The sequence below is a fragment of the Herbiconiux moechotypicola genome (genome assembly GCF_024979255.1).
Classification (GTDB): domain Bacteria; phylum Actinomycetota; class Actinomycetes; order Actinomycetales; family Microbacteriaceae; genus Herbiconiux; species Herbiconiux moechotypicola.
The window spans coordinates 453,065-509,907 of the sequence record NZ_JANLCN010000001.1 but is presented as its reverse complement, the minus strand read 5'-3'; the positions used below and the strand labels follow the sequence as shown (position 1 = coordinate 509,907).

The window sequence follows — 56,843 nt, the reverse complement described above, 5'->3', positions numbered from 1 at the left end:
CCTGCTTGAGGAAGGCCACGCGCTCGAGGCCCATGCCGGTGTCGATGTTCTTCTTGGGCAGTTCGCCCAGGATCTCGAACTCGGTCTTCGAGGTGCCCTCGCCCCGCAGGTACTGCATGAACACGAGGTTCCAGATCTCTATGTAGCGGCTCTCGTCGGCCGCAGGACCGCCCTCGGCGCCGTACGCGGGGCCGCGGTCGAAGTAGATCTCGGAGCACGGGCCCGCAGGGCCTGGCTGCCCGGTCGACCAGTAGTTGTCTTCTTTTCCGAAGCGCTGAATGCGCGCATCCGGAAGCCCGGCGACCCGCTTCCAGATGTCGATGGCCTCGTCGTCGTCTTCATAGACGGTCACCCAGAGGTCGCGCTCGGCGAAGCCGAGACCGCCATCGGCCTCGCTCGTGGTGAGCAGCTCCCAGGCGTAGGAGATGGCGCCCTCTTTGAAGTAGTCGCCGAAGGAGAAGTTGCCGTTCATCTGGAAGAACGTGCCGTGACGGGTGGTCTTGCCCACCTCTTCGATGTCGAGGGTGCGGATGCACTTCTGCACGCTGGTGGCGCGCGGGTACGGCGCCGGCACGAGGCCGGAGAGGTACGGGATGAACGGCACCATGCCGGCCACCGTGAACAGCAGCGACGGATCGTCGGAGACGAGCGAGGCGGAGGGCACGACGGTGTGGCCTCTGCTCCCGAAGAAGTCGAGCCAGCGGGAGCGGATGTCGGCGGTCTGCATGGAGTTGCGGGAATCCTCGGGGTGGGTGGAACGGGGGTTACTTGGAGAGCTTCTCGCCGGCGTCGGCGATCGCGGCGCGGAGCTCTGCCTCACGCTCGCGGTAGCCCTCGACCAGCGAGTCGCTGAACTCCTTGGTCTTCTTGTCGAACTCGGCGAAGAACTTCTTGCCGCCCGAGGTCTGGTTCACCTGGTGCGCCACCACGAAACCGATGCCGATGCCGGCGATCAGCCACAGGACCTTCTTCATTGCGTTCTCCTCGTTCGTGTCGGGCTCGGTTGTCGCCGGGCTCGGATCTTCGGTCAGTTTAGTCGCCCGCCGCGCGGCGGCTCTTCTTGTCACCGCGGAAGCCCAGGATGCCGGCGCGCACGGCGGCACTGAAGGAAGCGAGCTTGATGAGCGGGCCACCGACGGAGGCCGCGAACAGCGCCACCAGCGACGACACGTTGCCCGTCACCTCCTCGACGTTGCGGGTGATGACGTCGACGCGCGCGAGCTGCTTGTTCGCCTCCTGCACGGTGACGGTCGACTCGGCCAGGATGGGCGTGATGCCGTCGCTGACGTCTTTGATCGAGTCGCGGGTCTGGTCGAACACTCCCCCGAGCTTGATCAACGGAATGGCGATGAGTCCCACCAGCACGGCGAACACGCCTGCGGCGATGAGTCCAGCGATGTCTCCACCGGTCATGTGCGGCTGCCTCTCTGATGATGACGTGCTGATAGACGACGAGAGCGGGCCACCCGTGGGGCGACCCGCTCTCTAGTATGTCGTGACGACGCTCGTTACCGGGCGGCGTAGTACTCCACCACGAGCTGCACTTCGCAGGTCACGGGGACCTCGGCGCGCTTCGGGCGGCGCTCGAGGCGCGCCTGCAGCTTGTCGAGCTCGACGTCGAGGTAGGCCGGAACCTTCGGCAGCACCTCGGCGTGACCGCCGGCGGCCGCGACCTGGAAGAGCTCGGAGCCCTCGGAACGAGTCTTGACGTGGATGAGCTGACCCGGCTTCACGCGGAAGGAGGGACGGTCGACGAGCTTGCCGTCGACGAGGATGTGGCGGTGCACGACCATCTGGCGAGCCTGCGCAGTGGTGCGGGCGAAGCCGGCACGGAGCACGAGGGCGTCGAGACGCATCTCGAGCAGCTCGACCAAGTTCTCACCGGTCAGGCCCTGGGTGCGACGGGCCTCCTCGAACGCGATGCGGAGCTGCTTCTCGCGGATGCCGTACTGGGCGCGCAGACGCTGCTTCTCGCGGAGACGCACCGCGTAGTCGCTGTCGGCCTTGCGCTTGGTGCGGCCGTGCTCGCCCGGAGCGTAGGGACGCTTCTCGAGGTACTTGGCCGCCTTCGGGGTGAGCGGGATGCCCAGGGCCCGGGAGAGGCGGGTCTTGCTGCGCGTACGGGACTTGGTAGCCACTGACGTCCTTTCGTTGAAGTCTTACGAGATGGGATCGGGCGCACGCGTGCGCCCAGGCTCCACGGGAGCCACAAGTAAGAGGGGTGTCTGCCGGGCGGTTCGGCTAAAGAACACGATCCCGTCATCATCGTCGATCGGCAGCCGCTCCGAATAGACGCTGATTAGGCAGCGACCAGATTAGCACAGCGAGTGCCCCTAATCTCGCTTTCCGCGCGTGATGTCGCGCAGTTTCTGCAGGCGTGCCGACACCTCGCGCTCGTGGCCGTGATCGGTCGGCGTGTAGTAGGTCGTGCCGGTCAGTTCGTCGGGCAGGTACTGCTGGCGCACGACACCGAGTGTGTCGTCGTGGGGGTACTTGTAGCCCTTGCCGTGGCCGAGACGCTTGGCCCCGGCGTAATGGGCGTCTCGGAGGTGCTTCGGCACCCGCCCGAACGCGCCCGCCTTCACGTCGGCGATCGCGGCGTCGATGCCGAGATAGGCCGCGTTCGACTTAGGCGCGGTGGCCAGGTAGACCACGGCCTCGGCGAGAGGGATGCGCCCCTCGGGCATGCCGATCATCTGCACCGCCTCGGCCGCCGCGACCGCGATGGGGAGCGCCTGCGGGTCGGCGATGCCGATGTCTTCTGACGCCAGGATGATGACGCGCCGGGCGATGAATCGCGGATCCTCCCCCGCCTCGATCATGCGGGCGAGGTAGTGCAGTGCGGCATCGACGTCGGAGCCCCGCACCGACTTGATGAACGCGCTGATGACGTCGTAGTGCTCGTCTCCATTGCGGTCGTAGCGCAGGAGCGCCCGGTCGACCGACTGCGCGACGGTCTCGGCCGTGATGAGCGGAGGCTCCGCCACGTCGTCGGCGACGCCGGCGAGGGCCGTGCCCGCAGCCGCCTCCAGGGCGGTGAGGGCGCGCCGGGCGTCGCCCGAAGCCATCCGGATGATCGCGGCCCGAGCCTCCTCGTCGAGACGCACCCGCTCGGCCAGGCCCCGCGCATCCGTCACCGCCCGGTCGACGAGCACGCCCAGGTCGTCGTCGGTGAGCTGCTCGAGGGTGAGCAGCAACGAGCGCGAGAGGAGGGGTGAGATGACCGAGAACGACGGGTTCTCGGTGGTGGCCGCCACCAGGATGACCCAGCCGTTCTCGACGCCCGGGAGCAGCGCGTCTTGCTGCGCCTTGGTGAAGCGGTGGATCTCGTCGAGGAAGAGGACGGTCGACAGGCCGTAGAGGTCGCGGTTGCGGAAGGCGTCGTCCATCACCTGCCGCACGTCTTTGACACCGGCCGTGACGGCGGAGAGCTCGACGAACTTTCGGCCCGAGGAGTGGGCGATGGCCTGGGCGAGAGTGGTCTTGCCGGTGCCGGGCGGGCCCCAGAGGATGACCGAGACCGAACCGCTCGTGCCCGCCGTGTCGGAGGCGAGGTTGACCAGGGGTGAACCGGGGCGCAGGAGGTGGCGCTGACCCGCCACCTCGGAGAGGCTGCGCGGGCGCATGCGCACGGCGAGCGGAACCGCGCCGGAGTGCAGTCCGGCCTGCTGATGGGCCATACGTCTAGGGTACTGTGATGGGCCGACACCGCCGGGCCCGTGCACGACACAGGAGGATCCGTGGCACCCAGCAGCCAGGAGCGCGCAGCGCGCGAGGCCCGCACCCGTTTGCGCGACTACCAGGCACGCCAGCAGGCGTACTCCGAGAGGCGTCGCCGCCGCGTGCGCGACAACGCGATCGCCGCCGTCGTGGTGGTGCTGCTGCTCGCCGGCGTCACAGCCGCGCAGGTGTTCTACTTCAGCGACGGCCCCGGCGCCCCCGTCGCCTCCGCCTCGGCCACCTCGACCCCGTCGCCGAGCGAGACCGCCGCCACGGGCGAGAACACGGGCGACGTGCCGTCGGCCGACCTCGCCGAGGGCCGTACCTGGACGGGAACGCTCACGATCGACGACATCCCGCTCGCCATCTCGCTCGACGGCGCCGCCGCGCCCCAGGCCGTCTCGGCGTTCATCGACCAGGCGCAGTCGGGCTTCTTCACCGGCACCGCCTGCCACCGGCTCACCACGAGCGGCCTGTTCGTGCTGCAGTGCGGCGACCCGACGGGTACCGGCACCGGCGGGCCCGGCTACAGCTACGGGCCGGTCGAGAACGCCCCGGCCGACAACGTCTACCCGGCCGGCACCATCGCGATGGCGCGGCAGGGCGACAACGGCTACAGCATGGGCAGCCAGTTCTTCATCGTCTACGACGACACCACGCTGCCCACCGACACCGCCGGTGGTTACACCGTCATCGGGCAGGTCACCAGCGGGCTCGACGCGCTCGACGCCGGTGTGATCGCCCAGGGCGTGGTCGACGGCGCCTCCGACGGACAGCCCGTCGCCCCGGCCGTGATCAGCGGCGTCACCGTGCAATAGGCTGGTGGCCGTACTCCAGACATCGTCGACAGGAATGACGCAGTGACCGACACCGATCAGAACCCGTGGGGGCGAGTCGACGACGACGGCTCCGTCTATGTCATCGAGGCCTCGGGTGAGCGCCTCGTGGGCCAGTACCCCGACGGCAGCAAAGAAGAGGCGCTGGCCTACTTCGAGCGCAAGTACACCGACCTCGCCGGCCAGGTGACGCTGCTCGAGCAGCGCGCGCGCCGCGGGGCTCCCGCCGCCGACATCGCCAAGGCAGTCGCCTCGCTCGGCTCCGCCGTCGAGACCGCGAACGCCGTCGGCGACCTGGCCGCGCTCCGCACCCGGCTCGAGGCGCTCTCCTCCACCGTGAGCGAGATCACCGAGAAGCAGTCGGCCGAGGCCGAGGCCGAGGTGCAGCAGGCGATCCACGACCGCACCGCGATCGTGACCGAGATCGAGACGCTCGCCGCGCACGATCCGGCGAAGGCGCAGTGGAAGTCGGTGACGGCCTCCATCGACCAGCTGTTCGCCCGCTGGCAGAAGCACCAGCAGGAGGGTCCGCGCATCCCGCGTGCCGAAGCCCAGGAGTTGTGGAAGCGATTCCGCGAGGCCCGCACCACGCTCGAGACCCAGCGCAAGGCGTTCTTCGCCGAGCTCGACCAGGTGCACCGCGACGCCCGCACCCGCAAGCAGGCGCTCGTGGAGCGGGCGGAGGCCCTCGCGCCCAAGGGCGTCGACGGCATCGGTGCGTACCGCGAGCTGCTCGCGGAGTGGAAGAACACCGGCCGGGCGGGGCGTAAGTACGACGACGCGCTCTGGGACAGATTCAAGGCCGCCGGCGACGTGCTGTATTCGGCCCGCAACGAGGTGGTGGCCCGTGAGGAGGGCGAGTTCGGTGAGAACCTCACCCTCAAGCTGGCGCTCCTCGACGAGGCCGAGCCGCTGCTGAAGGAGACCGACCGGCAGAAGGCCCGCGACGCCCTCACCTCGATCCAGCGTCGGTGGGACGAGATCGGCAAGGTGCCGCGCGAGCACGTGCGCGTGGTCGAAGACCGGCTGCGCAAGGTCGAGGCGGCGGTGCGCAAGCTCGACGAGGAGCACTGGAACCGGAGCAACCCCGAGAAGAAGGCGCGCTCCGAGGGGCTCGCCGCGCAGCTCACCGGGGCGATCGAGAAGCTCCAGCGCGAGATCGACGACGCCACGAGCGCCGGCGACAGCAAGAAGGCGAAGAAGCTGCAGGAGGCGCTCGACGCACGGAAGGTGTGGCTCGACGCGCTCGGCTGAGCATCCTGTGCACAGGCCTGAGGTTGTCCACAGGCCGACGGATGCGCGGTGCATCGTCGCGGACTCGATGCGATCATCGTCGCATGACACCTCGTCTCCCGCTCCTGCTCGACAGCTCCGACCTGCCGCTCGCCGAACTGCACGCGGCACGCCTCGACGGTGAGCTGGCGCCCCTCGACGAACTCTTCCTTCCGACCGACCTGCGGGCGGGGCCCGGATTGCGTGGCGAGGCACTCCAGGCGCGTGTGCCACCGGGTCACGTCGTCGAACGGCTCACCGCCGCCTGGGTGCACGGGGCCACGCCTCTGAAACCTCGGCGACTGCAGCTGTGCATCGACGGAGCTCACCGGGCGCGCGTGCGGCCGAGTGCGGGCGAACTCGTGCGCCAGGTCACGCTGCGTCGCGGTGACACCGAACAGGCCGGCCCGCTGCGGGTCACGACGGCCCACCGCACCGCCCTCGATCTCTTGCGCACGGGCCCGCCGCCCGACGGTGCGGCCCGGCGCTGCATCGCCACGCTGGTGCTGGCCGCCGAGGGCGGCGCCGACGGTGTGCGTGAGGCACTCACCCGGTCGTTCCGCGTGCCGCACACCAGACGAGCGCTCGCACGCCTCGACGAGCTGCTGTGACTCAGCCCGCGTGCCTCAGCCCCCTGTGCCTCATCCCCCCGTGACGCGGTACACGTCGTAGACGGCGTCGATGCGGCGCACCGCATTGAGCACGCGGTCGAGGTGGGTGGTGTCGCCCATCTCGAACACGAAGCGGCTGAGGGCCAGTCGATCGCTCGAGGTGTTGACCGAGGCCGAGAGGATGTTCACGTGGTGCTCCGAGAGCACGCGGGTGACGTCGGAGAGCAGTCCCGAACGGTCGAGGGCCTCCACCTGGATCTGCACCAGGAAGACGCTCTTCGACGACGGCGCCCACTCCACGTCGATCATGCGCTCGGGCTCGGTGAGCAGCGATGCGACGTTGTGGCAGTCGGCCTGATGCACCGACACTCCCGAGCCGCGCGTGACGAAACCGACGATGTCGTCGCCGGGCACCGGGGTGCAGCACTTCGCGAGCTTCACGAGAATGTCGGGGGCGCCGCGCACCAGCACGCCGGAGTCGCTGTGGGTCACGCGAGGGCGGTTGCCCACGAACACGTCGAGATCGGAGTCGTCGCTCTCGACCTCGGTCTGCAGCGACGCGATGACCTTCTCGATCACCGACTGGGTCGAGATGTGCCCCTCGCCGATGGCTGCGTACAGACCCGACACGTTGTCGTAGTGCATCTGCGACGCGACCTCGGCGATCGAGTCCTGGTTCATGAGCTTCTGCAACGGCAGGTTCTGCTTACGCATCGCGCGCGCGATGGCGTCGCGGCCCTGCTCGATGGCCTCGTCGCGCCGCTCCTTGGTGAACCACTGGCGGATCTTGTTGCGCGCGCGGGGGCTCTGCACGAAGCTCAGCCAGTCCTGCGATGGTCCGGAATCGGGGTTCTTCGAGGTGAAGATCTCCACCACGTCGCCGGAGCCGAGAGTGGAGTCGAGCGGCACGAGCCGGCCGTTGACCTTGGCACCCATGGTCCGGTGCCCCACCTCGGTGTGCACGGCGTAGGCGAAGTCGACCGGCGTGGCACCGGCGGGCAGGCCCACCACCTTGCCCTTCGGGGTGAAGACGTAGACCTCCTTCGCACCGATCTCGAACCGCAGCGAGTCGAGGAACTCCCCCGGGTCGACCGTCTCCGCCTGCCAGTCGGAGATACGGGCGAGCCACGCCATGTCGGTGTCGGCCGAGGTGGCGGCGCCGGCGGCGGCCTTGCCCCCGTTCACCCGCTCCTTGTACTTCCAGTGCGCGGCCACACCGAACTCGGCACGCTGGTGCATCTCGTTGGTGCGGATCTGGATCTCGACCGGCCGCCCACCGGGGCCGATCACCGTCGTGTGCAACGACTGGTAGAGATTGAACTTCGGCGTGGCGATGTAGTCCTTGAAGCGGCCCGGGATGGGGTTCCACCGAGCGTGGATCGACCCGAGCACCGCGTAGCAGTCGCGCACCGAGTTCACGAGCACCCGGATGCCGACGAGGTCGTAGATCTCGTCGAATTCGCGGCCGCGCACGATCATCTTCTGATAGATCGAGTAGTACTGCTTGGGGCGCCCCACCACCTTGCCGCGGATGCGCCCCGACTTGAGGTCGTCGCTCACGGCGTCGATGACCTGTTGCACGTACTCCTCGCGCTGCGGAGTGCGCTGGCGCACCAGGTTCTCGATCTCCACGTAGAGCTTGGGGTAGAGCACGGCGAAAGAGAGGTCTTCGAGCTCCCACTTGATGGACTGGATGCCGAGGCGGTGCGCCAGGGGCGCGTAGATCTCGAGCGTCTCCTTGGCCTTGCGCTGCGCGGACTCGGCCGCCACGAATCCCCAGGTGCGCGCGTTGTGGAGGCGGTCGCACAGCTTGATGATGAGCACCCGGATGTCACGCGACATCGCCACGATCATCTTGCGCACGGTCTCGGCCTGGGCGCTGTCGCCGTACTTGACCTTGTCGAGCTTCGTCACCCCGTCGACGAGCATCGCGACCTCGTCGCCGAAGTCGTGCCGCAGCATGTCGAGCGAGTAGTCGGTGTCTTCGACGGTGTCGTGCAGCAGAGCCGCCGCGACCGCCTTCGACCCCAGGCCGAGGTCGGCGAGGATCTGGGCCACGGCCACCGGATGCGTGATGTAGGGCTCGCCGCTGCGGCGCTTCTGACCCTCGTGGGCCTTCTCGGCCGTCGCGTAGGCCCGGTCGAGGATGGAGACGTCGGCCTTCGGGTGGTTGGCCCTCACCGTGCGGATCACCGTGTCGACCGCACCGGCAGGCTGGGCGCGCGAGAAGAGTCTCGGCACCAGACGGCGCAGGGTCGCGGTGGACGCGGTGGTGGTTTCCGTCATGTCAGGCCTCCACCTCGATTATGTCAGTCTCCATCCACGGCCAGGCCCCACAGCGGGTCAGGCCTCCACCGGCTCCTTCGCCGACCGCGAACGGTCGCTCAGCACCGCCGCGTCATGCTTGCGGATCTTCGCTTCCTTGTGACGGAACTGCACGTAGAGCGGAGCCGCCACGAAGATCGTGGAGTAGGTGCCCACGATGATGCCGATGAGCAGCGCCAATGAGATGTCACGGAGCGTCGTGGCGCCCAGCACGAACGATCCGATGATGAGGATCGAGGCCACGGGCAACGCGGCCACGACCGAGGTGTTGATCGAGCGCACCAGCGTCTGGTTGACCGCGAGGTTCACCATCTCGCCGAAGGTCTGGGAGCCACGCTCCCCCAGGTTCGCCGTGTTCTCGCGGATCTTGTCGAACACCACGACCGTGTCGTAGAGCGAGTATCCGAGGATCGTGAGAAGACCGATCACGGCCGCCGGGGTGATCTCGAGACCGGTCAGCCCGTACACGCCCGCCGTGATGATGAGGTCGTGCAGCAGGGCGATGAGCGCCGCCACCGCCATCTTCCAGGTGCGGAAGTAGATGGCCATGAAGATCGCCACGAGCACGAGGAAGATGATGAGACCCCGGATGGCCTGCGTGGTGATGTCGGCGCCCCAGGTGGCACCGATCGAGGAGACGGTCACGTCGGAGACGGGCACGTCGTACGCGGTCGCGAGCGTCTCCTGCACGGTGTTGCTCGTCGTGCGGTCGAGCTCGTCGGTCTGCACCCGCACCGAATCGGTTCCGAGGGTGGAGACGCGCGGGTTCGACCCCGGGGCCACCTCGTTGACGGCGTCGGTGGCCAGCTGCTGGTCGAGCGTGGCGGTCTGCGACACGGTGAACTCCGAGCCGCCGCGGAATTCGATGCCGAACTCGTACCCGCCACGGAGCCACGGGCCGACCAGCGCGATGATGACCAGCAGCGCCGAGATGCCGTACCAGATGCGGCGGCGGCCGATGAAATCGATCGACCGCTTACCGGTGTAGAGGTCGTTGCCGAACTGCGAGAAGCTGGCCATCAGGAGTCCTTCCCCTCGTCGCCGGGCGTCGAGGCCCCCGGCTTCGTCGCGGCGAGCTCCGCCGCCTTGCGCTCGGCGATGGTCTGCCGCTTGGCGGCCTCCCGGCTCGACGAGCTCTTCTTGGCGGCCGTGACCGAGGCCGAGGGCGCTCTGAACTGGGCTCGGCCCCGGTAGACGGCACCGAGCGCTCTCGGATCGAGACCGCTGAGCTTGTGGCCGTCGCGGAAGAAGGGCAGCTGCGCGAGCAGAGTCATGAGCGGGTGGGTGAACAGGATGACGACGATGATGTCGACGATCGTGGTGAGCCCGAGGGTGAAGGCGAAGCCGCGCACGTTGCCGATGGCGAGCACGTAGAGCACGCCCGCCGCGAGGAAGTTCACCGCATCGGAGGCCGTGATGGTGCGGATGGCGCGCTTCCAGCCGGCCTGCACCGAGCCGTTCAGCGACTTGCCGTCTCGCAGTTCGTCTCGGATGCGCTCGAAGTAGACGATGAACGAGTCGGCCGTGATGCCGATCGCCACGATCAGCCCGGCCACGCCGGCGAGCGAGAGCCTGAAGTCGATGCGCCACGACATGAGGGTGACCAGCAGGTAGGTGAGCGCCGCAGCGATCGCTAGAGAGGCCACCGTGACGAGGCCGAGTAGCCGGTACTGGATGAGCGAGTAGATGACCACCAGGATGAGACCGATGAGACCGGCGACGAGGCCCGACATGAGCTGCGTCGAACCGAGCGTCGCCGAGATCTTCTCGGTGGACTGGGTGGTGAAACCGATCGGCAGCGCACCGAACTTGAGCTGGTCGGCCAGGGTCTGCGCCGACTCTTGCGTGAACGAGCCCGAGATCTGGGCCCGGCCGTCGGTGAAGGCGCCACCCGTGGTCGGTGCCGTGATGACGCGGCCGTCGAGCACGATGGCGAACTGGTTCTGCACACCGGTGAGGCCGTAGAGGCGGGTGGTGACGTCGGCGAACTTCTCGGTGCCCTCGTCGTTGAATGAGATGTCGACCACCCACTGACCGGTCGACGCGCCGTTCTGCGTGGTGGCGACACCCGCCGACGCGTCGGCGATGTCTGCGCCCTCGATCTCCACCGGTCCGAGCAGGTACTTCACGCCGTTGTCGTCGCAGGTGACCAGCGGCTCGTCGGCGGGAGCCTGCCCGGCGTCCTCCGCGGCCACCGAGTTGCAGTCGAATCCGTCGAACTCGGCCTGCAGCGCCGGAGTGACCCAGGCCAGATCGCTGCCGTTGGTGGGTGTGGCGGTCGGCACGTCGGAGAGCGAGGGATCGGGGGTGGCGCCGGGCGTGGACGTGGTGCTGGTCGACGCGACGTCGGCGAGCAGCACGGCACGGAAGTCGAGCTTGGCCGAGGCCTCGATGCGCTCCAGCGTCGCCTCGTCGGGCTCGCCCGGAATCGACACGACCACGTTCTGGCCGCCCTGGGTGGTGACCTCCGCCTCGGAGACGCCGCTCGCGTCGACGCGCTGGCGGATGATGGCCACCGCCTGGTCGAGCTGGTCAGAGGACACCTCCTGACCCGACTCGAGTTTCGGGGTGAGGATGATCTGCGTTCCGCCCTCGAGATCGAGGGCGAGTTTCGGAGTCCAGGTGGCGGTGCTCCACAGCACGCCGCCCGCGAGGGTTCCGATGAGGACCGCGAAGATCACGGCCAGCCAGATCAGCGTCTTCCACGCCGTCTTGACCGCACTGGATTGTGCCACCTGAGTACTCAGCTTTCTCTGACGCCCGGGCGCCAGGGCGCCCGATCGTGGTTCAGGGGTGACGAGGTGTTACTCGTCGCCCTTCTTCTCGGGCTTATCCGCGGTGGCGTCGGGTGTCGAAGCGGTGGTGTCGGCGGCGGGCTCGTCGATGCGCTCGCCGTACTCGGGCTCGCCGTCGGTGCTGTGGTCGACGGGCTCGTCGGTGGTGGCGAAGGGCGACTCGGTGACCACGCGGGTGACGGTCTGGCGGTGCACCTTCAGCACGGTGCCGGGGGTGGTCTCGAGCAGCACCTGGTTCTCCTCCTCGTCCATCTCGAGGATGGTGCCGTAGAGGCCGAAGTTGGTCATGACCTCGGCGCCGACCGCCACCTTGCTCTGCAGTTCGCGGGCCTGCGCCTGGCGCTTGCGGCTGTTGCGGAACATGAAGAACACCAGCACGGCCAGGACGGCCAGCATGATGATTGTCAACGGATCGATGGCCATGGAGAACGGCGCCTTCCAGAAGGGGGGAGTATGTGGGCAGGCCTCATCTTAGACATCAGTCCTGAAGACCAGCTTGAATTATAGGTCATCGCCGAAGAGCGCATCCGACTGTCTGACGACGCCGAAGTGCGCCCACCCCGCCTTGGTCGCCACGCGACCTCTCGGAGTGCGCGACAGCAGGCCGATCCTCACGAGGAACGGCTCGACCACCGACTCGATCGTCTCGGCCTCCTCGCCCACCGACACCGCGAGCGTGCTGAGGCCCACCGGTCCCCCGTCGAAGCGCTGCAGGATCGTCGTCATGACGGCGCGGTCGAGACGGTCCAGGCCCAGCTCGTCGACGTCGTAGAGGTGCAGCGCCGCCTGCACCACGGCCAGCGTGGCGTCTCCGCCCTCCACCAGGGCGTAATCGCGCACGCGGCGCAGCAGGCGGTTCGCGATGCGCGGCGTGCCGCGCGACCGCGAGGCGATCTCCACCAGCGCCTCGGCACCGATCGTCACCCCGAGCAACTGGGCGGCGCGCTCGATCACCCGCACGAGCTCCTCGGTCTCGTAGAACTCCAAGTGCGCGGTGAACCCGAACCGGTCGCGCAACGGGTTCGGCAGCAGCCCCGCGCGAGTGGTGGCGCCGACCAGCGTGAACGGGGCCAGATCGAGCGGGATGGAGGTCGCCCCCGCGCCCTTGCCGACCATGATGTCGATGCGGAAATCCTCCATCGCGAGATAGAGCATCTCCTCGGCCGAGCGGGCCATGCGGTGGATCTCGTCGATGAAGAGCACCTCACCCGGCACGAGCGAGGAGAGCACGGCCGCGAGGTCGCCGGCGTGCTGGATGGCCGGGCCGCTGGTCAGCCGCAGGGGCCGGTCGGTCTCCTGGGCCACGATCATGGCGAGGGTCGTCTTGCCGAGACCGGGAGGGCCGGCGAGCAGGATGTGGTCGGGCGTGCGCTGCTGGATGGCGGCCGCGTCGAGCAGCAGCTGCAGCTGGCCGCGCACCTTCTTCTGCCCCACGAACTCGGCGAGCGAGCGCGGTCGGAGAGCGCCTTCGAAGGCGATCTCGGCCTCGGAGGCGGCGACCGGGCTCACGACGTCGTCGGGCTCGAAGGCCGGGCTCATCGCGCACCTCCCGCGTGCGGTGCCGGGCCGAGCACAGCGAGGGCGAGCCGCAGCAGGGCCTGCACGTTCGACGCCTCGGCGGCGGCCGCCGATTCGAGCGCCTGGTCGACCGCGGCAGCCGCATCCCGCTCTCCCCAGCCGAGGCCCACCAGGGCACGTTCGACGTTGCCGCGCACGGTCGTCGAGACCTCCGGAGTCGCCGAGCCGCCCTGCGCCGCCGCGGGCGGGGCGATCTTGCCGGCGAGGGAGACCACGATGAGCTTCGCGGTCTTCGGGCCGATGCCCGACACCTTGCGGAAGGCGCTGTCGTCTTCGCGTGCGACCGCCAGGGCGATCTCGGACGGTGTCAGCTCGGCCAGCACCCCGAGGGCGGACTTGGGCCCGACACCGGTCACGCCGATGAGCACGGAGAAGACCTCCAGGGAGTCCTGGTCGGGGAAGGCGAACAGCGACATGCTGTCCTCCCGCACGATCAAGGAGGTGAGCACGGTCGCCTCCGCCCCCGCGCGCAACGTCAGCGCGTGTCGCGGGGTGATGCTCACTGCGTATCCCACTCCCCCCACGTCGATCACCGCGGTTCCGCCGGAGACGGTGAGCACGGTGCCGCGCAGGGAGGAGATCATCGCACCAGCCTAGGGGCGGCCGTGCGCCGCGCCGCGCCTTGCTCGGCGGCGCGCCACGCACGCTGAGCCGGGGTGAGCCCACCCGCCGCGTCTCCGTTCGCTGGAGCAGCTCCCGACCCGAGGGGCACCCTCCAGGCGTGGCAGATCGCCAGCGCCAGGGCGTCAGCTGCATCGGCAGGCCGGGGCACCTCGTCGAGTCGGAGCACCTTCGCCACCATGGTGCCGACCTGCTTCTTGTCGGCCTGGCCGTACCCCGTGATCGCCGCCTTCACCTCGGTGGGCGTGTGCAGACCCACCGGGAGGGAGCGTCGCGCGGCGGCAAGGAGCGCGATGCCGCTCACCTGGGCGGTGCCCATGACGGTTCGCACGTTGTGCTGGGCGAACACGCGCTCCACGGCGACGCTGTCGGGGCGGTGTTCGTCGAGCAGCGCCTCCATGCCCGCGGCGATCCGCAGCAGCCGCTCCTCGAGCGCGAGTTCGGGGGGCGTGGTGATGACCGACACGTGCACGAGCACGGCCGCGCGGGTCGGCGCGACGTCGACGATGCCCACGCCGCAGCGGGTGAGGCCGGGGTCGATGCCCAGCACGCGCATCCGGTCACCGCCTTCCGGGTGAGAGACGATCAGTCGTTCTCGAGCTCCGCCTGCACCTCGGGCGTGATGTCGATGTTGGTGTAGACGTTCTGCACGTCGTCGCTGTCTTCGAGCGCGTCGATGAGGCGGAACACCTTGCGGGCCGTCTCGGCGTCGGCCTCGACCTGGAGGCTCGCGACGAACTCCACGTCGGCGGAGTCGTAGTCGATACCCGCATCCTGCAGAGCCGTGCGGGCCGCCACCATCTGCTGCGGCTCGGTGAGCACCTCGAACGACTCGGCGCGGTCGGTGACCTCTTCGGCCCCGGCGTCGAGCACCGCGAGAAGGATGCTGTCTTCGTCGACACCGTCGGCGTGGGCGACCGTGATGACACCCTTGCGGCTGAAGTTGTAGGCCACGCTGCCGGGGTCGGCCATGGTGCCGCCGTTGCGCGTCATGGCCGTGCGCACGTCGGCCGCGGCACGGTTCTTGTTGTCGGTGAGGCACTCGATGAGCAGGGCCACGCCGTTGGGGCCGTAGCCCTCGTACATGATCGTCTGGTAGTCGATCGTCTCACCGGTGAGGCCGGCGCCGCGCTTGATGGCGCGGTCGATGTTGTCGTTGGGCACCGAGGTCTTCTTGGCCTTCTGCACCGCGTCGACGAGGGTGGGGTTGCCGGAGAGGTCGGCGCCGCCGATCTTCGCGGCGACCTCGATGTTCTTGATGAGCTTCGCGAACGACTTCGCCCGCCGGGCGTCGATGACCGCCTTCTTGTGCTTGGTGGTGGCCCATTTTGAGTGTCCGGACACGGAGTTCTCCTTCTAAATCTGCAGACGAGTCTACGGGACGGCGCGCGTCAGGGCCGGGACGACCCGGCCGAGGAGACGGCGACCTTGTCGAGGAAGTAGCGGTGGAAGCGCAGCTCGTCGGTCATCTCGGGGTGGAACGAGGTGCCGAGCAGCGCCCCCTGCTCGACCGCCACGACGGTTCCGTCGGGAAGCGCGGCGAGCGCTCGCGCCCTCGGTCCGAGCTCGGCGACCACGGGCGCGCGGATGAAGACGGCATGCACCGGCGGATCACCGAGCTCGGGCACCTCGAGATCGGCCTCGAACGACTCGGTCTGAGCGCCGAAGGCGTTGCGGCGCACCGCCACGTCGAGCCCTCCGAAGCTCTGCTGCCCGCGGATGCCGTCGAGCACCGTGTCGGCCAGCATGATCATGCCGGCGCAGGTGCCGTACACGGGCAGGCCCTCGGCGATGCGCCGGCGCACCACGTCGGCCACCCCGAAGGTGCGCGCGAGCTTGTCCATGACGCTCGACTCCCCGCCCGGGATGACGAGGCCCGACACGGCTTCGATCTCCTCAGGGCGTCGCACGGCAACTGCGTCGGCACCGAGCCGGCCGAGCACCGCGAGGTGCTCACGGAAATCGCCCTGGAGGGCGAGTACACCGACCGGTGCCCGGGAACTACCAGCCACGCTCGGCGAGACGGTGCGGTGCGGGCACGTCGGCGACGTTGATGCCCACCATCGCCTCACCGAGACCGCGCGACACCTCGGCGATGACCGCCGGGTCGTCGTAGAACGTGGTGGCCTTCACCACGGCCGCCGCGCGGGCCGCGGGGTTGCCCGACTTGAAGATGCCCGAGCCCACGAACACGCCGTCGGCGCCGAGCTGGATCATCATGGCCGCGTCGGCCGGGGTGGCGACACCTCCGGCGGTGAACAGCACCACGGGCAGCTTGCCGGTCTCGGCCACCTCGACCACGAGGTCGTAGGGTGCCTGGAGCTCTTTGGCGGCGACGTACAGCTCGTCCTTCGAGAGAGAGGTGAGGCGTGCGATCTCGGCGTTGATGGTGCGGATGTGCTTGGTCGCCTCCGACACGTCTCCGGTGCCGGCCTCACCCTTGGAGCGGATCATCGCCGCACCCTCGTTGATGCGGCGCAGCGCCTCGCCGAGGTTGGTCGCCCCGCAGACGAAGGGCACGGTGAAGTCCCACTTGTCGATGTGGTTGACGTAGTCGGCCGGGCTCAGCACCTCGGACTCGTCGATGTAGTCGACGTTCAGAGCCTGCAGCACCTGAGCCTCGACGAAGTGGCCGATGCGGGCCTTCGCCATCACGGGGATGGAGACCTCGGCGATGATCGCCTCGATGAGGTCGGGGTCGCTCATGCGCGCCACACCGCCCTGCGAACGGATGTCGGCGGGCACGCGTTCGAGCGCCATCACCGCCACGGCGCCCGCGTCTTCGGCGATGCGCGCCTGCTCGGGGGTGACGACGTCCATGATGACGCCGCCCTTCAACATCTCGGCGAGACCGCGCTTGACGCGGTCGGACCCGACTCTGGGTGTGCTGTTCTCGCTCATCATGTCCTTTCGCGGAGCACCGGAATCCTATCGCGCCGGCCAGGCCGCCTGGACCTCGGCCCGCACCTCACCGAGAAGCTGCGGCAGCGCCTTGGTCTCGGCGATGATCGGGAAGAAGTTGGCGTCGCTCATCCACCGCGGCACGATGTGCTGGTGCAGGTGCCCGGCCACGCCCGCCCCCGCCACTCGTCCCTGGTTCATGCCGATGTTGAATCCGTCGCAGCGCGACACCTCGGTGAGCACCCGCATCGCGATCTGGGTGAGCTCACCGATCTCTGCCACCTCTTCCGGCGTCGCCAGATCGTAGGTGGCCACGTGGCGGTACGGGCACACGAGCAGGTGCCCGGAATTGTAGGGGAACAGGTTGAGCAGCACGTAGGCGTGCTCTCCCCGCGCCACGATGAGGCCCTCCTCGTCGGAGAGCTGCGGCGCCCGGCAGAACGGGCACTGCTCGACGTGCGGCTCGGGCCCGCCCTGGATGTAGACCATCCGGTGGGGCGTCCACAGCCGCTGGAACGCATCCGGGATCGCCGCGAAGTCGCGGGAGTCCTCCACCGGAACCTCGGCCATCAGAGCTGGCCGGCGGAGGAGACCTGGAGGTGCTTCTCCACCGCGGCGACGATCCGGTCGATCGCCTCGTCGGTGGGCACTCCGTTCTCCTGCGAGCCGTCACGGAAGCGGAAGCTCACCGACCCGGCTGCGGAGTCGTCCGCACCGGCGATGAGCAGCACCGGCACCTTGTCTTTGGTGTGGGTGCGGATCTTCTTCTGCATGCGCTCCGAGGAGTCGTCGAGCTGGGCGCGGATGCCGCGCTTGCGCAGGCGCCGCACCACCTCGCCGAGGTAGTCGGCGTGCTCGTCGGAGATCGGGATGCCCACCACCTGCACCGGCGCGAGCCAGAGCGGGAAAGCGCCGGCGTAGTGCTCGAGCAGGATGGCGAAGAAGCGCTCGATGGAGCCGAGCAGGGCGCGGTGGATCATGACCGGCTGCTGGCGGGTGCCATCGGGAGCGGTGTACTCGAGTTCGAACAGCTCGGGCTGGTTGAAGTCGAGCTGCACCGTGGACAACTGCCAGGTCCGGCCGATCGCGTCGCGCGCCTGCACCGAGATCTTGGGGCCGTAGAAGGCCGCTCCCCCGGGGTCGGGCACGAGTTCGAGACCGGAGTCGACGGCCACCTGGCGGAGGGTCTCGGTGGCCTCCTCCCACATCCGGTCGTCGCCCACCGACTTCTCGGGGTCTTTCGTGGAGAGCTCGAGGTAGAAGTCGTCGAGGCCGTAGCCGCGGAGGGTCTCGAGCACGAAGTCGAGCTGACGCGCCAGTTCGTCCTTCACCTGGTCGGGGGTGACGTAGATGTGGGCGTCGTCCTGCGTGAGGCCGCGCACGCGGGTGAGGCCGGAGAGGGTGCCGCTCTTCTCGTACCGGTAGACGGTGCCGAACTCCGCCAGTCTCAGCGGGAGCTCGCGATAGCTGCGCCCGCGCGCCCGGAAGATGAGGTTGTGCATGGGGCAGTTCATGGGCTTCAGATAGTAGTCCTGGCCCTGGCGGGTGACGTTGCCCTCGGCATCCGTCTCCTCGTCGAGGTGCATCGGCGGGAACATGCCGTCGGCGTACCAGGTGAGGTGCTGGCTGATCTCGTAGAGGTGCTTCTTGGTGATGTGCGGGGTGGTGACGAGCTCGTAGTCGTGCGCGATGAGCTGGTCGCGCAGGTAGTTCTCGATCTCGGCGCGGATGATGCCGCCCCGCGGATGGAAGACGGCGAGCCCCGAACCGATCTCGTCGGGGAACGAGAACAGGTCGAGCTCGCTGCCGAGCTTGCGGTGGTCGCGCTTGGCGGCCTCCTCGATGCGGGTCTGGTAGGCGCGCAGCTCGTCTTTGGAGGGCCACGCGGTGCCGTAGACACGCTGGAGCTGCTTGTTCTTCTCGGAGCCGCGCCAGTAGGCGGCGGCGAGACGGGTGAGCGCGAAGCCGTTGCCGATGAGGCGGGTGCTCGGCAGGTGCGGGCCGCGGCAGAGGTCTTTCCAGACGGTCTCGCCGGTCTTCGGGTCGACGTTGTCGTAGATGGTGAGCTCGGCACCGCCCACCTCCACCGACTCGTCGGCGCTGTCGTCTCCCCCGCCCTTGAGGCCGATGAGCTCGAGCTTGTAGGGCTCGCCGGCCAGTTCGGCCCGGGCCTCATCCTCGGTGACCACCCGGCGCACGAAGCGCTGGCCGGCGCGCACGATGCGCTCCATGCCCTTCTCGATGGCCTTGAGGTCCTCCGGGGTGAAGGGCTCGGCCACGTCGAAGTCGTAGTAGAAGCCGTCGGTGACGGGCGGGCCGATGCCGAGCTTGGCCTCGGGGTTGATGGCCTGCACGGCCTGGGCGGCCACGTGCGCGGCCGAGTGCCGCAGGATGGCGAGACCGTCGGGACTGCCGATCACGACCGCCTCGACGGTGTCGGCGTCGGTGACCGTGGTGGCCAGGTCTTTCAACTCACCGTTGACCCTCATGGCCACGACCGAGCGGTCGGTGAAGAGATCGAATCCTGTTGTCACGGTGGCGGTGCTCCCTCGATGCGTGCGAAACGCCTACAACTCTACCGGCGTCGGCCACCGCCCCCGCGCTCAGACCGGGCCGGTGCCCTGCACCTCGATGACGGTCCGCGCATCGAGCGCTGTGATCTCGCACGTGGTGGGTTCGCCCACGATCGCCGAGGGGTCGGTGTCGACCCGAGCGAAGCCGTTCGAGCCGGTCACCGCTTGGAAGGCCTGCCCGGTCTCGACCAGGGTCCAGGTCACGGTCGTGCCCTGCACGGGTGTGTCGGTGTCGCGCACGTAGATGTAGGCCTCCAGCACGAAGGTGCCCGAGCTCGAGGAGTAGCCCGCGTACGACTGGTACACGTAGTAGACGGATGCGGTGCTCGCGGCCGCCGCGGGCGTCGCGACGGCGAGTGCCACCACGGGCACACTCCAGGCTCCGGCCTTCAGGAGGGTGCGGCGGCTGATCGGATGGCGCGGTGTCTCGTCGTTCCCCATGACGAGGAGCCTAACCGGAATCACCCCGAAACGGGGGTGACCAGGACGGGGGTCAGTCCCAGTCGAGATAGTCCTCGATGGCCCAGGCCGTGGCGCCCACGTGGGTGTGCGGGAAGAGGTGTCCGCCGCCGTCGACGGTGACGATCGAGACGAGCCCCGGTGCGGCGGACAGGAGCTCCTCGCCGTTCGCCGGCGGCGTGACGTCGTCGTCGGAGCCCTGCACCACGAGCACCGGCAGCCCTTCGGGTACCGGCGCGGACGAGCCCGCCACCTCGGTGCCGGCGGAGCCCTCGACGCCCAGCAGCAGCACACCGTTGGCGCGATCGTGATGGTCGTGCGCCACGAACCGGGCGACGCTCCCCCCGAATCCGTGTCCGCCCACCCACGCGTCGGCGACGCCGAGGTGGTCGAGCACGCCCACGACCTCACCCGCGAGCTCCTGGGCGTTCGGATCGGAGTCACGACGCGAGTCGATCAGCACCACCCGGAAGTCCTCTTCGACGAGGGAGTGCGCCAGCGGCGCGAAGTACTCCACGCCCTGACCTGCCCCGGAGACCAGCACCACCGCCGGCCCCTGACCCTCGTCGCTGAACGGGATCGCGCGGCCGAGAAGATCGAGGGTCTGCAGGTCGGCCATGGCGATGATCCTTTCACGGGGGCATGACTCAGGGAGAGCACAACGCAGAAAACCCCCGGCGCTCCGGGGGTTTTCCAGTGATTCTCGTGGGCGATACTGGGATCGAACCAGTGACCTCTTCCGTGTCAGGGAAGCGCGCTACCGCTGCGCCAATCGCCCAATTCTCGTGCTGTGCCGCCTCATCGTGGTGGTGGAACTCGTGCGAGGTGGCGACGGGATTCGAACCCGTGTGGACGGCTTTGCAGGCCGCTGCCTCGCCTCTCGGCCACGCCACCGCGTGTAAGGCCCCGTGTGTGGGTGCCCACAAACGAGTGACTTCACTCGAGCGGATGACGAGATTCGAACTCGCGACCCTCACCTTGGCAAGGTGATGCGCTACCGCTGCGCCACATCCGCATTTCCATCCGCATTGCTGCGAACGGATTAGACACTAGCCGAAGATTCGAGAGATAGCCAAATCGACGCATCCCGTGCGTGTCGCGCCACCGGATGTTCACGAGCACCCCTCCGCATCCAGTAGTATCGATCTCGGCCCAGGGCGATTGGCGCAGTTGGTAGCGCGCTTCCTTCACACGGAAGAGGTCATCGGTTCGAGTCCGGTATCGCCCACACACTTCCCCACCCACCGGTTGGCCTCACCCACCAGCTCGCCTCAGGCGCGGTGGGTACGCTCGGCCACATGGTGCGCGACTTCTTCGCCGGTGTCGGTGTATTGCTGCGCGGCTTCAGCCTCTGGGCGACACGCCCGAAGCTCATGCTGCTGGGCATGCTGCCGGCTCTGATCGTCGGCGTCGTGTTCACCGCCGCCCTCGTCGCGTTGGCCGTCTCCTCCCCCACCCTGGCCGACGGGGTCACGCCCTTCGCCGACGGCTGGGTCGAGCCGTGGCGCACCGTCTTCCGCGCCGCGGTCGCCGCCGCGCTCGTCGGAGTCGCCGTGCTGCTGGCGGTCTTCACTTTCACGGCGATCACCCTCGCCGTCGGCGACCCGTTCTACGAACGCATCTGGCGGGTCACCGAAGAGAGTCTCGGCGATGCTCCGCCCGAGCCGCAGGGCGGCTTCTGGAGGCTGCTCGGGCGCGGTGTGACCATCGCGGCGCGCATCCTCGCGCTCACCGCGGCCTTCGGAGCGGTGCTCGTCGTGGTCGGGCTCATCCCGATCGCCGGCCAGATCGCGGCCCCCGTGCTCTCGGCCCTGTTCGGCGGCTGGGTTCTGGCGCTCGAACTCACCGGATTCGCCTCGGACGCCCGTGGGCTGACCCTGCGTGACCGCCGCCGGATGCTCGGTACCCGTCGCGCCCGCACGCTGGGTTTCGGGGTGGCGGTCTACCTGGTGTTCCTCATCCCGCTCGGCGCGGTCGCGGCCATGCCCGCCGCCGTCGTGGGGGCCACGGCCCTCCTGCGCCGGGCGCACACGGAGGCCGCGCACACGGAGGCGGGGCGCCATCCCGAAGGATGACGCCCCGCCCCGTGGAGTGCTGAACGATCAGGCGTTCTCGAGCACGTAGCCCTCTTCGCCGTGGACGACGGTGTCGACACCGGCGACCTCGTCCTCGTTCTTGATGCGGAAGCCCATCGTCTTCTGGATGATGAAGCCGATGAGGAGAGCCATCACGAACGAGTAGATCGCGATGACGACCGCGGCGGCGAACTGCTTCCAGAGCTGCTCGAACGAGCCGGTCGAGAGCAGGCCGATGCCGGCGCCGAAGATGCCGATGTAGAGGGTGCCGATGAACCCGCCGACGAGGTGGATGCCCACGACGTCGAGCGAGTCGTCGAAGCCCAGCTTGAACTTCAGCTCGATCGCCAGGGCGCAGACGGCACCGGCGATGATGCCGAGCACGATCGCCCAGCCCGGGGTGAGGATGTTACAGGCCGGGGTGATGGCGACCAGACCGGCGACGGCACCCGAGGCGGCACCGATCGAGGTGGGCTTGCCGTCCTTGATCTTCTCGACGATGAGCCAGCCGATGATGGCGGCGGCGGGAGCGGCGAGGGTGTTGATCCAGGCGATCGCGGCGACACCGTCGACGGCGGCCTCGGAACCGGCGTTGAAGCCGAACCAGCCGAACCACAGCAGCGAGGCACCGAGCAGCGTCAGCGGCACGTTGTGCGGCTTCTGGATGCCCTTCTGGAAGCCGACGCGCTTGCCGAGCACCAGGGCGAGGGCGAGGGCCGCCGCACCGGCGTTGATGTGCACCGCGGTGCCACCGGCGAAGTCGTTGACGCCCCAGACCGGAGCCCAGCCCTCGGCCAGGTTGAACACCATGAACGCGACGGGGAAGTAGACCAGGGTCACCCAGACGCCGGCGAACACCATCCACGCGCCGAACTTGGCGCGGTCGGCGATGGCACCGGAGACGAGGGCCACGGTGATGATGGCGAAGGTCGCCTGGAAGCCCGCGAACGCGAGGCCGGCCAGGTCGGGGTTCATCGCGCCCGACTCATCGATGCCGAGGAGGCTCGAGAGCCCGATGGAACCGTCGAACGGGTTTCCGACGATGCCCGGGATGAGCGGGGTTCCGAACACGAGCCCGTAGCCGTACAGCACCCAGAGGACGCCGACGAGGCCCATCGCTCCGAAGCTCATCATCATCATCGAGATGACCGACTTCGCCTTGACCATGCCGCCGTAGAAGAACGCGACGCCGGGGGTCATGAGGAGCACGAGGGCGGCTGCAACGAGCAACCATAGTGAGTTCAGGTTGCCGGTTACTTCTTCCATATGAGTGGTTACCTCTCTTTTACGTGCTGGGCGGGTACAACTGGAATTGCTGTGGAGCTGACGGCGAGCACGACACCGAGGGCGCAATTACAGGCAAGGGAAGTCTGGCGAAGAGAGGTTTCGCAGGGCGACGAACTTTGTGTACGCCGTGTTACACGGAGCGGCCGAATGTAAACATCATGTTTCGGGGTGCGGGGAATCCGTCGTGAGGATGCCCAGAGCTCTCAGACCGCCTCAGCGGGTGGCGGAGGCGATCAGTCGCGAGACCGCGCGCAGGTACTTCTTGCGGTAGCCGCCGTTCAGCATGTCGCCCGCGAACACCTCGTCGAACGGGGTTCCCGAAGCCAGCACGGACAGCTGGGCGTCGTAGACCCGGTCGATGAACGCGACCAGCCGCAGGGCGTCGGTCTGGTCGGTGAGCGGGTGCACTCCGCGCACGGCGATCGCGTCGACCCCCTCGAGCAGTCTGATGTAGCGCGACGGATGCACGGTGCCGAGATGGTGCACCAGCTCGTCGAAGTCGTCGAGGGTGACCCGCTCCCCTGCCGTCGACCGGCTCGCGACGGCGGATTCCAGTTCAGCATCGTCGCCGAACGACGCGGCGTGGCCCTCGATGTCGCGGCGGCGGTAGTCGACACCGTCGATGCGCACGATCTCGAAGCGGTCGGCGATCGCCTGGATCTCGCGGAGGAAGTCGCTCGCGGCGAACCGCCCCTCGCCCAGCGCGTTCGGCGGGGTGTTGGAGGTGGCGGCCAGCCGCGTGCCCTTGGCCACGAGCTCGCCGAGGAATCGGGTCATGAGCATGGTGTCACCCGGGTCGTCGAGCTCGAACTCGTCGATGCAGATGAGCTTCGCGCCGGCGAACTGCTGCACTGCGTTGGCGTAGCCGAGCGCGCCGATGAGGGCCGTGTACTCGATGAAGGTGCCGAAGTACTTGGGCCCGGGCGCGGCATGCCAGAGCGAGGCGAGCAGGTGGGTCTTGCCCACACCGAACCCGCCGTCGAGGTAGATGCCGGGCTTCGGAGCCACCGTCTTCTTGCCCCGCCCGAAGAACCCGCCCGCCCTGGCGGGCTTCCAGCCCTCGGCGAAGGTGCGGATCTTCGCCAGCGCCTCGCCCTGCGACGGGTGATCGCGATCGGGACGGTAGCTGTCGAACGAGGCGGAGTCGAACTGGCGCGGCGGCACCAGGGTGGCCACCAGCTCGGCGCCCGACATGGAGGGGCTGCGCTCGATCAGGCGCGGGGCGACGGTCGGCGGGTCGAAGGTCATCTGGGTTCCCGAGTGTGTCGAAGTTTTACCCGCCACGCCCCGGGCGGGCCGGGAGGACATAGATTCGTCTGGGGGTCAGCCCTAACCCTAACTGGAGGTTCAGCACATGTCCGTCGCGTTCGATCCGTCCGAGAAGTTCACCGGCTACGCGCATCCGGAGCGCCTCGTCTCGACCGAGTGGCTCGAAGCCCACCTCGGTGAGCCCGGCCTCGTGGTGGTGGAATCGGACGAGGACGTGCTGCTCTACGAGACCGGCCACATCCCCGGCGCCGTCAAGATCGACTGGCACACCGACCTCAACGACCCGGTGCTGCGCGACTACGTACAGGGGCCGGAGTTCGCGGCGCTCGTGGGCTCGAAGGGCATCTCGCGCGACGACACCGTGGTGATCTACGGCGACAAGAGCAACTGGTGGGCCGCCTACGCGCTGTGGGTGTTCACCCTCTTCGGGCACGACGACGTGCGCCTGCTCGACGGCGGCCGCGACGCCTGGATCGCCGAGGGGCGGCCGATCACGACCGACCGCCCGGCTCCGGATGCGGTGGAGTACCCGGTGGTGGAGCGTCACGACTCCGAGATCCGCGCCTTCAAGGAGGACGTGCTCGAGCACCTCGGCCACCCCCTCGTCGACGTGCGGTCGCCCGAGGAGTACAGCGGGGAGCGCACGACCGCACCGGCCTATCCCGAGGAGGGCGCTCTCCGGGCCGGCCACATCCCGACCGCGGCGAATGTGCCGTGGGCCAAGGCCGCTGCCGAGGACGGCCGGTTCAAGCCCGTCGCCGAGCTCGACGCGGTGTACCGCGAGGGTGCCGGGCTCGCCGAGGGCGAGCCCGTGATCGCCTACTGCCGCATCGGCGAACGCTCGAGCCACACCTGGTTCGTGCTCACGCACCTGCTGGGCTTCGAGAACGTGCGCAACTACGACGGGTCGTGGACCGAGTGGGGCAGCGCCGTGCGCGTGCCGATCGTGACCGGGTCGGAGCCGGGAGAAGCCCCCGTCCGGGCCTGATCCCACCGGGGGTGGGCGATACTGGTCGGGATGAGCGACACGACACTGCCCGCAGCCCTGGCCGAGATCCGCGACGAGTTCCTCGCGCTCGAGCAGCGCGAGCGCCTGGAGATGCTGCTGGAGTTCTCCCAGGAGCTCCCGGAGCTGCCGGAGCGGTACGCCGAGCATCCCAACCTGTTCGAGCGGGTCGTCGAGTGCCAGTCCCCCGTGTCGATCTTCGTGGAGATCGACGACGACGGCACGGTGCACCTGTTCGCCACGGCGCCCCGCGAAGCCCCGACCACCCGGGGTTTCGCGTCGATCCTCGTGCAGGGGATCGACGGTCTGTCCATCGACGAGGTGCTCGCCATCCCGGATGACTTCCCGAACACCCTCGGTCTCACCCAGGCCGTGTCTCCCCTGCGCATCCGGGGCATGACCGCCCTGCTCGGGCGCACGAAACGCCAGGTGCGGGAACGCTCGGGGCGCTGAGATCGGTCAGAGTCCGCGCTCAGTGAGCCAGGTGTCGATCGAGGCGGTCCAGCGCTCGCGGTCATAGTTCCAGAGCTTGGTGTGACGCGCGATGGAGAAGGGCACCAGGGTCACGAGGTCGGGCCGCTCCTCGGCCAGGCGCCGCGACCCGGTGGAGGGCACGTAGCCGTCGTCGTCGCTGTGCAGGATGAGCACCGGTACGGTGACCTCGTCGCTGCGCTCCACGAAGTCGAGCCGGCGCAGGTCGACGGGCTGCTCGAGCCCGGTCACCGCGCCGCCCCAAGGGTGGCTGATGGTGGCGAAGGCAGCGTCGCCGAGCACTTCGGGAACCCGGTGCAGGCGCCCCTGGAACCGCAGCACGTCGACCCAGTCGACCGCGGGCGACTCCAGCACGAGAGCACGCACGAGCCCCCGGTGCACGGCACGGCCCATGGCCTGGAGCGCGATCGCCCCGCCCATCGACCAGCCCATCACCACGATGTCGGTCGCCCCGTGGTCGACCGCGAAGGTCATGGCGGCGTCGAGGTCCTGCCACTCGGTGTCGCCGAGCGCGTAGCGGCCGTCGGCCGAGCGCGGGGCGTCGCCGTCGTTGCGATACGAGATGCAGAGGGAGTGGTACCCGTGGTCGCGGAACACCGGCACACCCCGGATGGTCTCGCCCCGCCGCACTCCCCTGCCGTGCACCTGGATCACCCATCGAGTGCTCGACCGGTCGACGGCGGGCACGAGCCAGGCCGGGGCCGGGCCCACCGGGGTGAACACCTCCACCTCGTCGACGGGCACACCCAGCTCGCGCGGGTGGATGTAGTACCAGCCGCTGATGCGTCCGTTCCGCGCGCGGGCGAGGTCGCCGTAGTCGACCGCCGTCACCGTGCGGCGCACCACCCCGTCGGCCACCGAGAGCACCTCGCCGAGTCTCGCGTGCCCCGTGTCCGCGGTGAAACGCAGGCTGTACTCGCCCGGCAAGATGGAGTCCGCGGTGACGGAGAGCTCGATGGTGCCGGATTCCTCGTCGTGACCGAGGATGCGCACGTCGTCGACCGGCAGCGCGGGGGTCACGATGGCCCGCGACATGCGAGCCGTGATGACGGCACCTGCGGCGGCCGTCAGTGCGGCGGCGGCACCGGCCGCCATCGCGATCACGCTCCAGACGGGCACCCTCGCGGGCTCGCGGCCCGCCGCATCCCGCCTCGCTGCGCCGCTCCCCGCCGCATCCCGCTGAGCCATGCGACCGCCTTTCCGCGCTGTGCCGTCGGCGTGCCTTCGCCGCGCCCGGCTCAAAGAACTCTAGTCTGCAGTCGTGGCCGATTCCCCCTTCACCCCGGACATTCCGGCGGCATTCGGCGCGGCGCTGGACTCCCTGCGACGAGCGGAGACGCGGGCGGAGCTGGTCGTGCACGAGATCCCCGCACCCGGCAACCTCGCCCCGAACGCCGTCGCACTGGCCGCCGACGTCACCCCTGCTCGGCACGGCGCCGACTCCGAACTCGGCACCGGCCGCTTCATCCTGCTGCACGACCCCGAGGAACCGGATGCCTGGGGCGGCGAGTTCCGGGTGGTGTGCTTCGCCCAGGCGCCGCTGGAGACCGACATCGGGCTCGACCCCTTCCTGGCCGACGTGGCCTGGTCGTGGCTGGTCGACGCGCTCGACGCCCGCGGGGCGAACTACACCAGCGCCTCGGGCACCGCCACGAAGATCCTCTCCACCGGGTTCGGCGAGCTGGCCGACCAGGGTGACGGGGCGCAGATCGAGCTCCGCGCATCCTGGACCCCCACCGACCACAACCTGCAGGCGCACGTGGAGGGCTGGAGCGAGCTGTTGTGCATGCTGGCCGGCCTTCCGCCCGCGGTCGACGGCGTCACGATGCTGAAGGCGAGGCGGGCCCGACGTGACTGACGCTTCCGAGCGCACGGTCATCTCCTCGGTCGACGACTTCCACGACGCCGTCGAGGCGCTCGCCCTCGGCGAGGGACCGGTGGCCGTCGATGCCGAACGGGCCAGCGGCTTCCGCTACTCCCAGCGCGCCTACCTCATCCAGCTCTACCGCCGCGGTTCCGGCACTTTTCTCATCGATCCCCCGGCGATCGCGGAGTTCGCCCCGCTGCAGGAGGTGATCGGCGGGGTCGAGTGGGTGCTGCACGCCGCGAGCCAAGACCTGCCGTGCCTGCGCGAGGTGGGCCTCGACCCGGTCACCGTGTTCGACACGGAGCTCGCCGCCCGGCTGCTCGGCCTGCCGCGCGTGGGTCTAGGCAGCGTGGTGGAGGAGCTGCTCGGCATCCACCTCGCCAAGGAGCACTCGGCCGCCGACTGGTCGACCCGACCGCTGCCGGCGTCCTGGCTGGAGTACGCGGCGCTCGACGTGGAGCTCCTGATCGACCTGCGCGACGCCATGGCGGTGCTGCTCGAGGAGCAGGGCAAGACCGAGCTCGCCCGCCAGGAGTTCGCCGCCGTGGTGGCGAAAGAGGAGAAGCCGCCGCTGGCCGAGCCCTGGCGCCGGCTCACCGGGGTGTCGGCCCTGCGCGCCGACCGGCACCTCGCCGCCGCACGCGAGCTGTGGCTCGCCCGGGACGACCTCGCGCGCTCCACCGATACCGCGCCGGGCCGCCTGGTTCCCGACGCCTCGCTCATGGTGGCGGCAAAGGCGTTGCCCTCGTCACGTCGTGAGCTGGCCGCGTTGAAGCAGTTCTCCGGCCGCGCGAGCCGCTCCGAGATCGACCGCTGGTGGGCCGCCGTCGAACGCGCGCTCACCACCGACGACATCCCGGTGCAGCGCCGCGGCACCGACACCCTCCCGCCGCCGCGCAGCTGGTCCGACCGCAATCCCGAGGCCGACCTCCGCCTGAAGGGCGCCCGGGCGGCGTTGACCGCGCTCGGCGAGGAGCACGCCATCCCGCTCGAGAATCTGCTCACCCCCGAGTTCCTGCGACGTCTCGCCTGGTCGCCACCTGCGGAACTGACGGTCGCATCCGTCTCCGCCGCCCTCGCGGAGCTCGGCGCACGCCCCTGGCAGATTGAGCTCACCGCACAGCCGATCCTCGACTCCTTTGTCGAAGCCATCCAAAGCGCCGAGCCTTCGGATTCGAGCGCTTCGTAGGTTCAGGCAAACGATTCCGGGCTCCCCGGGGGCCCTTCTAGGATCGAAGCCGATCCAACCCCAGGAGGCACAGTGGCCGAGAGATCCGAAGTCGTCTTCGTCGACGGAATGCGCACCCCGTTCGGGCGAGCGGGCGAGAAGGGCATGTACTGGCAGACGAGGGCTGACGACCTCGTGGTGAAGGCGATCTCGGGGGTGCTCGAGCGCAATCCCGGGCTCCCCAAGGAGCTCATCGACGACGTCGCCATCGCCGCCACCACTCAGACCGGAGACCAGGGGCTCACGCTCGGCCGCTCGGCCGCGCTGCTGGCCGGGCTGCCGCTCTCGGTGCCCGGCTACGCGGTAGACCGGATGTGCGCGGGTGCCATGACGAGCGTCACGACGGTCGCCGGGGCGATCGCCTTCGGTGCCTACGACCTCGCCATCGCGGGCGGCGTCGAACACATGGGCCACCACCCGATGGGCTCGGGTGCCGACCCGAACCCGCGCTTCCTCGCCGAGAAACTGGTGAACCCCGAGGCCCTCAACATGGGTAACACGGCCGAGCGCATCCACGACCGCTTCCCGCAGCTCACCAAGGAGCGCTCCGACCGCTACGCGCTCCACAGCCAGCAGAAGGTCGCCGCTGCGTATGCGGCGGGCAAGATCCAGCCCGACCTCGTGCCCGTCGGCATCCGCACCGCGGAGGGTTGGGGTCTCGCGACGCGCGACGAAGCACCCCGACCCGACACCACGCTCGAGGGTCTCGCCGGACTCCGCACCCCGTTCCGCCCGCACGGGCGCGTGACCGCGGGCAACTCCTCCGGGCTCAACGACGGCGCCACCGCCTCGCTCATCGCGAGCGAGCAGGTGGCGAAGGAGCTCGGGCTCCCGGTGAAGATGAAGCTCGTCTCCTTCGCGTTCGCCGGTGTCGAGCCCGAGATCATGGGCATCGGCCCGGTGCCCTCCACCGAGAAGGCGCTGCGCAAGGCCGGGCTCTCCATCGACGAGATCGGGCTGTTCGAGCTCAACGAGGCGTTCGCGGTGCAGGTGCTGTCGTTCCTCGACCACTTCGGCATCGACGACGACGACCCCCGGGTGAACGAGTACGGCGGGGCCATCGCGCTCGGCCACCCGCTCGCCTCCTCGGGTGTGCGCCTGATGATTCAGCTGGCCCGGCAGTTCGAGGAGCACCCCGAGGTGCGCTACGGCCTCACCGCCATGTGCGTGGGTCTCGGGCAGGGCGGCTCCGTCATCTGGGAGAACCCCCACTGGAACGCGAAGGCGAAGGCGCCCAAGCCGAGCAAGAAGGCGGCACGATGACCGACTACTCCACCGTCGACTTCTCCGAGCTCGAGGCGTTCTCGGCCGACGAGGTGGTCACCCACTCCTACGTGCGCGACATCCCGCTGCCCTCGGGCAAGACCCTCGCGCTCGTCACCCTCGACAACGGGCGCGACCACACCCGGCCGAACACTCTGGGGCCGGTCGGTCTGCTGGAGTACCTGCACACCCTCCAGGCCCTCAAGACGCGGGCGACGGCAGGCGAGATCGACGCCGTGGCCGTCATCGGCAAGCCCTACATCCTCGCCGCGGGGGCCGACCTCAGCAAGGTCGGTGAGATCCCGAGCCGCAAGGCCGCCAAGAAGATGGCCCAGCTGGGGCACTACGCCTTCGCCGCGATGAAAGACACGGGAGTGCCCTCCTTCGCCTTCATCAACGGCCTCGCGCTCGGCGGTGGCGTCGAGGTGGCGCTCGCCGCCGACTACCGCACCATCGACTCCTCCATCCCCGCCCTTGCCCTCCCCGAAGTGTTCCTCGGCATCATCCCGGGCTGGGGCGGCGCCTACCTGCTGCCGAACCTCATCGGCATCGAGAACGCCCTCAAGGTCGTGATCGAGAATCCGCTCAAGAACAACCGCACCCTCAAGGGGCAGGAGGCCTTCGACCTCGGCATCGCCGACGCGATCTTCGGGCCGGCGAACTTCTTGGAGCAGTCGCTGGCCTGGGCCGACGGCGTGCTCACGGGCGCGACCAAGGTGAAGCGGCCGAACGAGCCCGGCAAGGTGGAGCGGCTGGTGAAGTGGGATGCGGCGATCGCGATCGCCCGCAAGACCCTCGAGTCGCGCATCGGCACGGTCGCCAAGTCGCCCTACAAGGCGCTCGAACTCCTCAAGGCCGCGAAGTCGGGAACCGCTGCGGAGGGCTTCGAACGGGAGGACGAGGCGCTCGCCGAGCTCATCTCGGGCGACCAGTTCCGCGCCAGCATCTACGCCTTCGACATCGTGCAGAAGCGGGCGCGCAAGCCCGCCGGAGCGCCCGACAAGGCTCTCGCGAAGCCGGTGACGAAGGTCGGCATCATCGGCGCCGGCCTCATGGCGTCGCAGTTCGCGCTGCTGTTCGTGCGCCGGCTGCAGGTGCCGGTGGTCATCACCGACCTCGATCAGACCCGTGTCGACAAGGGGCTCGACTACATCCGTGGAGAGATCGCCACCCTCCTCACCAAGGGGCGCATCTCCCCCGACGACGCGAACCGCCTGAACGCCCTGGTCACCGGTACGACCGACAAGAGCGAGTTCGACGACGCCGACTGGGTGATCGAGGCGGTGTTCGAGGAACTCGGTGTGAAGCAGGATGTGTTCGCCGAGATCGAACAGCACATCTCCGAGACCGCGGTGCTCGCCACGAACACCTCATCGCTCTCGGTGGAGCAGATCGGCGCCAAGCTGAAGCACCCCGAACGCCTCGTGGGCTTCCACTTCTTCAACCCGGTGGCGGTGATGCCGCTCATCGAGGTGGTCAACACGCCGGCCACTGACGAGGCGACGCTCTCGACCGCCATGGTGGTCGCGGCCAAGCTGAAGAAGAACGCCGTCATCACGCGCGACACCCCCGGTTTCGTCGTGAACCGCATCCTGGCCAAGGTGCTCGGTGAGGCGATGCACGCCGTCGACACGGGCACCCCGCTCGAGGTGATGAACCACGCGCTCGATCCGTTCGGGCTGCCGATGACGCCGTTCGAGCTGCTCGAGCTCGTGGGGCTCAAGGTGGGCGCGCATGTGCTCGACACGCACCACGCCGCGTTCCCCGACCGGTTCTTCGAGAGCACCAACCTGCACCGTCTCGCCGAGCACGGCCGCATCTTCGACCGCGACGACAAGGGCAAGATCAAGGGCTTCGACAAGGAGGCGGTGAAGATCGTCACTCCCCCGAAGGGCACGGGCACCCCGATGACGGCCGACGAGATCATCCGTCGCGTCGAGGACGGCCTCGCCGACGAGGTGCACCGGATGCTCGAAGACGACGTGGTGCACGCCGCGGAGGACATCGACCTCTGCCTCATCCTCGGCGCGGGCTACCCGTTCCAGATGGGCGGGCTCACCCCCTACCTCGACCGCGTCGGCGCCTCCCAGCGCGTCTTCGGCGACACCTTCCACCACCCCGAGATCCGCGGCGTCGGCTGAGGTGTCGGTGGCCCGCTCTAGTGTGGGGCCATGGCAGAGAAGCAGACCACCAAGACGCAGTACTACGTGGCGGCGAGTGTCGACGGGTTCATCGCCGATCGTGAGAACGGGCTGGGCTGGCTGCTGCAGTTCGGCATGGAGGAGTTCACCTCCGACTACGAGGAGTTCCTGGCGGGCGTCGGGGTGATCGTGATGGGGTCGCGCACCTACGAGTGGCTCCTCGCCGAGGGGAGCGCCTGGGCGTACCCCGATCATGTGGCGTGGGTGCTCACCTCGCGCGAGCTGCCCGCCTTTCCGGGGGGCGGCGACATCCGGTTCGCCACGGGCGACGTGAGCGCGCTCCACGCGGAGTGGGTGCGGGTGGCCGCAGGCCGCAATGTCTGGATCGTGGGCGGGGGCGAGGTGGCGGCGCAGGTCGCCGACGCCGGCCTGCTCGACGAACTGCTGCTCACGACCATGCCCGTCGTGCTCGGTGCAGGGGCGCCCCTGCTGCCTGTGGCCCGGCTCTCCACAGACCTGGCGGCTTCGAACACCGTCGTGCACCCGGGCGGCGCGGTGAGCACCCGCTACGCGATCTCGCGCGGGTGATCGCTACCGCGTGAGGTGCGGCAGCGGCGACGAGCCGGTGTCGGTGCCGCGCGAGACGCGCTCACCGAGCGGACGGGCGATCGGGATCTTGTTGCCTTGAACCTGTGCGATGACGTCGTCGGCGATGTGGCGCGGAGTCAGTCCCACCCGCTCGAGGATCTCATCGCGGCTGGCGTGCTCCAAGAACTCGTCGGGCAGCCCCAGCTCGGTGACGGCGGTGTCGACGCCCGCCTCACGCAGGTCTTGACGGATGCGCGTGCCGATGCCGCCCACCCGCACGCCGTCCTCGATCGTCACGACGATGCGGTGCGCATCCGAGAGCTCGATGATGCTCCACGGCACGGGCACCACCCAGCGCGGGTCGACCACGGTCACGCCGATGCCCTGCTCCTCGAGCAGCGCGGCCACGTCGAGGGCGAGGGTGGCCATGGTGCCCACTGACACGATCAGCACGTCACGCCGTGTGGCCTCGCGCAGCACGTCGACGCCGTCGGGCGTGCGTCGCAGCGCGGGGATCTCGGGACCGGTGCTGCCCTTCGGGAACCGCACCACGGTCGGCGCATCGACGACCCGCACCGCCTCGGCCAGCTCCTCGCGCAGACGCTCGGCGTCACGCGGGGCACTCAGGCGGATGCGCGGGACGACCTGGAGGATCGCGAGGTCCCACATGCCGTGATGGCTCGCGCCATCGGGGCCTGTGACGCCCGCCCGGTCGAGCACGAAGGTGACGCCCGCCTGGTGCAGCCCGACGTCCATCAGTACCTGGTCGAACGCCCGGTTCACGAAGGTGGCGTACAACGCGACGACGGGGTGCAGACCCCCGAACGCGAGGCCCGCCGCCGAGGTGACGGCGTGCTGCTCGGCGATCCCCACGTCGAGCACCCGGTTCGGGAAGCGCTCCGCGAAACGGTGCAGCCCCGTGGGACGCAGCATCGCTGCCGTGATCCCCACGATCGACTCGTCGGCCGCCGCGAGTTCGACGATCTCGTCGGCGAACACCGACGTCCAGCTCGGTGTGCCCGACGGGGAGGAGATCGGCTCGCCGGTCTCGGGGTCGATCTGGCCGACCGCGTGGAACTGGTCGGCCGCATCCGCCCGGGCCGGCTCGTAGCCGCGGCCCTTCTCGGTGATGGCGTGCACGATGACCGGGGCCGCGTAGTCCTTGGCCTGACGGAGTGCCTCTTCCATCGCCTGGAGGTCGTGACCGTCGATCGGGCCGACGTACTTGATGTCGAGGTTGGCGTAGAGCGAGGCGTTGTTCGTCATTCGGCTGAGGAAGCCGTGCAGGCCACCGCGCACACCGCGGTAGAGCGCCCGGCCGAAGGCACCGCCGACGCGGTCGAAGAAACGCCAGCTCTTCTGGTGCAGCTGACGGTAGCCGTTCGCCGTGCGCACCCCGTTGAGGTAGCGCGCCATGCCGCCGATGGTGGGGGCGTAACTGCGACCGTTGTCGTTCACCACGATCACGAGGTTGCGCGAGTTGTCGTCGCTGATGTTGTTCAGCGCCTCCCAGGTCATCCCCCCGGTGAGGGCGCCGTCGCCGACGACCGCCACGACGTGCCGGTCGGTCTGCCCGGTCATCTCGAAGGCCCGCGAGATGCCGTCGGCCCAGGAGAGCGAGCTCGACGCGTGCGACGACTCGACCACGTCGTGGGGGCTCTCCGAGCGCTGCGGGTACCCGGCCAGGCCGCCCTTCTGACGCAGCAGCGAGAAGTCCTGCCGCCCCGTGAGCAGTTTGTGCACGTAGGACTGGTGGCCGGTGTCGAACACGATGGCGTCGCGAGGAGAGTCGAACACCCGGTGGATGGCGATCGTGGTCTCCACCACACCCAGGTTCGGCCCCAGGTGCCCACCGGTCTTCGAGACCTCGGCGATGAGGAACGCGCGCACCTCGGCCGCCAACTCCACGAGCTGGTCGGCCGAGAGTGCGTCGAGGTCGCGCGGTGTGGTGATCCCCTGGAGCAGGCTCATACCCTCCACCTTCCCACGATCGGACGAACTCGCAGTCTACGCCGCGCTGCGCCGCACGCGAGTGCGGCCGTCAGACGAGGCTGCGCAGAACGTACTGCAGGATGCCGCCGTTGCGGTAGTAGTCGGCCTCACCGGGGGTGTCGATGCGCACCACGGCGTCGAACTCCACCGTCTCCTTGCCCGCGGGCGAGTGCTCGCTGGGCGTGGCGACGACGTGCACCGTCTTCGGCGTGGTGCCGTTGTTGAGCTCCTCGATGCCCGTGATCGTGACGATCTCGGTGCCGTCGAGTCCGAGCGACTCGGTGCTCTCCCCTGCCGGGTACTGCAGCGGCACGACGCCCATGCCGATGAGGTTCGAGCGGTGGATGCGCTCGAAGCTCTCCACGATGACCGCCTTCACGCCGAGGAGCGAGGTGCCCTTGGCCGCCCAGTCGCGCGACGAGCCCGAGCCGTACTCCTTGCCGCCGAAGATGACCAGCGGGATGCCCGCGTCCTGGTAGTGCTGCGAGGCGTCGTAGATGAACGACTGCGGGCCGCCCTCCACGGTGAAGTCGCGGGTGAAGCCGCCCTCCACGCCGTCGAGCAGCTGGTTCTTCAGGCGGATGTTCGCGAAGGTGCCGCGGATCATCACCTCGTGGTTGCCGCGCCGCGAGCCGTAGGAGTTGTAGTCCTTGCGGGCCACGCCGTGCTCGTCGAGGTACCTGCCGGCGGGGCTGTCGGCCTTGATGTTGCCGGCGGGCGAGATGTGGTCGGTAGTCACCGAGTCGCCGAGCTTGGCCAGCACGCGGGCGCCGACGATGTCGGTGACCGGCGTGGTCTCGAGAGTCATGCCCTCGAAGTACGGGGGCTTGCGCACGTAGGTCGACTCGGAGTCCCACTCGAAGGTGGGGCCGGTGGGCGTGGGCAGCGAACGCCAGCGCTCGTCGCCCTCGAAGACGCCCGAGTACTCGTGGTCGAACATCTCGGTGTTGATGGAGGTGTCGATGGTGCGCTGCACCTCGGCCGAGTCGGGCCAGATGTCGCGCAGGAACACGTCGTTGCCCTCGGTGTCCTGACCGAGCGCGTCGGTCTCGAAGTCGAAGTTCATCGAGCCGGCGAGGGCGTAGGCGATCACCAGCGGGGGCGACGCGAGGTAGTTCATCTTCACGTCGGGTGAGATGCGGCCCTCGAAGTTGCGGTTGCCCGACAGCACCGCCGTCACGGCGAGGTCGTTGTCGTTGATGGCGGCACTCACCTCGTCGATGAGCGGGCCTGTGTTGCCGATGCACACCGTGCATCCGTAGCCCACGGTGTAGAAGCCGAGGGCTTCGAGGTCGTCGGTCAGTCCCGCCTTCGCGTAGTAGTCGGTGACGACCTTGGAGCCGGGAGCGAGGGTGGTCTTCACCCACGGCTTGGCCTTCAGACCGAGCTTGTTGGCGTTACGGGCGAGCAGTCCGGCCGCGAGCATGACGCTCGGGTTGGAGGTGTTGGTGCACGAGGTGATGGCCGCCACCGCCACGGCGCCGTGGTCGAGGGTGTAACGGTCTCCGGATGCGGTGGTGACCTTGGTGGGCCGGGAGAGCGCCCCGGGAGCGTGGATCACGTGGGTGTGCGAGATCTCGTGCGCCGAGTCTTCGTCTTGCGCGGTGAAGCCGAGCGGGTCGGAGGCCGGGAAGGTGCCCTCGAGCGAGGCGTCGACGCGCGAGAGGTCGTGATCGGCGTTGGCGTAGTTCTCGAGGTCGCGGATGAAGGTGGGCTTGGCCACCGACAGCTCCACGCGGTCTTGCGGGCGCTTCGGGCCCGAGATCGACGGCACGACCGTGCCCAGGTCGAGCTCGAGGTACTCACTGAACACGGGCTCCTGCGAGGGGTCGTGCCAGAGCTTCTGCAGCTTCGAGTAGGCCTCCACCAGGGCGACCTGCTCCTCGCTGCGGCCGGTGAGGCGCAGGTAGTCGAGCGTGACGTCGTCGATGGGGAACATGGCGGCGGTCGAGCCGAACTCCGGGCTCATGTTGCCGATGGTGGCGCGGTTGGCGAGCGGCACCTGGCCGACGCCCTCGCCGTAGAACTCGACGAACTTGCCGACGACCCCGTGCTTGCGCACCATCTCAGTGATGGTGAGCACCACATCCGTCGCGGTGACGCCCGCGGGGATGGAACCGGAGAGCTTGAAGCCGACCACCTTCGGGATGAGCATCGACACGGGCTGGCCGAGCATGGCCGCCTCGGCCTCGATGCCGCCCACGCCCCAGCCCAGCACGCCCAGGCCGTTCACCATGGTGGTGTGCGAGTCGGTGCCGACGCAGGTGTCGGGGTAGGCGCGGAGTACCGTCTGGCCGAAGGAATCCACGACCTCGCGGGTGTAGGTGACCCGCGCGAGGTACTCGATGTTCACCTGGTGCACGATGCCGGTGCCCGGGGGCACCACCTTGAAGTCGTCGAACGCGGTCTGGCCCCAGCGGAGGAACTGGTACCGCTCGCCGTTGCGCTCGTACTCAATCTCGACGTTGCGCTCGAGGGCGTTCTCGCTGCCGAACAGGTCGACGATGACGGAGTGGTCGATGACGAGCTCGGCGGGGGCCAGCGGGTTGATGCGGGTCGGGTCGCCGCCCAGGGTGCCCACCGCCTCGCGCATGGTGGCGAGGTCGACGATGCAGGGCACGCCGGTGAAGTCCTGCATCACCACGCGAGCGGGGGTGAACTGGATCTCGGTGTCGGGCTCCGCCGTGGGAACCCAGCCGCCGAGGGCGCGGATGTGCCCGTCGGTGATGTTGGCACCGTCCTCGGTGCGCAGAAGGTTCTCGAGCAGCACCTTCAGGCTGAACGGGAGCTTCTCGTGACCCGCCACCTTGTCGATGCGATAGACCTCGTAGGACTTGTCCCCGACCTGGAGAGTGTCTTTCGAACTGAAACTGTTCACTGCCGACACGTCGACCTCACCTTCGCTGACTCACGACAATCTTCGAACTCGTGGCGGGTGAAAGGCTAGGAAGGCGACCCTTACAAATGGTGCGCATCCCCGCAATCACGCGGAAAAATTTATCTTGACGTCAAGATAAATATACCACCGCTACTCGCGGTCGGAGACCAGCCCGCGGCTCTTGGCGATGCGATACCAGAGTTCGATGAACGCGGCGCCCACCACACCGATCGCGACGGCGAGACCGAGAGCGGGCAGGCTCCGCACCTCGAGCACGAAGAACTCGCGCGAGAGCGGCACCAGATAGGCCAGCACGAACACCACCGTCACCCCGAGCACGAGCAGCAGCCGCCACGAGGTGAGCGGCCGGGCGAGCACGCAGAGGATCCACAGCGACACGGCGAACAGCGTGATGCACACCAGGCTGCGGGCCTCGTCGAGCCCCACCATCGTCTGCAGAACCGAGTAGGAGGCGACGATCGCCGCGGAGGCGATGAGCCCGGCCGGGATCGAGAACGACAGCACGCGCTTCAGCACTCCCGGCCGGTAACGCCGGCTGTTCGGCGCGAGGGCGAGGAAGAACGACGGGATGCCGATGGCGAGCGTCGACACGAGCGTCATCTGCCGCGGCAGGAACGGGAACTTCCAGAGCAGGAACGCGCTCACCAGGGCGAGCACCACCCCGTAGACGGTCTTCGACAGGAAGAGGTTCGACACCCGCTCCACGTTCGCGATCACGCGGCGGGCGTAGACCAGCACCGTGGGCAGACGGTCGAAGCGCCCTTCGAGCAGCACCAGCCGCGACACGGCGCGCGTAGCCGGGGTGGCGTTGCCCATCGCGATGCCGAGATCGGCGTCTTTGATGGCCATGGCGTCGTTCACGCCGTCACCGGTCATCGCGACCGTGCGTCCCTCGGCCTGGAGGGCGTGCACCACCCGGCGCTTCTGTTCGGGGGCGACCCGGCCGTACACGCTCGAGCGCGCCAGCGAGGCATCGAGCTCGTCGTCGGTGCGGAGCGTTCCGGCGTCGACCGCGTGCGAGGCGGTGGAGAGGCCGAGCTCCCCCGCGATCGCTCCGACGGTGACCGGATTGTCGCCGGAGAGCACGATCACGCGCACGTCCTGCTGGTCGAAGTAGTCGAGCGTGGGTCGCGCGTCGGGGCGCACGCTCTCGTGGAACACCGCGATCGCGGCGGGTCGGACGCCGCTGCCGAGCGCGTCACCGGCGCGGAACTCGGCGAAGTCGGCCGCCTCCCCCTCGGCCCTGGCCAGTGCCAGCGTGCGCCGCCCGGTCGAGGCCGTCTCGGTGGCCAGCGCCAGCGCATCCGGCGACCCCGCCAGCAGCCTCTCGGGTGCACCGAGCAGCCACGTCTGCCGCACACCGTCGCGTTCGAAGGTGAGGGCGCTGAACGCCCGGCGCGAACTGAACGGCAGCCGCTCGAGCACCGTCTCGCCGTCGTCGGCGAAGTGCGGCCGCAGCGCCAGCGCCGTGGGGTTGGCCGCCACGTCGTGGGCGATGAGCCCCAGCACCGTGTCGATCGCGTGGGCCGGCACGGTGTCGTCGAGCGTGATGAGTCGTTCGAAGCCGATCTCGCCGGTGGTGAGCGTTCCGGTCTTGTCGAGGCAGAGCACGTCGACCCGCGCGAGCACCTCGACGGCGGCGAGCTCCTGCACGAGCACCTTCTGCCGCCCGAGTTGAACCACGGCCACCCCGAAGGCGAGGCTCGTGAGCAGCACCAGTCCCTCGGGGATCATGCCGACCACGCTGGCCACGGCGTCGAGCGCGGCGAGGCGCCACGACTCCCACGGCACCTGCGCCAGGTCGTCGAACTCGAACACCCCGTCGGGCCCGGCGGCGCCGTAGACGATGATGCGTCCGACGATCACGATCGCGATGACCGGGATGAGCAGCCAGCTGAGATACACCAGGATGCGCGTGGTGGCGGCCCGCAATTCGGAGTGCACGACCGTGTGCTTCTTGATCTCCCGGGTGAGCCGGTTCGCGTACGAGGCGGCCCCCACCGCCGTGACCTGCGCGGTCGCGGTGCCGGCGACCACGAACGACCCCGACAGCACGGTGTCCCCGACCCGCTTGGCGATGGGCTCCGACTCCCCCGTGAGCATCGACTCGTCCACGAGCAGGTCGGCCACCGCCACGATCGATCCGTCGGCCGTCACCTGGTCGCCCGGCCGGAGCAGCAGCAGGTCGTCTTGCACCACCGCCTCGGGTTTCAGCACCACGACGTCGCCGTCGCGGCGCACCGCGGCCTCCGGGGCCGCCAGCAGCGCCAGCCGCTCGAGGCTCGCCTTGGCTCGCAGCTCCTGCACGATGCCGATGAGGGCGTTGACCACCACGATGCCGAAGAACACCGCGTCGCCGAAGTCGCCGAGCGCGACGACCACGATGAAGCACACGGTGAGGATGGCGTTGAAGAAGGTGAGCACGTTCTCGCGCAGGATGCTCGCCACGCTCCGCGACGTCGTGTCGTCGGCGACGTTCGCGAGTCCTTTCTCGACCCGCTCGGCCACCTCGGCCGCCGTCAAGCCCCGCTCTGCCGTGTGCCCCCGCTCCCCCGTCTGCGTCATCAGCTCGTGCTGGGCGTCTCGGTGGCGGTCTTGGAGTAGGCCGCGCGCACGAGCAGCCAGGTGACCCAGAGCACGATCGCGTAGAACGGCACACCGAGGATGAGCTTCACCGAGCCGAGCAGTTCGGTCTCGCCGGCGAAGTAGAGCGGCAGCTCGGCGAGCAGACGGATGGAGAACAGCCCCACCCAGCACCAGGTGGCCACGAGCACCACGCGCCCCTTGGCCCGGTCGGCGCGATAGCCGCCCGGGTCGTTCGCCAGCAGACTGACGATCACGCCGATGAGCGGGCGCCGCACGACGAGCGACACCAGCAGTGCGACGAGGCACACCACGTTGATGACGATGCCGAGCAGGAAGTTGTCTTCGGCGCGCCCCGTGAAGAGCGCGAGCCCCGCCGACACCCCGACGCCGATGAGTCCCGCGATGGCGGGCATGACGGCGCTGCGGGTGGCCAGCCGCACCACGACGAACACCACCGACACGGCGATCGGCGCGATCACGGCGAGCGGGAGGTTCTTGGTGAAGGTGTAGAGCACCAGGAAGCCCAGACCCGGGAGGATCGACTCGATCAGCCCGCGCACTCCCCCGATGGCCCGCAGCAGCGACGAACCGGTGGGGGTCTCCCCCGGCGCCACCTGGCCGATGCCGGCGTTCCGCGCGGCGCGCGCGAACGCCTCGTGGAAGGTGGCGGGCTGCTCGTCGGCCCCGGACTCCGGGGAGCCGTCCCGGGGAGACTCCGCCATGGTCACGCCCCGGCGGCCTGGGCGCCGCCCGACGCGGCCGTCTTGGGAATGGTGAGCGGGATGAGGTCGCGCGGCGGCATCGGCGAGGTGCCGCGCACCACGACGACACTGCGGAAGAGCTCCTCAACGGCGGCCTGCGCCGTGGGGTTCGTCATGGCCTCGCCCGCTATCACACCGCGGAGCAGCCAACGGGGGCCGTCGACGCCCACGAAGCGGGCGATGCGCAGACCCTGCGTGCCGTCGGGCGCCGTGGCGGGGACCCCGGCGATGAGCTCGGGCCCGAACACACCGTTCTGCACGGTGGCCTTGCCGCCCTGCTTGAGGATCTGGTCTTCGATCTGCTCGCGGATCTCGTGCCAGAGACCCGTCGAGCGAGGAGCCGCGAAGGCCTGCACCTGCAGCGTGGACTTGGCGTAGTCGAGGCCGACCGCCACGACGCGGTTGGTTCCCTCCTCCACCTCGAGCCGGAGGTGGAGCCCCTCACGGGGAAGGATCTTCAGGCCGCCCAGGTCGACGTAGGGCCGGGCCGGGTTGGCCTCGGTGGCGTCGAAGGGCCCCTCGGCGGCGCGGTCTTCCGGTGCGGACTTCGAGTCGTCGGGGCCGGTCGCCTCGGGCTGCGGCTCGTCGGGGACGAGTTCGTTGTCGGTCATGCCTGACTTCCGTTCGCGGGCGACGAGTAACCGGTGGAGCCGAAGCCGCCCTCGCCGCGATGGCTCCCAGGGAGAGTCTCGACGGGCACGAAGCGCGCTCGCGTCACCGGCATCACGATCAGTTGCGCGATTCTGTCGCCGACGGCGATATCGTACGGCACCGAACTGTCGGTGTTCAGGAGGACGACCTTGATCTCCCCGCGGTAGCCCGCGTCGATGGTGCCGGGCGAATTCACCACGGTGATGCCGTGCTTGGCCGCCAGGCCGCTGCGAGGCACCACGAAGGCGGCGTAGCCGTCGGGGAGGGCGATCGCCACCCCGGTACCGACCAGGCGCCGTTCTCCCGGCGCTAGGGTGAGGCCCTCGGTGGAGAGCAGGTCGGCGCCGGCGTCTCCGGGGTGGGCGTAGACGGGGGCGGCGGCTGCCGTGATGAGCACCTCGGGTGAATCGGTCACGAGTCGAGGGTAGTGCAGAAAGGATGATCGAATAGGCACATGCAGCTGTACCGCGAAAGGCTCCACCCCTCGGTCTGGGTCTTCCTCTCCACGGCCCTCGTGCTCCCCGCGAGCATCATCGTCTTCGCGCCCCTGGCCCCGGTGACGGGGGTGCTGATCGGCACCGGTGTGGGACTCGTGCTCTACGCCGGAGTGGTGCTCGTGCTGGTGACCACCGCACCCGTGATCGAGGTGACCGCCACCGAGCTGCGTGCCGGGCGGGCGCGCATCCCGCTCGATCTTCTCGGCGAGAGCGTCGCGTACGCAGGCGAGGCGGCGACCGCGCAGCGCGGGAGGCGGCTGGATGCGCGCGCCTATTTGTGCATCCGCGGTTGGGTCGACCAGGTGGTGAGAATACAGATCGCCGACCCGCACGACCCGACACCGTACTGGCTGGTGTCGAGCCGGCGGCCCGGCGATCTGGTCGAGGCGCTCACGCGGCGCCCCGCTGGTTCTCGAGACTAGGAGGCGCACTCCACGCAGATGGCCCCGAGCTTCTCCTCGTGGTCGATCTGCGAGCGGTGCTTCACCAGGAAGCAGCTGATACAGGTGAACTCGTCGGCCTGCGGCGGGAGCACCACCACGTCGAGGTCGAGGTCGGAGAGGTCGGCGCCGGGGAGCTCGAAGCCGCCGGGGTTGTCGGCGTCGTCGACGTCCACGACGCCGGACATCTTGTCCGGAACCCGCTCCTTCAGCGCTTCGATCGAATCCGAGTCGTCATCGGTCTTGCGGGGTGCGTCGTAATCGGTCGCCATGCCCATCCACTTCTTGAATACACCTGTTAACAAAAATCGCGGCGTTAGTTTGCATCAAAGATGCGCGAATAGCAAACCGCCACATGAGCAGTCAATACTCACGGCGGTACCAACTCGCGGCACGCCCGGGGCATTCCCCCGTGCGGCCGGGGGCGCGTGCGATCCTGTCAGCTGACAGAGAACTCTGGAGGCCGTTCGGAATGCAGGATTTGACCGTGATCGGAGTCGAGGACGGCGCGCTCGTGGTCGTCAGCGAGAGCGGCGACCGCTTCAGGATCGTCATCGACGAACTGCTCCGCTCGAAGCTCAGGCAGGGCATCGCCTCGGCGCCGAGCGGCAAGAAGGTCTCGCCCCGTGAGATCCAGACCCACATCCGTGCCGGTCTCTCGGCCCCCGAGGTGGCCGAGCTCACCGGTGCCGACATCGAGTACATCGAGCGCTTCGAGGGTCCCGTGCTCGCGGAGCGGCAGTTCATGGTCGACTCCGCGTTGCGGGTGGCCGTGCAGCCCACCACCCCCGCAGACCCGCTCGGAGAGGAGCCGCTGTCGACCTTCGGCGACGCCATCGGCGAACGGCTCGAGGGTCTCGACGCCCAGGAGGTGCGCTGGGCCAGCTGGAAGGACGAGACCGGCTGGATCGTGAAGCTCACCTTCACCTCCCGCGACATCGAGCACGACGCCCGCTGGCAGTTCGATCCCAAGCGACACGTGCTCACCCCCCTCGGCAACGAGGCGATGACGCTCTCGCGCCACGGCGAGCTCACCGAGGGTCTCATCCCCAGGCTGCGGGCCGTGGGGCTCCCGGGCGAGGACAGCAGGTTCGACAGCGGCGCGTTCTCGCCGATCGAGGCGGAGTCATCGTCACCCCCTGCCGCCCCGACCGTGGCGGCGGCCGAGGAGTCCTCCGCGCCGGTGCGGCTGCCACGCGATCCGTCGAAGCCGTTCGACGCCTACGCGGCCAAGCGCGCCTCGGAGGAGGCCGACACGGCCGACCACAATCAGACCGCCGACCTGCTGGAGGCATTACGCCGTCGCCGCGGCGAACGCGAGGCCGCCGGTTTCGAGCTCGACGAGCCCGAAACCGAGTCGAGCGAGCGGCACCCGGTGTTCGGCGCACCGCGCCCGGTCGCCGTCGTCACCCCGCCGGCAGCTCCCGTCGAGGTCGTCGACACACCACTCGACGGCTTCGACGCCGACACGCCCGAACCCGCGTCGAACTCCGACGATGCAGACGAGCCTGCTCCTGTGACGGCCGGCACCCGGTCGGCCGAGTCGCGGTCGAAGCAGAACACCTCGCGACGTCAGCGCGCGGCCATGCCGAGCTGGGACGAGATCGTGTTCGGCGCCAGGAGCGACGACGACCCGGCCTGATCAGGCCGTCTCGAACGCCCCGGCCCGCAGCAGCGGCACCCTCGACTCCTCGGCGGTGAGCGAGCCGTGCTGGCCGATCATCCCGCGACCCGTGGCGTCGCCGCCCCGCCCGTCGTAGTAGGCCACGAGCTTGCGCGCCGCCACGATCACGTCGCCGATGCGCGGCAGCACCTCGTGGGCGACCTCGCCGTACCAGCCGCTCTCCACGGCCTGCTCGCGGGTCGCGATCCAGGCGCGATCGCCCTCGGCCGCGTGCCAGGCTGCGGCGACCTCCTCCCGGTCGGCGGGGCGCGCATCCGGGGCCAGGTAGAGCTGCACGCCGCGTGGCTCTCCGCCCACGAGCTTCACGCCCGCCATCAAGGCCGGGTTTTCGCCGAACAGGATGTGCGACGACGCGGGCACGTCGACCACGCCGTGGTCGGCGGTGACGAGAACGCCTTCGTCGCGCCGGAGGGTGCGCTCGAAGGCGCCGAACTCGGCGTCGAGGGTCTCCAGCCCGGCGAGCCAGCGGTCGGACTCCCAGCCCTTCGCGTGCGCCAGCTGATCGAGCTCGGGCACGTAGAGGTAGGCCAGGTCGACCTGGTCGCGGTCGAACAGCGCCCGGGCGGCGGCGAAGCGGTCGGCGATGGAGGCACCGGAGACGTAGTCGGCCCCGCGGAGGATGGCGTGGGTCAGGCCGGAGTCGGCATAGCGCGCCGGCCCGATGGTGGCCGAGCGCACTCCCTGCGCGGCCAAGGTCTCGAACACGGTGGCGCTGCGCTGCCAGGTCGCGGGGCGCATCCGGTCTGACCACCCCGAGAGCTGGTTCACCACCCCCACGCCGGGCACGAGCGCCGAGTACCCGACGATGCCGTGCGCCCCGGGGAGGCTGCCCGTGGTGAGGCTGGCGAGGGCCACCGCCGTGGTCGTGGGGAACCCGCTGGTGAGCGCCGACCGCTTGGTCAGGTGCGCCGTGAGAGCGCGGGCGTGGCCGCGCCGTTCTCGCAGCGACGAGACTCCGAGGCCGTCGACCAGCACCACGAGTGCCTTGCGCACCGACGGCAGACCGAGAGGGTTCGGCTGCCCCACCAGCGAGGCCGCGCAACTCGGCAACACGTCGGCCAGGGTCGGCTCACCGGGCGCGCGCGTCGGTAGCATGGGGGGCATTCGGCCAAGTCTGGCACAGCACCTCCCGGAAAAAACAGGAATGACCGCAGCGAAGAACGACCCCACCGAGTCCGTCGTCGAGAAGATCCTCGATGTCGACGTCGCGACCGAGATGCAGGACTCGTTCCTCGAGTACGCGTACTCCGTCATCTACTCGCGCGCCCTCCCCGACGCGCGCGACGGACTCAAGCCGGTGCAGCGGCGCATCCTGTACATGATGAGCGAGATGGGCCTGCGGCCCGATCGCGGACACGTCAAGAGCGCCCGCGTCGTGGGCGAGGTGATGGGCAAGCTGCACCCCCACGGCGACACCGCGATCTACGACGCCCTGGTGCGCCTGGCACAGTCGTGGACCATGCGGGTGCCGCTCATCGACGGCCACGGCAACTTCGGCTCGCTCGACGACGGCCCCGCCGCCCCGCGCTACACCGAGGCACGCCTCGACGCGGTCGCCATGGCGATGGTCGAGAACCTCGACGAAGAGGTCGTCGACTTCGTGCCCAACTACGACAACCAGCTCACGCAGCCCGACGTGCTGCCGAGCGCCATCCCGAACCTGCTCGTCAACGGCGCCAGCGGCATCGCCGTGGGCATGGCCACGAACATGGCCCCGCACAACCTCATCGAGGTGGTGGCGGGTGCGCGTCACCTGCTCGAGCACCCCGACGCCACGCTCGACGATCTGATGCGCTTCATCCCGGGCCCCGATCTGCCGGGCGGTGGCACCATCGTGGGCCTCGCCGGGGTGCGGGATGCCTACGAGACCGGCCGCGGGGCCTTCAAGACCCGGGCGCGGGTGTCGGTCGAGAACCTCACGCCGCGCAAGACCGGGCTCGTGGTGACCGAGCTGCCCTACCTCGTCGGGCCCGAGAAGGTGATCTCCAAGATCAAGGACGGCGTGACCGCGAAGCGCATCCAGGGCATCAGCGACGTCACCGACCTCACCGACCGCACCCACGGGCTGCGGCTGGTCATCGGCATCAAGACCGGCTTCGACCCGCTCGCGGTGCTCGAGCAGCTCTACAAGCTCACCCCGCTCGAAGACGGCTTCAGCATCAACAACGTCGCGCTGGTCGACGGCGGGCCGCTCACCCTCGGCCTCCGCGACCTGCTCGTGGTCTACCTCAACCACCGCATCGACGTGGTCACCCGCCGCACCCGGTACCGCCTCGACCGTCGACGTGAGCGGCTCCACCTCGTGGAGGGCCTGCTCATCGCGATCCTCGACATCGACGAGGTCATCCAGCTCATCCGTGGCAGCGACGACACCGATCACGCCCGCACGCGGCTGATCGAGGTGTTCGACCTCAGCGTGCTGCAGGCCGACTACATACTCGAGCTGAGACTGCGGCGCCTCACCAAGTTCTCCCGCATCGAGCTCGAGGCCGAGCGCGACGAGCTGCGCGCCGAGATCGAGCGGCTGGAGACCCTACTGGGCGATCCCGCGCTCATCCGCGCTGCCGTGTCCGACGAGCTCGACGAGGTCGCCGAGCGTTTCGGCACGCCACGCCGCACCATGCTCACCGAGGCCGCACCGTCGGCCGCCACCACCTCGCGCCGCGCTCAGCCCGTGCTCGAGGTGGCCGACTCGCCCTGCGTCGTGCTGCTGAGCACCACCGGGCGAGTCGTGCGCGTCGACCGCGAACCGGATGCGGAGGGCGGCACCGTTCCCGCCACCACGCACCGCCGCTCGAAGCACGACGCCCTCCGCAGCGAGGTGACGACCACCCGGCGCAGCGAGATCGGCGCCGTCACCGACACGGGCCGGCTCGTGCGGATGCCCGTGATGGACCTGCCGGCCGTGCCGGCCGGATCGGTGCAACTCGCCGCGGGTGTGAAGGTGACCGAGTACTTGGGCATCGACCCGCGCAAGGAGCGGGTGGTGGGCCTGGTCTCCCTCGACTCGGCGGTGCCGATCGCGCTGGGCACCGCCCAGGGGGTCGTCAAGCGGGTCGCACCCGGAGGCTATCCGGCGCGGCCGGACTTCGAGATCATCGCGCTGAAGCCCGGCGACCACGTGATCGGCGTGGCTCAGCACTCCGAAGACGACGAGCTCGTGTTCGTCACGAGCGACGCCCAGCTGCTGCGGTTCTTCCAGGCGAGCGTGCGCCCTCAGGGCGTGGCGGCCGGGGGCATGGCCGGCATCAATCTGTCTGCGGGCGCCTCGGTGCTCTGGTTCGGGTCGGTGCCCGACTCCCCCGACGCCGTCGTGGTGACGGTCGCAGGAAGCACGAGCACGCTCGCCGGCACCGACGCGGGCACCGCGAAGGTCTCGGAGTTCAGCGAGTTCCCGCCGAAGGGCCGCGCCACGGGCGGGGTGCGGGCGCACCGCTTCCTCAAGGGCGAAGACGTGCTCACCGCGGCCTGGGCGGGGCCTGCTCCCGCTCTCGCCGTCGGAAACGACGGCACCGCCCGGAACCTCCCCGAGACGGGGGCCCGGCGCGATGCGTCGGGGGCGGTTCTGAGCGGTGTCGTGGGATCGATCGGCGGCGGCCGGTCGGAAGGCTGACGCCTACGCGTCGAGCAGCTTGGCCGACTCGTCGTGCCAGCCGGTCGCGACCTGGGAGAGCTTCTCCTGGTACTTGCGGCCGTGGTGCGCGCAGAAGAGCAGCTCGGCTCCCGACGGCATGTCGACGCGGATGTAGGCCTGGGCGCCGCAGCTGTCGCAGCGGTCGGCCGCGGTGAGCTGGTAGGCGTTCTCGAGATCGGAAACAGCGCCGGTGTCTGCAACTGACTGCATCTTCTGCTCCTTAGCGGCTCGAACGTTCACTGACTGGTCTAGCCATCAAAGCACTCTTCTGTGACGGTCATGTCTCATTCGCCTGTGTTTCGCTGTGCGCGTACCGGGAATCCACCCCCGGGTGTCGTGCCCGGTCGCGGGCGGGGCGGCGGCTACCCTTGACGGGTGCCCACGCCCTCCGACTACTCCGCCCGCCATCTCTCCGTGCTCGAGGGCCTCGAGGCGGTGCGCAAGCGCCCGGGCATGTACATCGGCTCCACCGATTCGCGTGGGCTCATGCACTGCCTGTGGGAGATCATCGACAACTCCGTCGACGAGGCGCTCGCGGGCTTCGGTGACGACATCGCGGTGGTGCTCCACCCCGACGGCAGCGTCGAGGTGCGCGACCGTGCCCGCGGCATCCCGGTCGACATCGAGCCCAAGACGGGTCTGACCGGCGTCGAGGTCGTGTTCACCAAGCTGCACGCGGGCGGCAAGTTCGGTTCGGGGTCCTATGCGGCGTCGGGAGGTCTGCACGGCGTCGGCGCCTCGGTGGTGAACGCCCTCTCCGAGCGCCTCGACGTGGAGGTCGACCGCGACGGCAAGACCTGGGCGATGTCGTTCCATCGAGGCGAGCCCGGTGTGTTCGACGACCGGGGTGCGGCTCCCAGTCCGGATGCGCCGTTCACGCCGTTCGAGAAGGGCAGCGAGCTGCGTGTGGTCGGCAAGGCCGCCAAGAACGCCACCGGCACGCGCGTGCGCTATTGGGCGGACCGGCAGATCTTCACCAAGGGCGCGGAGTTCCAGGCCGACGATCTCACCGTGCGCGCCCGGCAGACGGCCTTCCTGGTGCCGGGTCTGCGCATCACGATCGACGACGAGCGCGGCGAGGAGTCGCAGGCCCAGTCGTTCCGCTTCGAGGGCGGCATCTCGGAGTTCGTCGAGCACCTCGCCTCCGACTCTCCGGTCACCGACATCTGGCGCATCACCGGCTCCGGAACGTTCAAGGAGACCGTGCCCGTGCTGAGCGACTCGGGTGCGATGGTGCCGACAGAGCTCACCCGGGAGTGCACCGTCGATCTGGCACTGCGCTGGGGCGTGGGCTACGACACCGTGTTCCGCAGCTTCGTCAACATCATCTCCACCCCCAAGGGTGGCACGCACCAGGCGGGCTTCGAGGCGGGGCTGCTCAAGTTCCTCCGGCAGGCCGTGGAGGCCAACGCGAGACGCCTGAAGCCGGGCAACGACAAGCTCGACAAAGACGACGTGCTCGCCGGTCTCACGGCGGTGCTCACAGTGCGGCTCCCCGAGCCGCAGTTCGAAGGGCAGACGAAAGAGGTTCTCGGCACTCCCGCGGTGCGGGCGATCGTGTCGTCGGTGCTCACCAAGGGACTCTCCGAGCGCTTCTCCTCCCCCAAGCGCGACGACAAGTCGCAGGCCGCTCTCGTGCTCGACAAGGTCGTGGCCGAGATGAAGTCGCGCATCAGTGCCCGCGCCCACAAGGAGACCCAGCGGCGCAAGAACGCGCTCGAATCGTCGTCTCTGCCGGCGAAGCTCGTCGACTGCCGCAGCAACGACGTCGCCAACAGCGAGCTGTTCATCGTGGAGGGCGACTCGGCGCTCGGCACGGCCAAGCTGGCCCGCTCCAGCGAGTTCCAGGCCCTGCTCCCCATCCGCGGCAAGATCCTCAACGTGCAGAAGGCGTCGATCGCCGACATGCTCTCGAACGCGGAGTGCGCCTCCATCATCCAGGTCATCGGTGCCGGGTCGGGCCGTTCCTTCGACCTGTCGGCCGCGCGCTACGGCAAGATCATCCTGATGAGCGACGCCGATGTCGACGGCGCCCACATCCGCACCCTCTTGCTCACCCTCTTCTTCCGCTACATGCGGCCGCTCATCGAGGACGGCCGGGTCTACGCCGCCGTTCCGCCGCTGCACCGCGTCGTGGTGATGAATCCGGGCTCGAAGCCGAACGAGACCATCTACACCTACTCGGAGGCCGAGCTGCAGGGCGTGCTCGCCTCGCTCAAGAAGTCGAACCGGCGCTACCAAGACCCGATCCAGCGCTACAAGGGTCTCGGCGAGATGGATGCCGATCAGCTCGCGTCCACCACGATGGACAAGCGCTATCGCACGCTCCGGCGCGTCGGGGTGGCCGACGCCGCCAAGGCGGAGTCGATGTTCGACCTGCTGATGGGCGACGACGTCGCTCCTCGCAAGGAGTTCATCATCGCCGGCTCCGACGGCATGTCGCGCGACCGCATCGACGTCTGAGCCGCCGGACTGATCGGCCGGACTACTCCGAACGGCTCCTCCCGAGCCGACTACTCCGAGAGCGGATTCGCGGCGATCGTCGCGCGGGCCTGGCGGGCGCGCTCGTCGACGGCGCGGAGCTCGTCGGGGTCGGCGATCGTGTACTCCAGGCCGCGGCGCAGGCGGGCGAGGTCGAGCAGCGAGTCGGCGAGCACCGGGTTGTTGGCCAGGATCGGGCCGTGCATGTGGGTGCCGAGGAGGTTGTCCTCCCAGAAGCCCTCGTACCCCGGGGTCTCCGTGTTGCCGCGGCCGTAGACCACGCGGCCGAGCGTGCCGTGCGGGCCGACCTCCACGAACGAGCCCCGGTTCTCGAACCCCACGATCGGGCCCACCCGCGGTGAGTCGAGCACGAAGTCGCCCACCACCCTCGTGCCACCGTGGCGCGTGGTGACCGGGAAGACCGCGGCACCCCCGAGCACCTCACCCGATTCGAGCGTGACGGTCGTGCCGAGCAGCTGGAACCCGGCTCCGATGGCGAGGAACGGTCGGCCATCGGCCGCCAGGGCACGCAGCCTCTCCGCCACCTCGAGCACGAGCGGCTGCGCGATGATCTCTGCCGACACGGGGCCACTGCCGATGAACACGAGATCCGCGTCGTCGAAGCCGGGCGCGACCGCGCCGCCGTTGTGCACCACGACCTCCACTGCCAGGCCTCTGGCCTCGGCGCGACGTCGCAGGATGTCGACGTTGCCGCCCTCACCGTTAAGCCCGAGCAGCGTCGGGAACAGGTGCAGGATGCGCAGTGCCGCGCTCATGACGCTCCCCCGCCCTCGAGCTCCTTGAAGCCCAGGATCTTGCGGATGTCCATCATCTGCTCGTAGTTCAGGATCATCACCTTGTGTCCGCTGGCCGGCTTCGGGAGAGCGAGGAACGCTTTGAGGGCGGCGCGCACGTCGAGGTCGACCGAACCGACCGGGATGCCGAGGTACCCGAAGCGCACGGCGAACTGCCAGGCCTTCGAGCCGGTGATGCCGTCGACGTGATCGAGTGCCGAGAAGTCGATGTCGTAGATCCAGGAAGGGTCGGGGGTACCCTCGTCGACCGCGAGGAAGACCTGCTCGGGCGCCGACTCCAGTGAGTCGAGGTTGAGCTGCAGACTCGCCGGGTTCTTCATCATGATGATCTCGATGCGCTCGCCCTCGACCTCGAGCAGCTCGCCACGCCCGTACACCGTGGCGAGGGCGTCGAGCGCCGAAGCGACCAGTTCGGGGCGGAAGCGCTCGCCGAGCACGGAGCGCGCCGCGGCCGCGGCGCCCGCCGCATCGAGCGCGTAGTGGAGGCCGCGCGAGGGCAGCTTGACGACGACCTCGACGGGTTCGCGGTTCGCTCCACCGTCACGATGATCATCGACCGGGGCGATCGCCAGCGTCGCGCGCGCCCCGTCGAGGGCGACGACCTGAACGGCCGCCTCCCGCGAACCGGGCGAGGCCGCGGCCTCGCCGAAACGATCTGCCGACGCCACACCGTGACCGGCCGGCAGCACGAGCTCGGGCAGCCCGCCGAAGAACGACACCGCACGCCCTGGCCGCGCGGGGATCTGCGCATCCAGGTCGACCAGGAAGTTGTCTTCGCGGTTGAGCACCAGACCGTCGGTCGACGCGGCGGCCACGCGACCGAGCATCGCGGCGACCCGATCGGGCTCATGGTAGCGGTTGAGCTGGTCGATCTGGATGTTGAGCAGCAGCACCGTCTTCGGCTTGAGGAGCTCGGCAAGCCGTGTGCCGTACCCCTCGTCGATCTCGAGCACCGCGATGTCGGCCTTCAACCGGCCGGAGGTCGACACCTCGGAGAGCAGCGCCGAGGCGATGCCCTGAGGCAGGTTGCCCCCGGAGGGATTGGTGAACACCGCGAGACCGTGCGCGCGCACGATGGCCGCGAGCATGTTGGTGGTCGTCGACTTGCCGTTGGAGCCGGAGACCGCCACCACCCCATCGGGGATGGCCGCGATGGTGCGCTCGAGGAAGCCCGGGTCGATGCGGAGCGCCACGGCCCCGGGGATCGCCGATCCGCCCCCGCGCAGACGCGCGGCGACCCTGACCGCTCGTCCGACGAGAACGGCGGCCGTGGTGCGGATGCTCATCGACCTACTCGAGGTAGTCGCGCAGCGACTGCGACCGCGACGGGTGGCGCAGCTTCGCCATCGTCTTGGACTCGATCTGGCGGATGCGCTCTCGGGTGACCCCGAAGGTGTCGCCGATCTGGTCGAGCGTCTTGGGCATGCCGTCACCGAGCCCGAAGCGCATCCGGATGACGCCGGCCTCGCGCTCGGAGAGCGAGTCGAGGAGCGACTCCAGCTGCTTCTGCAGCATGGTGAAGCCCACCGCGTCGGCCGGAACGACCGCCTCGGTGTCTTCGATCAGATCGCCGAACTCGCTGTCGCCGTCTTCACCGAGCGGAGTGTGCAGCGAGATCGGCTCACGGCCGTACTTCTGCACCTCGATGACCTTCTCGGGGGTCATGTCGAGCTCGCGGCTCAGCTCCTCGGGCGTGGGCTCACGGCCGAGGTCTTGCAGCATCTGACGCTGCACACGAGCGAGCTTGTTGATGACCTCCACCATGTGCACGGGGATGCGGATGGTGCGGGCCTGGTCGGCCATCGCGCGGGTGATGGCCTGACGGATCCACCACGTGGCGTAGGTGGAGAACTTGAAGCCCTTGGTGTAGTCGAACTTCTCGACCGCACGGATGAGACCGAGGTTCCCCTCCTGGATGAGGTCGAGGAACTGCATGCCGCGACCGGTGTACCGCTTCGCGAGCGACACGACGAGTCGCAGGTTGGCGCCCAGGAGGTGGCTCTTGGCCCGCTGGCCGTCCTTCGCCACCCACTGCAGCTCGCGCTTGAGCTGCGGGGTGAGGTTGTCGGAGTTGGCGAGCTTGTCCTCGGCGAAGAGGCCCGCCTCGATGCGCATCGCGAGCTCGACCTCCTCGGCCGCGTTGAGGAGCGCGACCTTGCCGATCTGCTTGAGGTAGTCCTTCACCGGGTCGGCGGTCGCGCCGGTGATCGCGGTGGAGTAGACCGGCACCTCGTCCTCGTCGTCGACGAGGGAGAGCACGAGCGCGCCTGAGGGCAGTGCCTCCTCGGCGGCCGCGGGGGTCTTCGACGACTCGTCGTCGCCGTCGGCACCCGACGCGTCGTCGGCGGCGGCCTCGGTGTCACCCGAGTCGTCGTCGCCGGCGTCGTCGGTGCTGTCGTCGTCGAGCTCCACGTCGTCGCCGTCGAGCTCTTCCTCGTCGCCCTCGACGTCGGCAGCAGCCTTCGCCTTCTTCGGGGCGGCCTTCTTGGGAGCGGCCTTGGCGGCAGCGGTGCCCGCGCGCTTGGCGGCGGGGCGCTTGGCCGGGGCCGCCGTGGCCTCGTCGGGCGCCGTCGCCTGATCGAGGGTGTCTGCGGTCTTGGTGGTGGCCATGAGTTCACCTTTCATACCCCGCAGAGGGCGAGACGATCGCGGTCGTCCCGGGCAAGAAATCCGCCCACGGGGATGTTTTCGGACAGTACTAAGACCCATGTCAAGTGCTGATCTGCCGAAGCCGCCGAAGCGACCGCAGAACCACGCACAGGAACGGGTCTTGAACATCAATTATTGCATGGAATCCGAGGCCTTCCTGCCGCCCGCGCCCGGCCGCCTCCACGCTCTGAGGAGTGCAACCCAGATGGGCCCCACCGATATTCCCTCGTCCTCCTCCATCTTGCGCCGCGTGCGCCGTCTCGCGCGCAGGAGCATCACCACCCCGAAGCCGATCACGAGGTACTGCACGGCGAACGCCCAGCGGAACGAGTCAAGCGCGTAGAGGGTCATGCTGACACCGGTGTCGGAGAGCACGTCGAGCACCACGCCGATGAGGAACATGGTCACGAAGCTCGCCGTGAACCCGCCCACGTTGACGATGCCGTTGGCCGAGCCGAGCGAGCGGATGGGGTTGAAGGAGCGGGCGAAGTCGAAACCGATCAGCGAACCCGGACCCCCGATCCCGAGCGCCACGAGCAGCACGACCAGAAGCCAGATCGGCGGCACCCCGGGCCACAGCAGAACCGCGGCCCACACCACGGCGAGGAGCGCGGTGATGGCGAGCACGACGTTCGACCGTCGCATCGGGAACCGCGCGGTGAGCAGGCCGAGCAGTGGACCGGCCACGAGACCCGTGGCGACGATCACCACGAGCAGAAGCGAGGCGGCGCCCGGCTCGATGCCGAGCGCGTAGACCATGAACGGGAAGCCCCAGAACAAGGCGAACACCGTGCCCGAGGACTGCGTCGTGTAGTGCGACCAGAACCCGAGCTGGGTTCCCGGCCGCCGCGCGGTCTGCGCCAGGCCACCGAGCGCCTCCCGGAACGAAGCGGCCCGGGGCGGCTCCGCCGCATCGCGAGGGCGGTCGGCCAGCACCGCCACGCAGAGCACGAAGGCGGCGAACGAGAACGCCGCAGCGGCCGAGAACGCGGTCGACCAGCCGGCGTTGTGCAGCACCCAGGCGAAGGGAAGAGCCGAGAGCAGTTGCCCGATCGCGCCAATGTTGCCGGTCCACTGCGACAGAACCGGCACCGTGCGGGAGTCGAACCATGAGTTGATCAGGCGGATGAGCGAGATGAACACCGCGGCGTCACCGGCCCCCACGAGCATCCGGCCCACGATGGCCACGCCGATGTCGCCCGCGAACGCGAGCGTGAGCTGACCGGCCACCATGACCGCCGACCCTCCGGCGATGAGCAGGCGCGGACCGATCCTGTCGATGAGGATGCCGATCGGCACCTGGAGGGCGGCGTACACGATGAGCTGCACGACGCCGAGCGCGGAGAGCACGGATGCTCCGGTCGGGAAGCGCTCGGCGGCGTCGACCCCCGCGACGCCGAGAGTGGAGCGCTGCAGCACCGCACCCATATAAGCGAACACGCCGACCCCGAAGATCAGCCAGGCGCGTCGCGAGTTCACTGCACCGAATCTACCCGCCCCTCGGCGGCTCGGCGCTACTCCTGGTCGTCGGCGGGTTGTCCGGCGAGGAAACGCTCGAGCTCGGCGCCGATCTCGTCGGCCGAGGGCAGCTCACCGTCGACGTCGGTGAGGGGCGAGCGCAGCGAGGTGCCCTCCATGTAGCTGTCGTGTCGCTCTTCGAGCGTGTGCACCAGACGGGCGAGCTCGGTGTTGGTCGACACCTGCTCGTCGATCTTCGCCGCGAACTCGCGGTTCTCCTCACGCACCCGGTCGGTGGGGAAGATGAGTCCGGTCGCCGCACTGATCGACTCCACCGCCACGAGCACCGTCGCCGGGTACTCGGTGTCGGCCAGGTAGTGCGGCACCAGCAGCACGAATCCGGCCACGGGGTGATCGAGCGCGTGGAGGCGGTACTCCAGCAGGTGCAGCGCGTTCGCCGGCGCCTGCGTGGTGGGCCGCCACACCGACAGCGCCTCGATGAGCTCGCTGCGGTTGCCGCTCACGGTCACCCGCACCGGCCGGGTGTGCGGCACGGGCATCGGGATGGCGTGCACCCAGGTGGTGGTGGACACCTGGAACAGGTCGATGACCTCGATCACGGCTGCGACGAAGCGCTCCCACTGGAAGTCGGGTTCGAAGCCGTTCAGAAAGAGGAACTGCTGGCCGATCTCGTCGGTCACGAGGTTCACGGTCAGCGACTGCGGTTCGTACTCGCTGATGTGGTCGCCGTCGAAGGTGATGATGGGACGGCGCGCGCGGTAGTCGAGGAGCACGTCGGTGTCGAACTCCACCACGACCTCGGACTCCAGGGAGTCGAGCAGGTGGTCGCCCAACTGCGCCACGGCTCCGCCCGCGTCGGTGAAGCCGTTGAGCGCGGCCACGAGCGGCAGCCCCGCGGGAACCGAGCCCGGCTCGGCCACGACGGTGTACAGCTCGCTCGGGTCGTCCATGTCCTCCACTCTAAACCGGGCCCGCGGCGGTCGCGCCGAGCGCCGGCCATGCCGAGAGCGAACACCGCCTGGGTAGGCTTCTGCGATGACCTCCGCATCACTCAGCCTGCTCGCCGACCCGTGGGAACCGGATGCGGAGGCGGTGCTCCTGGTGGCCGCGGCGCGGGCGGATGGTGCGTGGCGCATCCGCTCGACCGCTGCTCGCCTCGACACCGTGGCCCTCGCCGCCGACCTCGATGCGGTGGGGTTCCGCGGCCTCGGCGAGGAGGTCGTGCGGCTGCCCGGCGGCGAGTCGGGCTTCGGCGGGATCGCCGTCGTGGGCCTCGGTGAGCGCTCGTCCGGCGCGGCCGACGGATCGCTCCGCATCGCCACCGCCGCCGCGATGCGCCGCATCGGAGGGGAGGCGCCGATCGTCGTC

Annotated in this window: 52 protein-coding genes and 4 tRNA genes (2 of these 56 running past the window's edge); 17 read left to right on the top strand and 39 right to left on the bottom strand. The window is 69.2% G+C overall.

Translation table 11 applies throughout. From position 1 onward, the window contains the following. The 5 genes from alaS to N1031_RS02405 form a co-directional block, all read right to left on the bottom strand. Nucleotides 1-727, bottom strand: partial view of an alanine--tRNA ligase gene (alaS, locus tag N1031_RS02425; protein WP_259477981.1) — the start only. 1,940 nt of this gene lie to the left of the window's left edge; only the first 727 of its 2,667 coding nucleotides appear in the window; it begins with the start codon at nt 725-727; its stop codon lies beyond the left edge, outside the window. A gap of 37 nt (nt 728-764) precedes the next feature. Beyond that, complete coding sequence (locus tag N1031_RS02420) at nt 765-974, bottom strand: hypothetical protein (protein ID WP_259477980.1); 210 nt, start codon at nt 972-974, stop codon at nt 765-767. Between the two features lie 58 nt (nt 975-1,032). Continuing rightward, nucleotides 1,033-1,413: a DUF948 domain-containing protein gene (locus N1031_RS02415; RefSeq protein WP_259477979.1), complete on the bottom strand. Its 381-nt coding sequence runs from the start codon at nt 1,411-1,413 to the stop codon at nt 1,033-1,035. 95 nt (nt 1,414-1,508) lie between these two features. Further along, a complete protein-coding gene (rpsD, locus tag N1031_RS02410) occupies nt 1,509-2,138 on the bottom strand; it encodes a 30S ribosomal protein S4 (protein WP_259477978.1) in 630 nt (209 codons plus the stop codon). A gap of 195 nt (nt 2,139-2,333) precedes the next feature. Beyond that, on the bottom strand, nt 2,334-3,680 hold the full coding sequence (locus tag N1031_RS02405; RefSeq protein ID WP_259477977.1) for a replication-associated recombination protein A: 1,347 nt from the start codon (nt 3,678-3,680) through the stop codon (nt 2,334-2,336). Nucleotides 3,681-3,740: 60 nt separating this feature from the next. On the opposite strand from N1031_RS02405, the gene N1031_RS02400 reads away from it, so the two are divergent. The 3 genes from N1031_RS02400 to N1031_RS02390 all read left to right on the top strand — a co-directional run bounded on the left by N1031_RS02400 (nt 3,741) and on the right by N1031_RS02390 (nt 6,439). Beyond that, a complete protein-coding gene (locus N1031_RS02400; RefSeq protein WP_259477976.1) occupies nt 3,741-4,538 on the top strand; it encodes a peptidylprolyl isomerase in 798 nt (265 codons plus the stop codon). Between the two features lie 42 nt (nt 4,539-4,580). Continuing rightward, nucleotides 4,581-5,810, top strand: a complete 1,230-nt coding sequence (locus tag N1031_RS02395) for a DUF349 domain-containing protein (protein ID WP_259477975.1) — start codon at nt 4,581-4,583, stop codon at nt 5,808-5,810. Nucleotides 5,811-5,893: 83 nt separating this feature from the next. After that, the gene (locus N1031_RS02390; RefSeq protein WP_259477974.1) at nt 5,894-6,439 is read left to right on the top strand and encodes a hypothetical protein; all 546 of its coding nucleotides are present in this window, start codon (nt 5,894-5,896) and stop codon (nt 6,437-6,439) included. A 30-nt stretch (nt 6,440-6,469) separates the two neighbouring features. On the opposite strand, the gene N1031_RS02385 is transcribed toward N1031_RS02390, so the two are convergent. From N1031_RS02385 to N1031_RS02305, 17 genes are all read right to left on the bottom strand, one after another. Further along, entirely contained in the window at nt 6,470-8,725 is a 2,256-nt protein-coding gene (locus N1031_RS02385; RefSeq protein ID WP_259477973.1) for a RelA/SpoT family protein, read from the bottom strand. A gap of 57 nt (nt 8,726-8,782) precedes the next feature. Then, a complete protein-coding gene (secF, locus tag N1031_RS02380) occupies nt 8,783-9,784 on the bottom strand; it encodes a protein translocase subunit SecF (protein WP_259477972.1) in 1,002 nt (333 codons plus the stop codon). Next, complete coding sequence (gene secD, locus N1031_RS02375) at nt 9,784-11,499, bottom strand: protein translocase subunit SecD (RefSeq protein ID WP_259477971.1); 1,716 nt, start codon at nt 11,497-11,499, stop codon at nt 9,784-9,786. Before secD ends, secF begins: the two co-directional genes overlap by 1 nt. Nucleotides 11,500-11,568: 69 nt before the next feature. After that, nucleotides 11,569-11,982, bottom strand: coding sequence for a preprotein translocase subunit YajC (yajC, locus tag N1031_RS02370; RefSeq protein ID WP_259477970.1), 414 nt, complete (start codon nt 11,980-11,982; stop codon nt 11,569-11,571). A 78-nt stretch (nt 11,983-12,060) separates the two neighbouring features. Continuing rightward, a complete protein-coding gene (gene ruvB, locus N1031_RS02365; protein ID WP_259477969.1) occupies nt 12,061-13,098 on the bottom strand; it encodes a Holliday junction branch migration DNA helicase RuvB in 1,038 nt (345 codons plus the stop codon). Next, nucleotides 13,095-13,721 (bottom strand): Holliday junction branch migration protein RuvA, encoded by a 627-nt coding sequence (gene ruvA / locus N1031_RS02360; protein ID WP_259477968.1) that lies wholly within the window; start codon nt 13,719-13,721, stop codon nt 13,095-13,097. The genes ruvB and ruvA overlap by 4 nt, the downstream gene beginning before the upstream one ends. Next, nucleotides 13,718-14,314 carry a crossover junction endodeoxyribonuclease RuvC gene (ruvC, locus tag N1031_RS02355; protein ID WP_259477967.1) on the bottom strand — a complete coding sequence of 199 codons (597 nt, stop codon included), beginning with the start codon at nt 14,312-14,314 and terminating at the stop codon, nt 13,718-13,720. Before ruvC ends, ruvA begins: the two co-directional genes overlap by 4 nt. A 29-nt stretch (nt 14,315-14,343) precedes the next feature. Next, nucleotides 14,344-15,102 carry a YebC/PmpR family DNA-binding transcriptional regulator gene (locus N1031_RS02350; protein WP_259477966.1) on the bottom strand — a complete coding sequence of 253 codons (759 nt, stop codon included), beginning with the start codon at nt 15,100-15,102 and terminating at the stop codon, nt 14,344-14,346. Between the two features lie 47 nt (nt 15,103-15,149). Further along, the gene (pdxT, locus tag N1031_RS02345) at nt 15,150-15,770 is read right to left on the bottom strand and encodes a pyridoxal 5'-phosphate synthase glutaminase subunit PdxT (protein ID WP_259477965.1); all 621 of its coding nucleotides are present in this window, start codon (nt 15,768-15,770) and stop codon (nt 15,150-15,152) included. Beyond that, the gene (pdxS, locus tag N1031_RS02340; RefSeq protein ID WP_375163601.1) at nt 15,760-16,659 is read right to left on the bottom strand and encodes a pyridoxal 5'-phosphate synthase lyase subunit PdxS; all 900 of its coding nucleotides are present in this window, start codon (nt 16,657-16,659) and stop codon (nt 15,760-15,762) included. Before pdxS ends, pdxT begins: the two co-directional genes overlap by 11 nt. A 27-nt stretch (nt 16,660-16,686) precedes the next feature. After that, nucleotides 16,687-17,229 (bottom strand): HIT family protein, encoded by a 543-nt coding sequence (locus N1031_RS02335; RefSeq protein WP_259477963.1) that lies wholly within the window; start codon nt 17,227-17,229, stop codon nt 16,687-16,689. After that, the gene (thrS, locus tag N1031_RS02330) at nt 17,229-19,148 is read right to left on the bottom strand and encodes a threonine--tRNA ligase (protein ID WP_259478059.1); all 1,920 of its coding nucleotides are present in this window, start codon (nt 19,146-19,148) and stop codon (nt 17,229-17,231) included. The genes N1031_RS02335 and thrS overlap by 1 nt, the downstream gene beginning before the upstream one ends. Nucleotides 19,149-19,262: 114 nt before the next feature. Further along, a complete protein-coding gene (locus N1031_RS02325; RefSeq protein WP_259477962.1) occupies nt 19,263-19,673 on the bottom strand; it encodes a hypothetical protein in 411 nt (136 codons plus the stop codon). A gap of 52 nt (nt 19,674-19,725) precedes the next feature. Beyond that, nucleotides 19,726-20,310: an alpha/beta fold hydrolase gene (locus N1031_RS02320; protein ID WP_259477961.1), complete on the bottom strand. Its 585-nt coding sequence runs from the start codon at nt 20,308-20,310 to the stop codon at nt 19,726-19,728. An 87-nt stretch (nt 20,311-20,397) separates the two neighbouring features. Then, a tRNA-Val gene (locus N1031_RS02315) sits at nt 20,398-20,469 on the bottom strand. Between the two features lie 45 nt (nt 20,470-20,514). Continuing rightward, nucleotides 20,515-20,585, bottom strand: a tRNA-Cys gene (locus N1031_RS02310). Nucleotides 20,586-20,634: 49 nt separating this feature from the next. Next, nucleotides 20,635-20,706 (bottom strand) — tRNA-Gly (locus N1031_RS02305). Between the two features lie 140 nt (nt 20,707-20,846). Here N1031_RS02305 and N1031_RS02300 point away from each other — a divergent pair. Both N1031_RS02300 and N1031_RS02295 read left to right on the top strand, forming a co-directional pair. After that, nucleotides 20,847-20,919 (top strand) — tRNA-Val (locus N1031_RS02300). 70 nt (nt 20,920-20,989) lie between these two features. After that, on the top strand, nt 20,990-21,766 hold the full coding sequence (locus N1031_RS02295) for an EI24 domain-containing protein (protein ID WP_259477960.1): 777 nt from the start codon (nt 20,990-20,992) through the stop codon (nt 21,764-21,766). A 27-nt stretch (nt 21,767-21,793) separates the two neighbouring features. Here the strand turns inward: N1031_RS02295 and N1031_RS02290 are convergent, their stop codons facing one another. Both N1031_RS02290 and zapE read right to left on the bottom strand, forming a co-directional pair. Further along, entirely contained in the window at nt 21,794-23,032 is a 1,239-nt protein-coding gene (locus N1031_RS02290; RefSeq protein WP_259477959.1) for an ammonium transporter, read from the bottom strand. A 234-nt stretch (nt 23,033-23,266) separates the two neighbouring features. Continuing rightward, the gene (gene zapE, locus N1031_RS02285; protein ID WP_259477958.1) at nt 23,267-24,301 is read right to left on the bottom strand and encodes a cell division protein ZapE; all 1,035 of its coding nucleotides are present in this window, start codon (nt 24,299-24,301) and stop codon (nt 23,267-23,269) included. 106 nt (nt 24,302-24,407) lie between these two features. Here zapE and N1031_RS02280 point away from each other — a divergent pair, with 106 nt between their 5' ends. Beyond that, nucleotides 24,408-25,310 carry a sulfurtransferase gene (locus N1031_RS02280; RefSeq protein ID WP_259477957.1) on the top strand — a complete coding sequence of 301 codons (903 nt, stop codon included), beginning with the start codon at nt 24,408-24,410 and terminating at the stop codon, nt 25,308-25,310. A gap of 30 nt (nt 25,311-25,340) precedes the next feature. After that, on the top strand, nt 25,341-25,781 hold the full coding sequence (locus N1031_RS02275) for a SufE family protein (protein ID WP_259477956.1): 441 nt from the start codon (nt 25,341-25,343) through the stop codon (nt 25,779-25,781). 6 nt (nt 25,782-25,787) lie between these two features. On the opposite strand, the gene N1031_RS02270 is transcribed toward N1031_RS02275, so the two are convergent. Beyond that, entirely contained in the window at nt 25,788-27,008 is a 1,221-nt protein-coding gene (locus N1031_RS02270) for an alpha/beta hydrolase family protein (RefSeq protein WP_259477955.1), read from the bottom strand. Between the two features lie 73 nt (nt 27,009-27,081). Here N1031_RS02270 and N1031_RS02265 point away from each other — a divergent pair, with 73 nt between their 5' ends. The 5 genes from N1031_RS02265 to N1031_RS02245 all read left to right on the top strand — a co-directional run bounded on the left by N1031_RS02265 (nt 27,082) and on the right by N1031_RS02245 (nt 32,907). After that, complete coding sequence (locus tag N1031_RS02265; protein ID WP_259477954.1) at nt 27,082-27,678, top strand: DUF3000 domain-containing protein; 597 nt, start codon at nt 27,082-27,084, stop codon at nt 27,676-27,678. Next, nucleotides 27,671-28,876, top strand: a complete 1,206-nt coding sequence (locus tag N1031_RS02260; RefSeq protein ID WP_310795660.1) for a ribonuclease D — start codon at nt 27,671-27,673, stop codon at nt 28,874-28,876. Before N1031_RS02265 ends, N1031_RS02260 begins: the two co-directional genes overlap by 8 nt. A 72-nt stretch (nt 28,877-28,948) precedes the next feature. Next, entirely contained in the window at nt 28,949-30,178 is a 1,230-nt protein-coding gene (locus tag N1031_RS02255) for a thiolase family protein (RefSeq protein ID WP_259477953.1), read from the top strand. Next, nucleotides 30,175-32,319 (top strand): 3-hydroxyacyl-CoA dehydrogenase NAD-binding domain-containing protein, encoded by a 2,145-nt coding sequence (locus tag N1031_RS02250; RefSeq protein ID WP_259477952.1) that lies wholly within the window; start codon nt 30,175-30,177, stop codon nt 32,317-32,319. Before N1031_RS02255 ends, N1031_RS02250 begins: the two co-directional genes overlap by 4 nt. A 30-nt stretch (nt 32,320-32,349) precedes the next feature. Beyond that, complete coding sequence (locus N1031_RS02245; protein WP_259477951.1) at nt 32,350-32,907, top strand: dihydrofolate reductase family protein; 558 nt, start codon at nt 32,350-32,352, stop codon at nt 32,905-32,907. A gap of 3 nt (nt 32,908-32,910) precedes the next feature. On the opposite strand, the gene dxs is transcribed toward N1031_RS02245, so the two are convergent. From dxs to dut, 6 genes are all read right to left on the bottom strand, one after another. Then, nucleotides 32,911-34,878 carry a 1-deoxy-D-xylulose-5-phosphate synthase gene (gene dxs, locus N1031_RS02240; RefSeq protein ID WP_259477950.1) on the bottom strand — a complete coding sequence of 656 codons (1,968 nt, stop codon included), beginning with the start codon at nt 34,876-34,878 and terminating at the stop codon, nt 32,911-32,913. Between the two features lie 70 nt (nt 34,879-34,948). Beyond that, the gene (locus N1031_RS02235) at nt 34,949-37,786 is read right to left on the bottom strand and encodes an aconitate hydratase (RefSeq protein ID WP_259477949.1); all 2,838 of its coding nucleotides are present in this window, start codon (nt 37,784-37,786) and stop codon (nt 34,949-34,951) included. Between the two features lie 141 nt (nt 37,787-37,927). Next, complete coding sequence (locus tag N1031_RS02230) at nt 37,928-40,363, bottom strand: HAD-IC family P-type ATPase (protein ID WP_259477948.1); 2,436 nt, start codon at nt 40,361-40,363, stop codon at nt 37,928-37,930. Next, a complete protein-coding gene (locus N1031_RS02225) occupies nt 40,363-41,106 on the bottom strand; it encodes a DUF3159 domain-containing protein (protein ID WP_259477947.1) in 744 nt (247 codons plus the stop codon). The genes N1031_RS02230 and N1031_RS02225 overlap by 1 nt, the downstream gene beginning before the upstream one ends. 2 nt (nt 41,107-41,108) lie before the next feature. Then, nucleotides 41,109-41,756, bottom strand: coding sequence for a DUF3710 domain-containing protein (locus tag N1031_RS02220; RefSeq protein ID WP_259477946.1), 648 nt, complete (start codon nt 41,754-41,756; stop codon nt 41,109-41,111). Then, complete coding sequence (gene dut / locus N1031_RS02215; RefSeq protein WP_259477945.1) at nt 41,753-42,211, bottom strand: dUTP diphosphatase; 459 nt, start codon at nt 42,209-42,211, stop codon at nt 41,753-41,755. Before dut ends, N1031_RS02220 begins: the two co-directional genes overlap by 4 nt. 39 nt (nt 42,212-42,250) lie before the next feature. On the opposite strand from dut, the gene N1031_RS02210 reads away from it, so the two are divergent. Further along, complete coding sequence (locus tag N1031_RS02210; protein ID WP_259477944.1) at nt 42,251-42,715, top strand: DUF3093 domain-containing protein; 465 nt, start codon at nt 42,251-42,253, stop codon at nt 42,713-42,715. Here N1031_RS02210 and N1031_RS02205 read toward each other — a convergent pair. After that, nucleotides 42,712-43,005: a DUF4193 domain-containing protein gene (locus tag N1031_RS02205; protein ID WP_022897746.1), complete on the bottom strand. Its 294-nt coding sequence runs from the start codon at nt 43,003-43,005 to the stop codon at nt 42,712-42,714. The two genes, N1031_RS02210 and N1031_RS02205, sit on opposite strands and share 4 nt — an antisense overlap. A gap of 200 nt (nt 43,006-43,205) precedes the next feature. Between N1031_RS02205 and sepH the strand changes: the two genes are divergently transcribed. Continuing rightward, nucleotides 43,206-44,375, top strand: a complete 1,170-nt coding sequence (gene sepH / locus N1031_RS02200; protein ID WP_259477943.1) for a septation protein SepH — start codon at nt 43,206-43,208, stop codon at nt 44,373-44,375. Here the strand turns inward: sepH and N1031_RS02195 are convergent, their stop codons facing one another. Further along, nucleotides 44,376-45,512, bottom strand: a complete 1,137-nt coding sequence (locus N1031_RS02195) for an alkaline phosphatase family protein (protein ID WP_259477942.1) — start codon at nt 45,510-45,512, stop codon at nt 44,376-44,378. Nucleotides 45,513-45,561: 49 nt separating this feature from the next. On the opposite strand from N1031_RS02195, the gene N1031_RS02190 reads away from it, so the two are divergent. Further along, nucleotides 45,562-48,030: a DNA gyrase/topoisomerase IV subunit A gene (locus tag N1031_RS02190; protein WP_259477941.1), complete on the top strand. Its 2,469-nt coding sequence runs from the start codon at nt 45,562-45,564 to the stop codon at nt 48,028-48,030. A gap of 3 nt (nt 48,031-48,033) precedes the next feature. Here N1031_RS02190 and N1031_RS02185 read toward each other — a convergent pair whose 3' ends face one another. Then, nucleotides 48,034-48,261 (bottom strand): DUF7455 domain-containing protein, encoded by a 228-nt coding sequence (locus N1031_RS02185; protein ID WP_259477940.1) that lies wholly within the window; start codon nt 48,259-48,261, stop codon nt 48,034-48,036. Between the two features lie 165 nt (nt 48,262-48,426). Here N1031_RS02185 and N1031_RS02180 point away from each other — a divergent pair, with 165 nt between their 5' ends. Continuing rightward, a complete protein-coding gene (locus N1031_RS02180; protein ID WP_259477939.1) occupies nt 48,427-50,514 on the top strand; it encodes a DNA gyrase/topoisomerase IV subunit B in 2,088 nt (695 codons plus the stop codon). A 50-nt stretch (nt 50,515-50,564) separates the two neighbouring features. Here N1031_RS02180 and N1031_RS02175 read toward each other — a convergent pair whose 3' ends face one another. The 5 genes from N1031_RS02175 to N1031_RS02155 form a co-directional block, all read right to left on the bottom strand. Then, nucleotides 50,565-51,308 (bottom strand): type 1 glutamine amidotransferase, encoded by a 744-nt coding sequence (locus N1031_RS02175; protein WP_259477938.1) that lies wholly within the window; start codon nt 51,306-51,308, stop codon nt 50,565-50,567. Further along, complete coding sequence (locus N1031_RS02170; RefSeq protein WP_259477937.1) at nt 51,305-52,633, bottom strand: MurT ligase domain-containing protein; 1,329 nt, start codon at nt 52,631-52,633, stop codon at nt 51,305-51,307. Before N1031_RS02170 ends, N1031_RS02175 begins: the two co-directional genes overlap by 4 nt. A gap of 4 nt (nt 52,634-52,637) precedes the next feature. Further along, the gene (locus tag N1031_RS02165) at nt 52,638-53,957 is read right to left on the bottom strand and encodes an RNA polymerase sigma factor (protein ID WP_259477936.1); all 1,320 of its coding nucleotides are present in this window, start codon (nt 53,955-53,957) and stop codon (nt 52,638-52,640) included. Between the two features lie 171 nt (nt 53,958-54,128). Further along, nucleotides 54,129-55,475, bottom strand: coding sequence for an MFS transporter (locus tag N1031_RS02160; RefSeq protein WP_259477935.1), 1,347 nt, complete (start codon nt 55,473-55,475; stop codon nt 54,129-54,131). A gap of 35 nt (nt 55,476-55,510) precedes the next feature. Continuing rightward, complete coding sequence (locus N1031_RS02155) at nt 55,511-56,425, bottom strand: proteasome assembly chaperone family protein (protein ID WP_259477934.1); 915 nt, start codon at nt 56,423-56,425, stop codon at nt 55,511-55,513. Between the two features lie 85 nt (nt 56,426-56,510). Here N1031_RS02155 and N1031_RS02150 point away from each other — a divergent pair, with 85 nt between their 5' ends. Further along, a protein-coding gene (locus N1031_RS02150; protein ID WP_259477933.1) for a leucyl aminopeptidase crosses the window boundary here: on the top strand, nt 56,511-56,843 show its start. Its footprint extends 1,179 nt past the window's final position; only the first 333 of its 1,512 coding nucleotides appear in the window; its start codon is at nt 56,511-56,513; the stop codon falls past the right edge of the window.

Coding starts and splice junctions, on each gene's coding strand:
- N1031_RS02165 (WP_259477936.1), bottom strand. CDS start 53,957: ATGGCCACCACCAAGACCGCAGACACCCTCGATCAGGCGACGGCGCCC.
- N1031_RS02325 (WP_259477962.1), bottom strand. CDS start 19,673: ATGGGGAACGACGAGACACCGCGCCATCCGATCAGCCGCCGCACCCTC.
- N1031_RS02155 (WP_259477934.1), bottom strand. CDS start 56,425: ATGGACGACCCGAGCGAGCTGTACACCGTCGTGGCCGAGCCGGGCTCG.
- N1031_RS02210 (WP_259477944.1), top strand. CDS start 42,251: ATGCAGCTGTACCGCGAAAGGCTCCACCCCTCGGTCTGGGTCTTCCTC.
- N1031_RS02420 (WP_259477980.1), bottom strand. CDS start 974: ATGAAGAAGGTCCTGTGGCTGATCGCCGGCATCGGCATCGGTTTCGTG.
- N1031_RS02175 (WP_259477938.1), bottom strand. CDS start 51,308: ATGAGCGCGGCACTGCGCATCCTGCACCTGTTCCCGACGCTGCTCGGG.
- N1031_RS02405 (WP_259477977.1), bottom strand. CDS start 3,680: ATGGCCCATCAGCAGGCCGGACTGCACTCCGGCGCGGTTCCGCTCGCC.
- N1031_RS02385 (WP_259477973.1), bottom strand. CDS start 8,725: ATGACGGAAACCACCACCGCGTCCACCGCGACCCTGCGCCGTCTGGTG.
- N1031_RS02220 (WP_259477946.1), bottom strand. CDS start 41,756: ATGACCGACAACGAACTCGTCCCCGACGAGCCGCAGCCCGAGGCGACC.
- yajC (WP_259477970.1), bottom strand. CDS start 11,982: ATGGCCATCGATCCGTTGACAATCATCATGCTGGCCGTCCTGGCCGTG.
- N1031_RS02250 (WP_259477952.1), top strand. CDS start 30,175: ATGACCGACTACTCCACCGTCGACTTCTCCGAGCTCGAGGCGTTCTCG.
- pdxS (WP_375163601.1), bottom strand. CDS start 16,659: ATGAGCGAGAACAGCACACCCAGAGTCGGGTCCGACCGCGTCAAGCGC.
- N1031_RS02170 (WP_259477937.1), bottom strand. CDS start 52,633: ATGAGCATCCGCACCACGGCCGCCGTTCTCGTCGGACGAGCGGTCAGG.
- thrS (WP_259478059.1), bottom strand. CDS start 19,148: ATGAGGGTCAACGGTGAGTTGAAAGACCTGGCCACCACGGTCACCGAC.
- N1031_RS02225 (WP_259477947.1), bottom strand. CDS start 41,106: ATGGCGGAGTCTCCCCGGGACGGCTCCCCGGAGTCCGGGGCCGACGAG.
- N1031_RS02415 (WP_259477979.1), bottom strand. CDS start 1,413: ATGACCGGTGGAGACATCGCTGGACTCATCGCCGCAGGCGTGTTCGCC.
- N1031_RS02245 (WP_259477951.1), top strand. CDS start 32,350: ATGGCAGAGAAGCAGACCACCAAGACGCAGTACTACGTGGCGGCGAGT.
- ruvA (WP_259477968.1), bottom strand. CDS start 13,721: ATGATCTCCTCCCTGCGCGGCACCGTGCTCACCGTCTCCGGCGGAACC.
- ruvB (WP_259477969.1), bottom strand. CDS start 13,098: ATGAGCCCGGCCTTCGAGCCCGACGACGTCGTGAGCCCGGTCGCCGCC.
- N1031_RS02320 (WP_259477961.1), bottom strand. CDS start 20,310: ATGGCCGACCTGCAGACCCTCGATCTTCTCGGCCGCGCGATCCCGTTC.
- N1031_RS02195 (WP_259477942.1), bottom strand. CDS start 45,512: ATGCTACCGACGCGCGCGCCCGGTGAGCCGACCCTGGCCGACGTGTTG.
- N1031_RS02270 (WP_259477955.1), bottom strand. CDS start 27,008: ATGGCTCAGCGGGATGCGGCGGGGAGCGGCGCAGCGAGGCGGGATGCG.
- N1031_RS02205 (WP_022897746.1), bottom strand. CDS start 43,005: ATGGCGACCGATTACGACGCACCCCGCAAGACCGATGACGACTCGGAT.
- N1031_RS02280 (WP_259477957.1), top strand. CDS start 24,408: ATGTCCGTCGCGTTCGATCCGTCCGAGAAGTTCACCGGCTACGCGCAT.
- sepH (WP_259477943.1), top strand. CDS start 43,206: ATGCAGGATTTGACCGTGATCGGAGTCGAGGACGGCGCGCTCGTGGTC.
- dxs (WP_259477950.1), bottom strand. CDS start 34,878: ATGAGCCTGCTCCAGGGGATCACCACACCGCGCGACCTCGACGCACTC.
- zapE (WP_259477958.1), bottom strand. CDS start 24,301: ATGACCTTCGACCCGCCGACCGTCGCCCCGCGCCTGATCGAGCGCAGC.
- ruvC (WP_259477967.1), bottom strand. CDS start 14,314: ATGCGCGTGCTGGGCATCGACCCCGGCCTCACCCGCTGCGGCGTGGGC.
- secF (WP_259477972.1), bottom strand. CDS start 9,784: ATGGCCAGCTTCTCGCAGTTCGGCAACGACCTCTACACCGGTAAGCGG.
- N1031_RS02190 (WP_259477941.1), top strand. CDS start 45,562: ATGACCGCAGCGAAGAACGACCCCACCGAGTCCGTCGTCGAGAAGATC.
- N1031_RS02230 (WP_259477948.1), bottom strand. CDS start 40,363: ATGACGCAGACGGGGGAGCGGGGGCACACGGCAGAGCGGGGCTTGACG.
- N1031_RS02335 (WP_259477963.1), bottom strand. CDS start 17,229: ATGGCCGAGGTTCCGGTGGAGGACTCCCGCGACTTCGCGGCGATCCCG.
- N1031_RS02275 (WP_259477956.1), top strand. CDS start 25,341: ATGAGCGACACGACACTGCCCGCAGCCCTGGCCGAGATCCGCGACGAG.
- N1031_RS02295 (WP_259477960.1), top strand. CDS start 20,990: ATGGTGCGCGACTTCTTCGCCGGTGTCGGTGTATTGCTGCGCGGCTTC.
- N1031_RS02185 (WP_259477940.1), bottom strand. CDS start 48,261: ATGCAGTCAGTTGCAGACACCGGCGCTGTTTCCGATCTCGAGAACGCC.
- N1031_RS02290 (WP_259477959.1), bottom strand. CDS start 23,032: ATGGAAGAAGTAACCGGCAACCTGAACTCACTATGGTTGCTCGTTGCA.
- N1031_RS02390 (WP_259477974.1), top strand. CDS start 5,894: ATGACACCTCGTCTCCCGCTCCTGCTCGACAGCTCCGACCTGCCGCTC.